This is a genomic window from Ureibacillus massiliensis 4400831 = CIP 108448 = CCUG 49529 (genome assembly GCF_000772965.1).
GTDB lineage: Bacteria > Bacillota > Bacilli > Bacillales_A > Planococcaceae > Ureibacillus > Ureibacillus massiliensis.
The window spans coordinates 1-57671 of the sequence record NZ_JPVQ01000015.1 but is presented as its reverse complement, the minus strand read 5'-3'; the positions used below and the strand labels follow the sequence as shown (position 1 = coordinate 57671).

Annotated in this window: 58 protein-coding genes (1 of these 58 running past the window's edge); 52 read left to right on the top strand and 6 right to left on the bottom strand. The window is 35.0% G+C overall.

Features of this window, described 5'->3' with window-relative positions; all coding sequences use genetic code 11:
* A protein-coding gene (locus tag CD30_RS09835; protein WP_235802040.1) for a DNA internalization-related competence protein ComEC/Rec2 crosses the window boundary here: on the top strand, positions 1–693 show its 3' end. Its footprint begins 1608 nt before the window's first position; only the last 693 of its 2301 coding nucleotides appear in the window; its start codon lies off the left edge, out of view; the stop codon is at positions 691–693.
* Positions 694–735: 42 nt separating this feature from the next.
* Here the strand turns inward: CD30_RS09835 and CD30_RS19785 are convergent, their stop codons facing one another.
* A complete protein-coding gene (locus tag CD30_RS19785) occupies positions 736–900 on the bottom strand; it encodes a YqzM family protein (protein WP_036176064.1) in 165 nt (54 codons plus the stop codon).
* Positions 901–1078: 178 nt separating this feature from the next.
* On the opposite strand from CD30_RS19785, the gene holA reads away from it, so the two are divergent.
* Positions 1079–2089: a DNA polymerase III subunit delta gene (gene holA, locus CD30_RS09825; protein ID WP_036176061.1), complete on the top strand. Its 1011-nt coding sequence runs from the start codon at positions 1079–1081 to the stop codon at positions 2087–2089.
* A 62-nt stretch (positions 2090–2151) separates the two neighbouring features.
* Here holA and rpsT read toward each other — a convergent pair whose 3' ends face one another.
* Entirely contained in the window at positions 2152–2403 is a 252-nt protein-coding gene (gene rpsT, locus CD30_RS09820; protein ID WP_036176058.1) for a 30S ribosomal protein S20, read from the bottom strand.
* Between the two features lie 164 nt (positions 2404–2567).
* Between rpsT and gpr the strand changes: the two genes are divergently transcribed.
* The 34 genes from gpr to recO all read left to right on the top strand — a co-directional run bounded on the left by gpr (position 2568) and on the right by recO (position 39024).
* The gene (gpr, locus tag CD30_RS09815; protein ID WP_036176055.1) at positions 2568–3602 is read left to right on the top strand and encodes a GPR endopeptidase; all 1035 of its coding nucleotides are present in this window, start codon (positions 2568–2570) and stop codon (positions 3600–3602) included.
* Between the two features lie 50 nt (positions 3603–3652).
* A complete protein-coding gene (gene spoIIP, locus CD30_RS09810) occupies positions 3653–4477 on the top strand; it encodes a stage II sporulation protein P (protein ID WP_036176052.1) in 825 nt (274 codons plus the stop codon).
* A gap of 377 nt (positions 4478–4854) precedes the next feature.
* Positions 4855–6684: a translation elongation factor 4 gene (gene lepA, locus CD30_RS09805; protein ID WP_036176049.1), complete on the top strand. Its 1830-nt coding sequence runs from the start codon at positions 4855–4857 to the stop codon at positions 6682–6684.
* A gap of 266 nt (positions 6685–6950) precedes the next feature.
* Positions 6951–8096 (top strand): radical SAM family heme chaperone HemW, encoded by a 1146-nt coding sequence (hemW, locus tag CD30_RS09800; RefSeq protein WP_036176046.1) that lies wholly within the window; start codon positions 6951–6953, stop codon positions 8094–8096.
* Positions 8097–8186: 90 nt separating this feature from the next.
* The gene (hrcA, locus tag CD30_RS09795) at positions 8187–9221 is read left to right on the top strand and encodes a heat-inducible transcriptional repressor HrcA (RefSeq protein WP_036176041.1); all 1035 of its coding nucleotides are present in this window, start codon (positions 8187–8189) and stop codon (positions 9219–9221) included.
* 12 nt (positions 9222–9233) lie between these two features.
* Entirely contained in the window at positions 9234–9836 is a 603-nt protein-coding gene (grpE, locus tag CD30_RS09790) for a nucleotide exchange factor GrpE (RefSeq protein WP_036176038.1), read from the top strand.
* A 60-nt stretch (positions 9837–9896) separates the two neighbouring features.
* Positions 9897–11732 (top strand): molecular chaperone DnaK, encoded by a 1836-nt coding sequence (gene dnaK, locus CD30_RS09785; protein WP_036176035.1) that lies wholly within the window; start codon positions 9897–9899, stop codon positions 11730–11732.
* Positions 11733–12208: 476 nt separating this feature from the next.
* A complete protein-coding gene (gene dnaJ, locus CD30_RS09780; protein ID WP_036176033.1) occupies positions 12209–13324 on the top strand; it encodes a molecular chaperone DnaJ in 1116 nt (371 codons plus the stop codon).
* An 87-nt stretch (positions 13325–13411) separates the two neighbouring features.
* The gene (gene prmA, locus CD30_RS09775; RefSeq protein ID WP_036176146.1) at positions 13412–14350 is read left to right on the top strand and encodes a 50S ribosomal protein L11 methyltransferase; all 939 of its coding nucleotides are present in this window, start codon (positions 13412–13414) and stop codon (positions 14348–14350) included.
* Positions 14351–14436: 86 nt separating this feature from the next.
* Positions 14437–15180, top strand: a complete 744-nt coding sequence (locus CD30_RS09770; protein ID WP_036176030.1) for a 16S rRNA (uracil(1498)-N(3))-methyltransferase — start codon at positions 14437–14439, stop codon at positions 15178–15180.
* A 16-nt stretch (positions 15181–15196) separates the two neighbouring features.
* Positions 15197–16531, top strand: coding sequence for a tRNA (N(6)-L-threonylcarbamoyladenosine(37)-C(2))-methylthiotransferase MtaB (mtaB, locus tag CD30_RS09765; RefSeq protein ID WP_036176027.1), 1335 nt, complete (start codon positions 15197–15199; stop codon positions 16529–16531).
* Positions 16532–16679: 148 nt separating this feature from the next.
* Positions 16680–17348, top strand: a complete 669-nt coding sequence (deoC, locus tag CD30_RS09760; protein WP_036176024.1) for a deoxyribose-phosphate aldolase — start codon at positions 16680–16682, stop codon at positions 17346–17348.
* A gap of 139 nt (positions 17349–17487) precedes the next feature.
* Positions 17488–17661: a 30S ribosomal protein S21 gene (gene rpsU, locus CD30_RS09755; RefSeq protein ID WP_004227078.1), complete on the top strand. Its 174-nt coding sequence runs from the start codon at positions 17488–17490 to the stop codon at positions 17659–17661.
* Positions 17662–17910: 249 nt separating this feature from the next.
* Positions 17911–19227: an NfeD family protein gene (locus CD30_RS09750; protein WP_036176021.1), complete on the top strand. Its 1317-nt coding sequence runs from the start codon at positions 17911–17913 to the stop codon at positions 19225–19227.
* 1 nt (position 19228) lies between these two features.
* The gene (gene floA, locus CD30_RS09745) at positions 19229–20233 is read left to right on the top strand and encodes a flotillin-like protein FloA (RefSeq protein ID WP_036176018.1); all 1005 of its coding nucleotides are present in this window, start codon (positions 19229–19231) and stop codon (positions 20231–20233) included.
* A gap of 39 nt (positions 20234–20272) precedes the next feature.
* A complete protein-coding gene (locus CD30_RS09740; RefSeq protein WP_036176015.1) occupies positions 20273–20803 on the top strand; it encodes a hypothetical protein in 531 nt (176 codons plus the stop codon).
* A gap of 67 nt (positions 20804–20870) precedes the next feature.
* Positions 20871–21119 (top strand): hypothetical protein, encoded by a 249-nt coding sequence (locus CD30_RS09735; RefSeq protein WP_036176012.1) that lies wholly within the window; start codon positions 20871–20873, stop codon positions 21117–21119.
* Positions 21109–22230: a sporulation protein YqfD gene (locus CD30_RS09730; protein WP_036176009.1), complete on the top strand. Its 1122-nt coding sequence runs from the start codon at positions 21109–21111 to the stop codon at positions 22228–22230. Before CD30_RS09735 ends, CD30_RS09730 begins: the two co-directional genes overlap by 11 nt.
* Positions 22231–22234: 4 nt before the next feature.
* Positions 22235–23191: a PhoH family protein gene (locus CD30_RS09725; RefSeq protein ID WP_036176006.1), complete on the top strand. Its 957-nt coding sequence runs from the start codon at positions 22235–22237 to the stop codon at positions 23189–23191.
* 233 nt (positions 23192–23424) lie between these two features.
* Entirely contained in the window at positions 23425–25575 is a 2151-nt protein-coding gene (locus CD30_RS09720; RefSeq protein ID WP_036176003.1) for an HD family phosphohydrolase, read from the top strand.
* Between the two features lie 22 nt (positions 25576–25597).
* The gene (ybeY, locus tag CD30_RS09715) at positions 25598–26071 is read left to right on the top strand and encodes an rRNA maturation RNase YbeY (RefSeq protein WP_036176000.1); all 474 of its coding nucleotides are present in this window, start codon (positions 25598–25600) and stop codon (positions 26069–26071) included.
* Complete coding sequence (locus CD30_RS09710; protein WP_036175997.1) at positions 26072–26428, top strand: diacylglycerol kinase family protein; 357 nt, start codon at positions 26072–26074, stop codon at positions 26426–26428. It abuts the gene before it with no gap.
* Positions 26429–26465: 37 nt separating this feature from the next.
* Complete coding sequence (locus CD30_RS09705) at positions 26466–26891, top strand: cytidine deaminase (protein ID WP_036175994.1); 426 nt, start codon at positions 26466–26468, stop codon at positions 26889–26891.
* Complete coding sequence (gene era / locus CD30_RS09700) at positions 26866–27783, top strand: GTPase Era (protein ID WP_036175990.1); 918 nt, start codon at positions 26866–26868, stop codon at positions 27781–27783. Before CD30_RS09705 ends, era begins: the two co-directional genes overlap by 26 nt.
* Before the next feature lie 622 nt (positions 27784–28405).
* Positions 28406–29386, top strand: a complete 981-nt coding sequence (locus tag CD30_RS09695; protein ID WP_036175987.1) for a LacI family DNA-binding transcriptional regulator — start codon at positions 28406–28408, stop codon at positions 29384–29386.
* Between the two features lie 266 nt (positions 29387–29652).
* The gene (locus CD30_RS09690; protein ID WP_036175984.1) at positions 29653–30912 is read left to right on the top strand and encodes an ABC transporter substrate-binding protein; all 1260 of its coding nucleotides are present in this window, start codon (positions 29653–29655) and stop codon (positions 30910–30912) included.
* Between the two features lie 144 nt (positions 30913–31056).
* Positions 31057–31932 (top strand): branched-chain amino acid ABC transporter permease, encoded by an 876-nt coding sequence (locus CD30_RS09685; protein WP_036175981.1) that lies wholly within the window; start codon positions 31057–31059, stop codon positions 31930–31932.
* Positions 31933–31944: 12 nt separating this feature from the next.
* Positions 31945–32943 (top strand): branched-chain amino acid ABC transporter permease, encoded by a 999-nt coding sequence (locus tag CD30_RS09680; RefSeq protein WP_036175978.1) that lies wholly within the window; start codon positions 31945–31947, stop codon positions 32941–32943.
* Between the two features lie 11 nt (positions 32944–32954).
* Positions 32955–33686 carry an ABC transporter ATP-binding protein gene (locus CD30_RS09675; protein WP_036175975.1) on the top strand — a complete coding sequence of 244 codons (732 nt, stop codon included), beginning with the start codon at positions 32955–32957 and terminating at the stop codon, positions 33684–33686.
* Positions 33670–34374 (top strand): ABC transporter ATP-binding protein, encoded by a 705-nt coding sequence (locus CD30_RS09670; protein ID WP_170933652.1) that lies wholly within the window; start codon positions 33670–33672, stop codon positions 34372–34374. The genes CD30_RS09675 and CD30_RS09670 overlap by 17 nt, the downstream gene beginning before the upstream one ends.
* A 23-nt stretch (positions 34375–34397) precedes the next feature.
* Complete coding sequence (locus CD30_RS09665) at positions 34398–35840, top strand: aldehyde dehydrogenase family protein (protein WP_036175970.1); 1443 nt, start codon at positions 34398–34400, stop codon at positions 35838–35840.
* 19 nt (positions 35841–35859) lie between these two features.
* Positions 35860–37017: an iron-containing alcohol dehydrogenase gene (locus CD30_RS09660; RefSeq protein ID WP_036175967.1), complete on the top strand. Its 1158-nt coding sequence runs from the start codon at positions 35860–35862 to the stop codon at positions 37015–37017.
* Positions 37018–37237: 220 nt separating this feature from the next.
* Positions 37238–38161: an NAD(P)H-dependent flavin oxidoreductase gene (locus tag CD30_RS09655; RefSeq protein WP_328286133.1), complete on the top strand. Its 924-nt coding sequence runs from the start codon at positions 37238–37240 to the stop codon at positions 38159–38161.
* A gap of 83 nt (positions 38162–38244) precedes the next feature.
* Positions 38245–39024, top strand: a complete 780-nt coding sequence (gene recO / locus CD30_RS09650) for a DNA repair protein RecO (protein ID WP_036176144.1) — start codon at positions 38245–38247, stop codon at positions 39022–39024.
* Between the two features lie 19 nt (positions 39025–39043).
* On the opposite strand, the gene CD30_RS09645 is transcribed toward recO, so the two are convergent.
* Positions 39044–39526, bottom strand: a complete 483-nt coding sequence (locus CD30_RS09645; protein ID WP_036175961.1) for a hypothetical protein — start codon at positions 39524–39526, stop codon at positions 39044–39046.
* A gap of 186 nt (positions 39527–39712) precedes the next feature.
* Positions 39713–41101, bottom strand: a complete 1389-nt coding sequence (locus tag CD30_RS09640) for a glycine--tRNA ligase (RefSeq protein ID WP_036175958.1) — start codon at positions 41099–41101, stop codon at positions 39713–39715.
* 418 nt (positions 41102–41519) lie between these two features.
* Here CD30_RS09640 and CD30_RS09635 point away from each other — a divergent pair, with 418 nt between their 5' ends.
* From CD30_RS09635 to CD30_RS09560, 16 genes are all read left to right on the top strand, one after another.
* Complete coding sequence (locus tag CD30_RS09635; protein ID WP_036175955.1) at positions 41520–42158, top strand: helix-turn-helix transcriptional regulator; 639 nt, start codon at positions 41520–41522, stop codon at positions 42156–42158.
* A gap of 11 nt (positions 42159–42169) precedes the next feature.
* Positions 42170–42982 (top strand): pyruvate, water dikinase regulatory protein, encoded by an 813-nt coding sequence (locus CD30_RS09630; protein ID WP_036175952.1) that lies wholly within the window; start codon positions 42170–42172, stop codon positions 42980–42982.
* A 219-nt stretch (positions 42983–43201) separates the two neighbouring features.
* Positions 43202–45019 carry a DNA primase gene (gene dnaG / locus CD30_RS09625; protein WP_036175949.1) on the top strand — a complete coding sequence of 606 codons (1818 nt, stop codon included), beginning with the start codon at positions 43202–43204 and terminating at the stop codon, positions 45017–45019.
* A gap of 31 nt (positions 45020–45050) precedes the next feature.
* Complete coding sequence (rpoD, locus tag CD30_RS09620) at positions 45051–46178, top strand: RNA polymerase sigma factor RpoD (protein WP_036175946.1); 1128 nt, start codon at positions 45051–45053, stop codon at positions 46176–46178.
* A 189-nt stretch (positions 46179–46367) separates the two neighbouring features.
* The gene (locus tag CD30_RS09615; RefSeq protein ID WP_036175943.1) at positions 46368–46925 is read left to right on the top strand and encodes a hypothetical protein; all 558 of its coding nucleotides are present in this window, start codon (positions 46368–46370) and stop codon (positions 46923–46925) included.
* 140 nt (positions 46926–47065) lie between these two features.
* Positions 47066–48208: an acyl-CoA dehydrogenase family protein gene (locus CD30_RS09610; protein ID WP_036175940.1), complete on the top strand. Its 1143-nt coding sequence runs from the start codon at positions 47066–47068 to the stop codon at positions 48206–48208.
* 145 nt (positions 48209–48353) lie between these two features.
* Positions 48354–48713: a cytochrome c550 gene (gene cccA / locus CD30_RS09605; protein ID WP_036175937.1), complete on the top strand. Its 360-nt coding sequence runs from the start codon at positions 48354–48356 to the stop codon at positions 48711–48713.
* 217 nt (positions 48714–48930) lie between these two features.
* Complete coding sequence (locus CD30_RS09600) at positions 48931–49638, top strand: tRNA (adenine(22)-N(1))-methyltransferase (RefSeq protein ID WP_036175934.1); 708 nt, start codon at positions 48931–48933, stop codon at positions 49636–49638.
* A complete protein-coding gene (locus CD30_RS09595; RefSeq protein WP_036176142.1) occupies positions 49625–50746 on the top strand; it encodes a Nif3-like dinuclear metal center hexameric protein in 1122 nt (373 codons plus the stop codon). The genes CD30_RS09600 and CD30_RS09595 overlap by 14 nt, the downstream gene beginning before the upstream one ends.
* Positions 50747–51013: 267 nt before the next feature.
* Positions 51014–51277, top strand: a complete 264-nt coding sequence (locus CD30_RS09590; RefSeq protein ID WP_036175931.1) for a metal-sensitive transcriptional regulator — start codon at positions 51014–51016, stop codon at positions 51275–51277.
* A 65-nt stretch (positions 51278–51342) separates the two neighbouring features.
* Positions 51343–51690 carry a rhodanese-like domain-containing protein gene (locus CD30_RS09585; RefSeq protein ID WP_036175928.1) on the top strand — a complete coding sequence of 116 codons (348 nt, stop codon included), beginning with the start codon at positions 51343–51345 and terminating at the stop codon, positions 51688–51690.
* Positions 51691–51714: 24 nt separating this feature from the next.
* A complete protein-coding gene (locus CD30_RS09580) occupies positions 51715–52011 on the top strand; it encodes a rhodanese-like domain-containing protein (protein ID WP_036175925.1) in 297 nt (98 codons plus the stop codon).
* Positions 52012–52076: 65 nt separating this feature from the next.
* On the top strand, positions 52077–52640 hold the full coding sequence (locus tag CD30_RS09575; protein ID WP_408056757.1) for a sulfurtransferase TusA family protein: 564 nt from the start codon (positions 52077–52079) through the stop codon (positions 52638–52640).
* 19 nt (positions 52641–52659) lie between these two features.
* A complete protein-coding gene (locus tag CD30_RS09570; RefSeq protein ID WP_036175922.1) occupies positions 52660–53055 on the top strand; it encodes a DsrE/DsrF/DrsH-like family protein in 396 nt (131 codons plus the stop codon).
* Between the two features lie 114 nt (positions 53056–53169).
* A complete protein-coding gene (locus CD30_RS09565; protein WP_036175919.1) occupies positions 53170–54297 on the top strand; it encodes an MBL fold metallo-hydrolase in 1128 nt (375 codons plus the stop codon).
* Between the two features lie 119 nt (positions 54298–54416).
* Positions 54417–55193, top strand: coding sequence for a sulfite exporter TauE/SafE family protein (locus CD30_RS09560; protein WP_036175916.1), 777 nt, complete (start codon positions 54417–54419; stop codon positions 55191–55193).
* A gap of 146 nt (positions 55194–55339) precedes the next feature.
* Here CD30_RS09560 and CD30_RS09555 read toward each other — a convergent pair whose 3' ends face one another.
* Positions 55340–56719, bottom strand: a complete 1380-nt coding sequence (locus CD30_RS09555) for an anti-sigma factor family protein (protein WP_036175913.1) — start codon at positions 56717–56719, stop codon at positions 55340–55342.
* Positions 56700–57239 carry an RNA polymerase sigma factor gene (locus CD30_RS09550; protein WP_052126129.1) on the bottom strand — a complete coding sequence of 180 codons (540 nt, stop codon included), beginning with the start codon at positions 57237–57239 and terminating at the stop codon, positions 56700–56702. Before CD30_RS09550 ends, CD30_RS09555 begins: the two co-directional genes overlap by 20 nt.
* Positions 57240–57671: the final 432 nt, after the last annotated feature.

Genomic DNA, 57671 nt, shown 5'->3' with positions numbered 1-57671 from the left:
AAATCAGATTCTCCTTATGAAATTGGAAGACAAATTGTTGTTCCTTATTTAAAAGGGAAGGGAATTAGTCATATTGATAAATTGATATTAACACATGCTGACAGCGATCATGTTGAAGGTGCGGAGGAACTTGTAAAAGAGTTAACAGTCAGTGAGATTCATATATCTCCAAGTTCATATAAAGAAGATGCCTTAAAGGAACTGCTAGCAGAGGCTAAAAAAAGAAGAATCCCTATTAAAGAGCAAATGGCTGGTACTAAATGGCATGTAGGCGATATAAACTTTCAGTATTTATGGCCAAAAGATTTAGATTATGAAGGAAATGATGATTCCCTAGTTTTGTATGTAACAAATGGCTCTTTTCAAGGTCTATTTGTAGGTGATTTAGAATTAGAAGGAGAAGCAGGAGTTTTGCAAAAATATCCTCAAATACGTAACATCCAATTGTTAAAAGTAGGACATCATGGAAGTAAGACCTCCAGTAGTCAATCATTTTTAAATCGACTGAAGCCCAGTTTATCGATTATAAGCGCAGGTAGAGATAATCGCTATGGACATCCCCATATTGAGGTGATGGAAAGATTTCGTTCATTAGGTTTAAAAACATTAAACACAGCGGTGGAGGGAACGATTGAAGTTACAGTGAGCAAAGGTCGTTTGCAAATAAGCACTAGTAATAATTACTTTAAATAAGAAAAAAAGCTTTGTCCGTTTTAGACAAAGCTTTCTTTAAGGTTAAGCTACTGCACCAATTACAACTGCAATTATAAACATAAGTGCAAAGAATACGAATGAAGCAGTAAATCCTACACCAGCGTCAATAGCTTGGTTACGCATTGAAGCGCCATTTTCACCTTCAAATGGATTGTGTGTAACAAAGTTTTCAGTATTATGTGACATACCTATCCCTCCTACTCAAACTTCATTATAAGTCAATGATTACTAAAAATCTATATCCATTCAAGTAAAATATACTAATTAACTTTCCTTTAATCGTCACAGATTATACATACATTTTAACAACCGAAAGAAAAAACGTGTATACTATTAAAAGCGAAAACTTTTAGGGGGCTTTTTAATGTTTATAAAAGTTTGGAATGATATAAAAAAAGGGAATATTGCTCCTGTATACTGTCTCGTTGGGGAAGAAACCTATTTTATTGATGAAACGATTACCCGGTTAAAAAGGGCTTTAGGCAATGCTGAAGAAGTGGAAACAACTATGTTTGATCTTGAGGAATCTCCTGTCGATGTAGTAATCGATGAAGCAGACACTTTTCCATTTTTCTCAGATAAAAAATTAATCATTGCGAAAAATGCATCATTTTTGAAGGCGTCTGAAAAAGGAAAAGAAAAAATTGACCATGATTTAAATCGATTAGAAAATTGGTTGAAAAATCCATCAGATTTCGCTGTAATGGTTTTTATTGCACCCTACGAAAAATTGGACGAGCGTAAAAAAATTACAAAACAAATGAAGCAGAGCAGTGTGCTTCTCGTTTCTGAAACACTGCAAGAAAATGACTTGAATGTGTGGATACAAAGTGAAGTATCTCGATTCGGTAAAGCAATTACAGACGACGCCATCGATAAACTAGTAGAAATGGTTGGCACAAATATGTTGCAACTACAAAAAGAGATTGAAAAAATTGCTCTTTATTTAGGTGAAGACTTAGAAATTACAACAAAGCTAGTTGAGGATTTAGTGGCAAAAACGTTAGAGCACGATGCCTTTAAAATGTTGAATGCTTATCTATCACATAATAATACTCAGGCTATTCAAATATATCACGATTTATTGCGACAAAAAGAAGAACCTATCATGCTCGTCGGACTTCTTGCATCCAATATTCGGACAATGAACAACGTTTTTTATTTGCAAAAAAAAGGCTATCATCCTTCGCAAATTGCGAAACAATTAAAAATACATCCGTATCGTGTAAAACTGATGGTCGAACAAAAAAATAAACCAAGTGAAGAACGCTTATTAAAAGCCTTACATAAATTATCGGAGATTGATTTGATGTTAAAATCGGTAAGTGGCAATAGGGAACGATATTTAGAAATGTTTTTACTAAAAGCATTATAAGGAAAATAAAAAAACCATCTCATTACGAGGATGGTTTTTTATTTTAAGGTTCAAAATAAACCTTAGTTTGCTTTTTTAGCTAAACGTGATTTTTTACGGCTAGCCACGTTTTTATGGATAAGGCCTTTTGAAGCCGCTGTATCAAGAGCTTTATGAGCAGCAACTACTAATTCTTGTGCATTATCAGCACCAGTAGCTAAAGCTTGTTCAGCTTTTTTCACAGTAGTACGCATAGCAGATTTTGCTTGAGAGTTTGCAGCGTTTGCTTTTTCAGCAACTTTAACGCGTTTGATTGCAGATTTAATATTTGGCATTACTTTCACCTCCTAAATAAGGTACGAGATGATATCTTCTCAATATTTTTCATTTGTTAATACAACAAAAATCATTCTACCAAAGGAAATGTATAATTGCAATAGATAAATGCAAAGAATATTTACTTGACAGTTTGACCAACATAATATTTGAGGTGATATTGATGGCAGAAATAGAAGTAAATTGGAGTAGAACCGACCTAATTGATGAAGCGGAAGAAGTTGTTCAGCACCAGACCAAGCAACAAAAAACAAAGTTAGATAAAACGAGCGGTGTGGTCATTGAAGAATTTACCGAGGGTCGAGTAAAAGTTACGAAAGTAAATGTTGATAAACAAGGCTCTGAAGAAATTGGTAAAAAGGAAGGTGTTTACGTTACTCTATCAGTTCCAACGTTAACGATTGAAGATGAAAATGGCTTTGAACAGCTAGAAAAATCATTTGTTAAATATTTAGATGAAATTCATAAAGATGTTGACATTAAAAAAGATAGTAAAGTATTAGTAATTGGTTTAGGCAATAAAACCATTACCCCTGATGCGGTTGGCCCTTTTGCTATTGATGCGATGCAGAGTCAGCACTCAGATAACCCGAATGATCATTTTATTATGTATGCTCCTGGTGTAACAGGTCAAACAGGTTTTGAAACAAGCGATTTTATACATGCGCTCGTTGAAAAGATAAACCCTGCGCTAGTTTTGGTAATTGATGCTTTAGCCACAAGAGGTTCATCACGTCTTTGTAAAACAATTCAAATTACAAACACCGGAATTCACCCAGGATCAGGTGTTGGCAACCAACGTACGGAGGTTTCAAAAGAAGTTTTTGGCGTTCCAGTAACAGCAATTGGTATACCGACTGTTGTTGATGCAACTGTAATTATTGCAGATGCTGTCGAAAAAGTTTTCCGTTCAATTGCTGCGAGAGTACAGGAAAAAGAAAAACCATCTAGCAAGCTTTCTGTAACTTCATGGACACCTGATTCGAATGCTAGAGTAGATTTAAATGTGGTAAAACCAATATTCGGAGAATGGTCAACCTGGTCTTCAGAGGATCGGCTTCAATTGTTTGAAGAGGTATTATCATCACATCCAGAAAGATTAATTGTCACACCAAAGGAAGTTGATGTTTGGATAACAAAGTATTCTTTATTGGTAAGTGATACATTATTTAAATGGATGAAGAATAGATCAAAATAGTTCTAAAAATCCTCTTCTCTCCATAATGTAGTGGAAGGGGAGAGGATGTCATGATAAAACAAATTCAAATTTTATCAGCTTTTTTAATTTTCTTTTTTGTTTTACCGATAATAGCAGGAATCTTACCATTTCCTAATAACGAAAAAATTGAATATCCGAAAGCAGAGCAACAACCTGTTGTCTATGCAGCAAGCAACGAGACAGAAACAGCCACAGCTACTGACGTTTCTCAACCGTTAAATCCATTTGACGTTTTGTTATACTTCACCCATTCTCATGAAACGTATAAGCCATTTGTTCAAAGTGCTAGTGGTACAGTTGCTGTATATGATGAGCATACGAATTTATTTACAATGCAAGATATGATAGAAAATTATTTTCGATTAAATGGGCTAACACCTAAAACTTTAGATGTTGATGTAATGAGCGTAATGAAACGTAATGGATTAGCATTCTATCAAGCCTATGATGCTGTGCGCCCATATGTTGAGAAAGAGTTACAGCAAAATGAATATGATTTAATTTTAGATATTCACCGGGATTCTCAGAAGAAGGATGTATCAACGATAACGCATAACAATGTTTCTTATGCAAAAATTGCCTTCGTAATTGGAGCTGAAAATCCTAATTACAAGGAAAATGTAGGTTATGCAAAAGCCTTGAGTGATTCATTAAACAAAATCATCCCGAATATTTCTCGAGGAGTGATCGAGAAAAAGGGTGCGGGTGTTGACGGTGTGTACAACCAAGATTTGGCTGGTGAATTATTAGTTGTAGAAATCGGCGGTATTGATAATACGGAAGATGAAGTATATCGCACAGTTTCAATTTTAGCTCAAGCCATTTCGAAAACATTTGTGACAGAGGAACTTTAATGAAATTCATATAAATATCTCTAAATGGAAAACGCAAGAATGTTGGTTTGACAGCATTTTTGCGTTTTTTATTACTTTCATTTGATAGTATAAATATGTCACTATACCCAAAGTCCTTTTATCCTTTAGATTTTTAGTAATTATTCACAAATTGTAGTCAATCTTTGAATAAATAAGCATTTAAGTTAATCATCAAGTTGCTTACTACCTATTTAGAATGATATAATTTAATCTAGTTTAGCTAAGTAGTGGTATCTTCTTAGTAAATTGGTATTTATAAGCATACGATGCTTTTTAGGTTAAAGCCTCCGCCAGATGACAACACTTAAAGTATGTCATCATTTCGCGGAGGCGTATTTGATTAGGAGTGGACATGAATGAATCGAGAAGAGCGTTTAAAACGTCAGGAAAACATAAGGAATTTCTCAATAATTGCCCATATTGACCACGGGAAGTCAACGTTAGCTGACCGTATTTTAGAACAAACAAAATCTGTTACTCAGCGTGAGATGAAAGCACAGCTATTAGATTCCATGGATTTAGAGCGTGAACGTGGAATTACAATTAAACTAAATGCAGTGCAGTTGAAATACAATGCGAAAAATGGCGAACAATATACATTTCATTTAATCGACACCCCAGGACATGTCGATTTTACTTATGAGGTTTCTCGTTCCCTTGCTGCTTGCGAAGGCGCTATTTTAGTTGTGGATGCAGCACAAGGTATTGAGGCACAAACATTAGCAAACGTCTATTTAGCCCTTGATAATGATTTAGAAATTCTCCCTGTTATTAATAAAATAGATTTACCTGCTGCTGATCCTGAGCGAGTAAAAAATGAAATTGAAGATGTAATTGGATTAGATGCGTCAGAGGCGGTTCTTGCATCTGCAAAAGCTGGTATTGGAATTGAAGATATTCTAGAGCAAATAGTTGAAAAAGTACCTGCTCCAACAGGGGATCCTGATGCTCCTTTACAAGCGTTAATTTTCGACTCAGTGTATGACGCGTATAAAGGTGTCATCATCTCAATTCGTATTGTGAATGGTACAGTTAAACCAGGTGATAAAATCCGAATGATGGCTACAGGTGCGGAATTTGAAGTAATTGAGGTTGGAATTCATACACCAAAAGCAGTTCCGCAAGCAGAATTAACGGTAGGAGATGTTGGTTATTTAACAGCATCTATTAAAAACGTTTCAGACACACGAGTGGGTGATACGGTAACCTTTGCAGGAAGTCGTAGTGCAGCACAGCCTTTGCCAGGGTATCGTCGATTAAATCCTATGGTATACTGCGGTTTATATCCTATCGATACAGCTAAATATAATGACTTACGTGAAGCACTTGAAAAATTAGAATTAAATGATTCCGCTCTACAATATGAGCCTGAAACGTCACAAGCCCTTGGTTTTGGTTTCCGTTGTGGTTTCTTAGGACTTCTACATATGGAAATCATTCAAGAACGTATTGAGCGTGAATTTAATATTGACCTAATCACAACAGCACCATCAGTAATTTACGAAGTATTTTTAACTGATGGTACGTCAATCAAAGTAGATAATCCATCAATGATGCCTGATCCACAAAAAGTTGATCGAGTTGAAGAACCATATGTAAAAGCTACGATTATGGTACCAAATGATTATGTTGGTGCAGTAATGGAGCTTTGTCAATTGAAGCGCGGTAATTTTATGGGAATGGACTATATCGATACAACTCGAGTTCAAATTACTTATGAAATGCCTTTATCTGAAATTGTGTACGACTTCTTTGATTACTTAAAATCAAGTACAAAAGGATATGCATCATTTGATTACGAGTTAATAGGATATAAACAATCTAAATTAGTGAAAATGGATATCCTATTAAATGGAGAACAAGTCGATGCATTAAGCTTTATTGTACACCGAGATTTCGCTTATGAGCGTGGAAAAGTAATCGTTGAGAAATTAAAAGAGTTAATTCCTAGACAACAATTTGAAGTTCCAATTCAAGCTGCTGTTGGTCAAAAAATCGTTGCTCGTTCAACAATTAAAGCAATGCGTAAAAACGTACTTGCAAAATGTTACGGTGGTGACATTTCTCGTAAGCGTAAACTTCTTGAAAAACAAAAAGAAGGTAAAAAACGCATGAAACAAGTAGGTTCTGTAGAAGTTCCTCAGGAAGCATTCATGGCTGTGTTGAAAATGGATGATAAGAAATAACGTGGTTTTATTGAGTTTCTAGCTTTTAAAATATATCTAAATGGTGGGGTTTGCCACCGATATGCCCTTGCTTTTATAAAGCATTCATGGCTGTGTTGAAAATGGATGATAAGAAATAATAAAATACATTCGTATTTTTAGACAGACTCGAATCGAGAGTCTGTCTTTTCATCTATTTACCCCCGAGGAAGAACAATTGAATTATTATGACGAACGATTACAATGAGTAGATATGAAAGTCTTAAAAATAGAAAGAAGTGAAGAAAATGGCGCGAGGTGTCTATATCCATATCCCTTTCTGTCACCAAATTTGCAATTATTGTGATTTCAATAAAGTATTTTTTAAAAACCAACCTGTGGATGAATATATCGAAGCAATAGGAAAAGAATTGAGCCTTATTCAAAAACAGCAACCAGAAGTTTTTAATCATATTGAAACCATTTATTTAGGTGGAGGAACACCAACAGCCTTATCTGCTAGTCAAATTACTAGACTATTGGAGATCATTCAATCGCAAATACCTACAAGTGAATTAGTTGAGTTTGCATCAGAAGCAAATCCTGATGAATTAACAGTAGATAAATTAATAGCATTAAAAAATGGTGGCGTAAATCGAATAAGCTTAGGTGTACAGTCATTTGATCAAACTTTGTTAAAAAAGCTAGGAAGAACACATTCAAATGAACATGTCTACGAAACAATTGAAAATGCGAGACACGTTGGATTTAATAATATAAATATTGATTTAATGTATGGTTTACCTGGGCAGACTATGGAGCAATGGGAGGATACTCTTGAAAAAGCACTTGCATTAAACCTACCTCATTACTCTGCATACTCTTTAATTGTTGAACCGAAAACAGTGTTTTATATTCAGTATGCAAAAGGGAAATTAAATTTGCCAACTGAAGATTTAGAAGCAGAGATGTACGATATATTAATGAAAAAAATGGAGCTTCATGACCTAAAGCAATATGAAATTAGTAATTTTGCGAAGGATGGTCATATTTCAACACATAACAAAATTTATTGGGATAATGATGAGTATGTTGGAATAGGAGCAGGTGCCCATGGCTATATACAAAATATTCGATACTCCAATATAGGGCCAATAAGAAAGTATTTGGATACCATTCTAAATGGGGAAAGACCGATACTTCACGAGCATGAAGTAACAATTGAAGAAAAATGTGAAGAGCAAATGTTTTTAGGCTTACGTAAAAATGAAGGGGTATCCTTCGAAGCCTTTGAGAAGAAATTTGGTATTTCTATGTTGGATAAATATAAAGGTATCATCGATCAGCTTGTAGCTGAAGAGCTATTAATCGCTGATAAATGGGGAATTCGATTAAGTCGAAAAGGACGCTTTGTAGGGAATGAAATTTTCCAGCAATTTTTATTAGGGGACTAGGGCGATTCCATTGACATAAAAAGCGACTTTTGATAACTTAATAATAGCATTAGCACTCTTTAGTTGTGAGTGCTAACAGAGGTGATGAATTTGTTAACAAATCGACAATTACAAATATTACAGGTAATCGTTGATGATTTTGTTAGTTCAGCTCAGCCGGTAGGGTCACGTCAAATTTCAAAAAAGGATTGGATTAATTTCAGTCCTGCGACAATTAGAAATGAAATGGCTGATTTAGAAGAGTTAGGTTTTTTAGAAAAAACCCACACATCTTCTGGGAGAGTGCCGTCAGAGAAAGGATATCGTTTTTATGTAGATCACCTGTTACAGCCAAAGACTATGCCGATTAAAGATATAGGTTTGATTCAATCATTATTTAAAAGTCAAATGATAGAGATTGAACAACTAATTCGTGAATCAGCTAACATATTGTCTGATTTAACATCTTACACAACAATATTACTTGGACCGAATGTTGGCAAACATCGTGTGAAAAAGTTTCAAATAGTTCCGTTAACAGATCAGGCAGCTGTGGCTATCATTGTAACTGACAACGGTCATGTGGAAAATCGCACCATTACATTACCGAAAGGCTTTGATGCATCGGACATTGAAAAAACTGTTAATATTTTAAATGAACGTTTAGCGGGTGTCCCTTTATTAGAACTTCAAACAAAGCTAGAATTTGAAGCGCTTGAAGTTTTAAGACAGCATATAAAAACGGGAGATTCTTTTTATCAGTCACTAAACCAAATGTTATCGGTTGAAAAGGAAAGTGAAATATACTTTGCTGGTAAACTTAATATGTTGAATCAGCCTGAATTCCACGATTTAAACAAGGTTAGAATGTTGATGGACTTAATGGATAAGAAAAGTCAGGTGATTTCTCTATTCCATCCAGAAGATAATGATATCCATATCCGAATCGGTTCTGAAAATAACCATTTAGCAATGGAAGGCTGTAGCGTAATTACTGCTACTTACTTAATAGGGAATGAACAGAAAGGGTCAATTGCCATTATTGGGCCTACCCGCATGGATTACCAACGAGTAGTTTCTTTAATAGATGTCATGAGAAATGCCCTTACTAACACTCTTACGAAGAATTTGATGGATGGGCTATAAGGAGGATTTATTGTGTCTGAAGCGACAGAAAAGAAGGACCAAGAATTAGAAGAAGTAATCAATCAAGAAGAGAAGCAAGCTGAAGGTGTAGAAACTATTGAAAATGATTCTATTGAAGGTGCAGAGCAAGGAGCACAAGCCGAACTTTCAGTTGAAGAGCAATATGAAGCAAAAATTGCTGAATTAGAAGCAAAACTACAAGAAGAAGAAAATCGCTTTTTACGTTTAAGAGCTGATTTTGATAACATGCGCCGTCGTAATCAACTTGACCGTGAGGCGTCTGAAAAGTACCGCTCTCAAAAATTACTAACAGATTTATTGCCTGTCATTGATAATTTAGAGCGTGCTTTAGAAGTAGAAGTGACTTCAGAGGATGCAAAATCTTTATACAAAGGTATAGAGATGGTTTATCGTACATTAGTAGATGCAACAAACAAAGAAGGATTAGAAGCCATAGTAGCTGAAGGTGAACAATTCGATCCGAATGTACATCAAGCAGTTATGCAAGAATCCGATACTGAAAAAGAATCTGGTATCGTATTACGTGAGCTTCAAAAAGGTTATAAACTTAAAGATCGCGTATTAAGACCATCGATGGTATCTGTAAACGAATAATTTTTGAAGATTGTAAAATGCACTTATTTTGGTGTTTAAATATAGGAGGATAAATTTAAAATGAGCAAAATTATTGGTATTGACTTAGGAACAACAAACTCATGTGTAGCGGTTTTAGAAGGTGGCGAACCAAAAGTTATTCCAAATCCAGAGGGTAATAGAACAACTCCATCTGCGGTTTCATTTAAAAATGGTGAGCGTCAAGTTGGGGAAGTTGCAAAACGCCAATCAATTACAAACCCGAACACTATTCTTTCAATTAAATCAAAAATGGGTACTAACGAAAAAGTAAAAATTGAAGATAAAGAGTATACTCCTCAAGAAGTATCAGCAATGATTTTACAATATATAAAAGGTTATGCAGAAGAATACTTAGGTGAAACTGTTACAAAAGCTGTTATAACAGTGCCTGCATATTTCAATGATGCTCAACGCCAAGCAACAAAAGATGCTGGTAAAATTGCAGGATTAGAAGTAGAACGTATTATCAACGAACCAACAGCAGCAGCACTTGCATATGGTTTAGATAAACAAGATCAAGATCAAAAAATCCTTGTATTTGACCTTGGTGGTGGTACATTCGACGTATCAATCCTTGAATTAGGTGATGGCGTATTTGAAGTATTAGCAACAGCAGGGGACAACAAGCTTGGTGGAGACGACTTCGACCAAAAAATTATTGATTATTTAGTAGAAGAGTTCAAAAAAGAAAATGGCATCGATTTATCAAAAGATAAAATGGCAATGCAACGTTTAAAAGATGCAGCAGAAAAAGCGAAAAAAGATTTATCTGGTGTAACTTCTACACAAATTTCATTACCATTTATTACAGCGGGAGCAGACGGCCCACTTCACTTAGAGGTTAACTTAACACGTGCTAAATTTGACGAAATTACTCGCGATTTAGTAGAACGTACAATTATTCCTGTGCGTCAAGCTTTAAAAGATGCTGATTTATCAGCTTCAGATTTAGATAAAGTTATTTTAGTTGGTGGTTCTACTCGTATTCCAGCTGTTCAAGAAGCTGTGAAAAAAGAAACAGGTCACGAACCACACAAAGGTGTAAATCCTGACGAAGTTGTAGCAATGGGCGCTGCAGTTCAAGGTGGAGTTATTACTGGAGATGTTAAAGATATTGTATTACTTGACGTTACACCACTATCTTTAGGTATTGAAACAATGGGTGGCGTATTTACAAAGTTAATCGAACGTAATACAACAATTCCAACGTCTAAATCACAAGTGTTCTCAACAGCAGCAGACAATCAACCAGCAGTAGACATTCATGTATTACAAGGTGAACGTCCAATGGCTGCTGATAACAAAACATTAGGTCGCTTCCAATTAACAGATATTCCACCAGCTCCACGTGGTGTACCTCAAATTGAAGTAACTTTTGATATTGATAAAAACGGTATCGTATCTGTTAAAGCAAAAGACTTAGGAACTCAAAAAGAGCAAACAATCGTAATTAAATCAGATTCAGGTCTTTCAGAAGAAGAAATTGAACGTATGGTAAAAGATGCCGAAGCAAATGCAGAGGCTGACGCTAAACGTAAAGAAGAAGCTGAACTTCGCAATGAAGCAGATCAACTAGTCTTCCAAGTAGATAAAACAATCACAGACCTTGGTGAACAAATTACTGAAGAAGAGAAAAAATCAGTAGAAGATGCAAAAGAAGAACTGAAAAAAGCATTAGAAGCTGGTGAACTTGAAGGAATTAAAACTTCAAAAGAAAAACTAGAAGGCGTATTACAACCACTTGTTATGAAAGTGTACGAACAAGCTGCAGCTGCGGCTCAAGCAGCACAAGGTGAAGCAGGTGCTGATACGAACACTAAAAAAGATGACGGTGTAGTAGATGCTGACTTTGAAGAAGTAAAAGATGATAAATAAGAGGTAGTCTTTCTAAAACATCACGAAATACGTGTTAAAGATAACTAAAATTCTTTTAGGAGTTTCAATTCTTAAAGAACAACTGACCGAAAAAACACTACATCCTGTTAGACTTACGCATAAAAGTACGTTAAATTTTCACCCGTACAGGATCGTATTCATTAGCTAGCGGCGTAGTTAGACATTATTGAAATTACTGAGATATTTATTTGAGTCGAAAAAGTCAAAGCCGAAAACGGACTTTGACTTTTTCATTGTAACAAGAAAAGCGAAGCACGTTCGTTTTGCCGCGAAGTGCGCTGGAGACTCTAACCACGCAGGCGCTTTTTGCCTTCGTGGATAGAGTCGAAGTGACACGAGCGGCAAACGTGCGGAGCTAGATATTAAGAAAAGCAGAGTGTTTTAATAAATTCACAAAAGTTTTCAGCCAAAGTATGCTACAATAAACGTTATGTAAATAGAGCGGAGTGTGAACGATGAGTAAACGCGATTATTATGAAGTACTTGGAGTAAGTAAAAGCGCAACCAAAGATGAGATAAAAAAAGCATATCGCAAACTATCTAAACAATATCATCCTGATATTAACAAAGAGCCAGGTGCCGATGAAAAATTTAAAGAGATTGCTGAAGCATATGAGGTCTTAAGTGACGATAACAAACGTGCTCAATATGACCAATTTGGTCACGAAGGTCCTAGTGCCGGCTTTGGTGGTGGCGGTTTCTCTGGCTTTGGTGGCTTTGATGATATTTTTAGTTCGTTCTTCGGTGGTGCAACTCGCAGATCTGATCCGAATGCACCTCGTAAAGGTGATGATCTTCAATACAGAATGAAAATATCATTTGAAGATGCGGTGTTTGGAAAACAAACTGAAATTGAAATTCCAACAGAAGAAACATGTGATACTTGTAGCGGATCAGGGGCAAAACCTGGCACTTCTCCAAAAACATGTACAAAATGTAATGGTGTAGGGGAAATTAATCAAGCAGTTGAAACACCATTTGGTCGTATGGTAAATAGAAGAACATGTAACACTTGTCGTGGTACTGGTAAAATTATCGTTGAAAAATGCGCTACTTGTCACGGGTCAGGTACAGTTCAAAAACGCAAAAAAATCAAAGTTACAATTCCAGCAGGTGTAGACGATGGTCAACAGTTACGCGTATCAGGTCAAGGTGAACCTGGTAAAAATGGCGGACCAGCTGGTGATTTATATATTGTATTTATCGTTAGTGATCATGAGTATTTCGAACGAGATGGCGATGATATTTACTATGAACTAAAGCTTACATTCCCTCAGGCGGCGCTTGGCGATGAAATAGAAGTTCCAACTATTCATGGAAAAGTGAAGCTGAAAATACCAGCAGGAACACAATCGGGTGAAAAATTCCGAATGAAAGATAAAGGTGTTAAAAATGTTCACGGTTATGGCCAAGGTCATCAATACGTTATTGTAAGAGTTATAACACCAACAAAGCTAACAGAAAAACAAAAGCAGTTATTACGTGATTTTGCTGAAATAAGTGGAGATATTCCTGAAGAACATGGTAGTTCTTTATTTGATAAAATAAGAAAAACATTTAAAGGTGATTAATTACAGTGAATAGGTGGTTAATCCTTAGTGAATATAGTAATGATAAATTATTGATTTGCTATGAATATTTAGAGGAGCTGAATGCAAGTGAAATGGACAGAAATTTCATTATTAACAACAAACGAAGCAGTTGAAGCTGTTTCGAATACTTTCCACGAAGCAGGTGCAAGTGGAGTTGTTATTGAAGATTCAACAGAAATTGTAAAGGAAAGAAAAGATCAATTTGGTGAAATATATCAACTAAATCCGAATGATTATCCGAAAAATGGAGTAGTTGTAAAAGCATATTTACCTGCATCTAGCTTTTTAGCAGAAACTGTTGAAGAAATAAAACTTGCTTTAGCAAATCTAAAAAACTTTGATATTAACATTGGCGATCAACTATTGAAAACAGCTGTTGTTGATGAAGAAGATTGGGCAACAGCATGGAAACAATATTATCATCCTGTCAAAATTTCCGAGCGTTTTACAATTGTACCAACTTGGGAAGACTATACACCAGTTAATACCGATGAATTAATCATTGAACTTGATCCAGGTATGGCTTTTGGGACCGGTACGCATCCAACAACTGTCATGTGTTTACAGGCACTTGAAAAAGTGGTGAAAACGGATGATGTAGTGATAGACGTAGGTACAGGTTCAGGGGTTTTATCTATAGGTGCTGCCCTTCTAGGTGCTCGTAAAGTTCATGCATTAGATTTAGATGAGGTTGCTGTGAAAGCGGCTCGTGAAAATGTGGAATTAAACAGAGTGAGTGATAGAGTTGAAGTATTCCATGGTAACTTATTGGATTCAGTAAGTGCACCAGCGGATATCGTAGTAGGAAATCTATTAGCTGAAATTATTCTATCCTTTACGGACGATGCTTTTTCGATTGTAAAGCCTGGTGGTAAATATATCACTTCTGGTATTATCGGATTTAAAAAGGATGAAGTAAAAGAAGCATTAGAAAAATCAGGATTTACCATTGATGAAGTATTAATGATGGAAGATTGGGTTGCCATTATCGCTTCACGCCCTTAAAAATGTACAGAGGCAGATCCAAAGTAAACACTTGGGTCAGCCTCTTTCTATTAAAAAAATACTTATTTGAATGCAGGAGGTACGAAATGCAACGCTATTTTGTACAAGACACTTTTGATGATAAAAATGAATTAACCGTTACAGGAGAAAGTGCACGTCATATTACGAAGGTAATGCGTATGGAAGTTGGGGACAAAATTGTTGCTGTCGTATCTCAGGTTGCATACATATGTGAAATTGTTAATATTGGACTGGATGTAATGATTCGAAGTACTGGAGTAATTGTTCCGTCTCCTGAAATGCCTATTCGTGTCGATATTGCATGTGGCCTTCCCAAAGGGGATAAATTAGAGTTTATTGCCCAAAAAGGGACAGAGTTAGGGATGAATGGTCTTATCCCCTTTAAAGCAGAACGCTCTATTGTAAAATGGGACGACAAAAAAGGGGAAAAGAAAACAGAACGACTACAAAAAATTGCTCAGGAAGCGGCAGAACAATCTCACCGAACTGTTGTACCGAATATAGCAAGTCCGATTTCTTTTAAAGAGTTATTATCAATTATTCAAAATTACGATGCAGTCTTTGTAGCAGATGAAGAAGATGCTAAGGGAGAAATACGCACAAGATTTGCGGATAAACTAAAAAAAGTGTATGATAATGAATCGAAGTCTATTTTATTAGTATTTGGCCCTGAAGGTGGAATTTCTCGGATTGAAGCAGAAAGCCTTATTAAAGCTGGTGCGGAAACGATGTCACTTGGACCAAGAATATTACGAGCAGAAACAGCGCCCGTTTATGCGCTTTCTGCCATTTCATATGAATTTGAATGAAAGAGGTGTACAAGCCTTGGCAACAGTGGCTTTCCATACATTAGGTTGTAAAGTTAACCATTACGAAACAGAAGCGATTTGGCAGCTATTTAAAGAGCAGGGATATGAACGTACGGAATTTGAACATCAGGCGGATGTTTATGTCATCAATACATGTACAGTTACAAATACTGGTGATAAAAAATCTCGTCAAGTTATCAGACGTGCAGTTCGTCAAAACCCAGATGCTGTTATTTGTGTAACTGGTTGTTATGCTCAAACATCACCAGCAGAAATTATGGCAATACCAGGTGTTGATATTGTCGTAGGTACACAAGATCGCCAAAAAATGCTAGGTTTTATTGAACAATACAAACAAGAAAGACAACCAATTAATGCAGTACGCAACATCATGAAAAACCGTGTTTATGAAGAATTGGATGTACCTTACTTTACTGATAGAACACGTGCGTCATTGAAAATTCAAGAAGGCTGTAACAACTTCTGTACCTTCTGTATTATTCCATGGGCACGAGGTCTTATGCGATCCCGCGATCCACAGGAAGTAATCAAACAAGCACAACAGCTTGTTGATGCTGGCTATTTAGAAATCGTATTAACTGGTATCCATACAGGTGGATATGGGCAGGATTTCAAAGATTACAACCTAGCACAATTGCTTCGTGATATCGAATCAAAAGTAAAAGGTATTAAACGTCTTCGAATTTCTTCTATTGAAGCTTCACAATTAACAGATGAAGTAATTGAAGTATTAAAAAATTCAAATATCGTTGTGCGTCATTTACACATACCGATCCAATCTGGTTCAGATACAGTATTAAAAAGAATGCGCCGTAAATATACGATGGATTTCTTTGCAGAAAGACTACGTAAATTAAACGATGCATTACCTGATTTAGCGATAACATCGGATGTTATTGTTGGTTTCCCAGGTGAAACAGAAGAGGAATTTATGGAAACATATAATTTCATCGCAGAGCACAAATTTGCTGAGCTACATGTTTTCCCATTCTCAAAACGAACAGGAACACCTGCAGCACGTATGGAAGACCAAGTGGATGAAGAAGTGAAAAATGAACGCGTTCATCGTTTAATTACATTAAATGACCAATTAGCTAAAGAATATGCGTCTCGCTTTGAAGGTGAAGTATTAGAAGTTATTCCTGAAGAACACATAACTGAAGGCAATCAGGAAAACCTAATAGCAGGATATACTGACAACTATTTAAGAGTAGTATTTGAAGGTAGCGATGAACTAATTGGTAAATTAGTTAAAGTAAAAATTACAAAAGCTGGCTATCCTCATAACGAAGGTCAATTTGTGAGAGTATTAGAAGAACAGGTACAGTAATTACAAAAGTCGGTAAAAATCCTTTTAAGGTTTTACCGACTTTTTATTTTATAAAGTTGTCTTAATATTTCATATTTTTCACTTCATTTATATTAATGGTATTATTAGACGTACGTACAACTTAAAAATGGAAAAAGGGGCAATCTATATGTCAACAAATTATGCAGCTTACATTGATCATACTTTACTAAAGGCAGATGCAACGAAAGAGCAAATTGAAAAAATTTGTGAAGAGGCATTACATTATCAATTTGCTTCAGTATGTGTCAATCCAACATGGGTAAAGCTTTGCGCTGAAAAATTAGGAAATTCTGAGGTAAAGGTTTGTACTGTAATAGGATTTCCATTAGGTGCCACTACTTCAAGTGTAAAAGCATTTGAAACAAAAGACGCTATTGCAAATGGTGCTACTGAAATTGATATGGTCATTAATATTGGTGCATTAAAAAACAAGGACTATGAAGCAGTATTAAATGATATTAAAGAAGTGGTCAAAGCTGCTAATGGTACATTAGTAAAAGTAATTATTGAAACATGTTTACTTACAGATGAGGAAAAAGTAAAAGCCTGTGAATTATCAGTTCAAGCGGGTGCAGATTTTGTAAAAACTTCTACAGGTTTTTCAACAGGTGGAGCAACTGCTGAGGATATAGCATTAATGAGAAAAACTGTAGGACCAACAATTGGAGTTAAGGCTTCCGGCGGAGTTCGTAATTTAGAGGATATGAAAAAAATGATCGAGGCTGGAGCAACTAGAATTGGAGCAAGCTCGGGTGTTGCTATCATGAATGGATTATCATCTGATTCAAACTATTAATAGAAAAATTCCGGATAAAAATGGAATTTTACACTTTCTATTGACTAGGCTTTTACATTACGATATAATTCTTTAGTACACAAACTGTGATTCATCCACAGATGTGTATTGACGTGTGTTCGGAGGGAGGGAAAGAGAGATGTCAAAAACTGTCGTTAGAAAAAACGAATCGCTTGAAGATGCTCTTCGCCGCTTCAAACGTACTGTATCAAAAAGTGGTACTATTCAAGAGGTAAGAAAACGCGAATTCTATGAAAAACCAAGCGTAAAACGCAAAAAGAAATCAGAAGCTGCACGTAAACGTAAGTGGTAATTTTTCCTGTCAATCCCTACGTTCATAACACGCAATTTTAGTTCTTCTAAATTTCGAAATGACATACCCTAGTGTTTGTTTTATACAAACACTAGGGTATTTTTCATTTTATTTTATTTTTTACAAACAGATGACTTTCATACATCATTATGTAGTGTAAAATAAAATCATAGAAATATTTGAAACCTTTAGATAACCGTAACCGTATACATAATATAAGTATTGGGAAAGGAGGAGTGAATTTAGACTATGAAGCGATTTAATTGGATTGTTTTATTATCATTTGCTTTGTTATTTATTTTCCCAAGTGTTCAAGCTTTTGCAAATGAGAAGGTTTACCATATTCCTTTAGAAAATCAAGTTGAAAAAGGATTATACGCTTTTTTAGATCGTGCATTTGATGAAGCTACTGAAAATGGTGCTGAAGCAATAATACTGGAAATACATACACCAGGTGGTTACGTTGATGCAGCTTATGATATTGCAAAATTAATGGATGAAACAGACCCAGATATTATTGCCTTTATTAATTCACATGCACTTTCTGCGGGGGCATACTTAGCCTTACATGCAGATAGAATATATATGGTGCCAAATGGAACCATTGGCGCAGCACAAATAATCGATGGTGAAGGAAATGCTGCAGAAGCAAAGGCAGATAGTGCATGGAAAGCTCAAATGCAAGCCGCAGCAGAAAGTTCCAATCGAAACCCAGAAATTGCACTAGCAATGGCCGATCCTTCGCAAAATTTCCCTGAATATCGGGCGCCAGAGGGTAGTCTATTAACTTTATCTGCTGAGGAAGCAATAAAAGTAAAGTATTCAGAAGGCACGGTGCAAAATTTAGATGAGATTTTAGCTATAGAAGGACTAATAAATAGTGAAATCGTCGAAGTAAAACCAACTATTGCAGAAGAAGTTGCAAGATTTATCACGAATCCTGTTGTTGTAACTTTATTATTAACAATAGCAAGCGTAGGATTAGCAATAGAGTTGTTTTCACCTGGATTTGGCTTACCAGGAACAGTAGGTATCACATCGTTAGCATTATTCTTCTTTGGGCATACCGTCGCTGGATTTGCAGGCTATGAGTCAATCATCTTATTTATAATTGGTTTTGCATTGCTGCTAGCAGAGTTCTTTGTTCCAGGCGGTATTGTTGGTCTTATTGGTGGAGCTCTCGTCATTATTAGCTTATTGTTTGCAGGGGAAAGTGTTGTCCATATGGCATATTCAATTTTAATTGCAATAATTATTGCTGTGATAGGAATGGTGGTTATGATGAAGTTCCTTGGAAAAAGGTTACACTTCTTTAACAAGCTTGTTTTAAGAGATGCAACTACTACTGAAGAAGGCTATGTATCGAATGAAAATCGACTAGATCTAATTGGGAAGATGGGAGAAACCTTAACTCCTTTACGTCCTGCAGGTACTATTCTAGTCGATAATGAAAGAATCGATGCTGTTTCAGAGGGTAGTTACATCAATTTAAATAAGAAAGTAGAAATTATTAAGGTAGAAGGTTCACGCATTGTCGTGAGAGAAATAAAAGAGGAGATGAAATAAAATGGGAATTTTTGAAGATGGAGCATTAATCAGTTTTATTATTATAGCTGTTCTTGCCATTATTATCTTATCAGTGTTCTTAACGTTAGTTCCAGTTGCACTGTGGATTAGCGCCCTTGCTGCTGGGGTTAGAGTAAGTATTTTTACATTAATTGGGATGAGATTACGTCGTGTTATTCCTTCACGTATCGTTAATCCATTAATTAAAGCACATAAAGCAGGGTTAGGTGTATCAATTAACCAATTAGAATCCCACTATTTAGCAGGAGGAAACGTAGACCGAGTTGTAAATGCACTAATTGCATCACAAAGAGCAAATATCGAATTATCCTTTGAAAGATGCGCAGCAATCGATTTAGCTGGTCGAGATGTTTTAGAGGCTGTACAAATGTCCGTTAATCCAAAAGTGATTGAAACACCTTTTATCGCGGGTGTAGCTATGAATGGTATTGAAGTAAAAGCAAAAGCACGTATTACAGTACGTGCAAATTTAGACCGTTTAGTCGGTGGTGCTGGTGAAGATACAATCATCGCTCGTGTAGGTGAAGGTATTGTTTCGACAATCGGTTCAAGTGAAAGTCATTCTAAAGTATTAGAAAATCCAGATTTAATTTCTCAAACGGTATTAGCAAAAGGACTAGATTCAGGTACTGCCTTTGAAATCTTATCCATTGATATTGCGGATGTTGATATAGGTAAAAACATTGGTGCTGAATTACAAATCGAACAAGCGCAAGCTGACAAAAATATTGCACAGGCTAAAGCTGAAGAGCGTCGTGCGATGGCTGTAGCACAAGAACAAGAAATGGTTGCGAAAGTACAAGAAATGAAGGCGAAAGTAGTAGAAGCAGAAGCAGAGGTTCCAATGGCAATGGCAGAAGCATTACGTTCAGGAAACTTCGGGATTATGGATTATATGAACTATAAAAATATCCAAGCGGACACTTCTATGCGTGATTCAATCGCGAAAGTAACAAATGAAAAACCAGATACACCTGAAAAATAATGTGAGTTACACACCTTCTGAAGGGAGTGTTCGTACTGCATGGAAGGTATAATTTTAATGATAATATTTGCTGTCTTAGGTTCTTTGTTTTCAAATAAAAATAAAAACAAAAACGACAAGCAAATGCCACCTTTCAATAACAAACCAAACCCATCACCGATGGAATTTGATGATTTTAATGATAAGCGCTTTGAGGAGAAAAAGAAGCCAATTCCAACTGCCATGTCGTTAGAAGATTTTGCAAGAGACATTTTTGATCAGCTTAATAATAAAAATGAACCTCAAGAAACTAATGGTAGAACGATTCAAACTTTTGAACAACCAAAAGTTGAACAGGTTCGTTCAGATTCAAGAGATTTAGTGCCTCCTTCTCCAAATGTAAGAGAAACTAGACCTACATTGGATGTGACAAGATCTTTAAGAGGTAAAGAATCAGAATTAATTAAGATGAAAAAAGATCCTATTAAACAAACTGAAATTGGATCCTTTGTACCAAAGACAAGAAAGGCATTGGTTCAGGCTATCATTACGTCAGAAATTATTGGCCCTCCAAAAGCTAAACAAAGATAACTTTATGATTTAAATCATGTCCCCCTATCGTATTGCATATAATTTTGCGAAAGGGGGGCGTTTTTATTTGAAAAAATTATTCCAAACAGAACCTTTAATGGAAATATCAAATTGTGAACAATTAAAATTTATTGGAAAATATAAATTTTTAGAAGCCTCAGAACGCCACTGTGCTTTTACATATGAACAATTTTATATAAACGTAAAAGCAGAAAAAGTACATATTGATGTGTTGAAAGTGGAAGAATTAATAATACATGTAGAAGATTTGCAAAGTATTGAAATGAAGAAACAGGGGGATCATCATGAAACTTGATAATCGTCCTGTTGAAATAAAAATTACGAAAAATGATAAAGTTCATTCATTTATCTCACAACTTCATCAAAAAAACGTAAAGATAAAAAATCTGGTTATTACAAATACTGAGGTTAAGTTTGAGATTACAAGAAAAGATATAAAAACATTACGTGCTGTTAGGAAAAAATATCGATTAAAGCTTAAAATTAGATACTTACAGTCATCGAGGATTTTCCAAAAGGAAATTTGGACTTTCGTTGGACTGTTACTATTAGTAATTATTCCAATTGTTTCTTCCCAATTTATATGGGAAGTGCAAGTAGATGCTGAAACACCCGAACTAAGAGTGGCTGTGGAAAATGTGATTAAAGAGAAACTGTCACTTGATAGTCCTGTACTCAAAAATAATGTAGAGTCTGACTTTGAAATTAGACAAACGATCATGGAAGAAGTAAGAGATCTTTCATGGGTGCATATTTTTAAAAAGGGTAGCAAGGTAACCATTGTACCGCAACTCGCACCAATTACTGATAATAAGGACGAAAAACCTGATCAACTGAATCATTTAGTGGCTACTAAAAGCGGTGTCATTACACATTTCGTTTTATCGAGTGGGGAACGGCGAGTATTACCTAATACGACGGTTTATGAAGGTGATACGTTAGTTTCAGGAGTGATTACTGTGGGTGATAAGTCCGTTGCCGTCGGAGCTGTTGGGGAAGTATATGCAGATTACTGGCTGGAAACGGAATTCACTATACCTAAAAAAGTCCAATTTGTTTCTGCAACAGAAAGGAAATGGACAATCAATTTTAAAATAAATGATGAGAAGGAGCAGGAACAATCGTTTCGAGAAGTCAGTTTACCGGGATGGCTTTCAAGCTTTGTCGAAATCAAAGAGACTCAAGAGTTCATTACATCAACGCAAGAGATTTCAGAAGACCAAATCGAATCGTTTATTTTGCCACTCTTGCACGAAAAAATATTAAAATCTTTGCCACCAAAAACAATCATAAAAAAAGAAAACATTTTGCACGTCACCTTCGATGGTGATAAAGTTAAAGGGAAAGTCCTATTTTTGGTAAATGAAAACATTGCAAAACCATACCCTATTCGTCAAGGAGATTGATTTAATGTCAGAACAATTATCAGTACTACAAGTGGAAAACCCAAATGAAGCAGTTATGCTACTTGGAATGAAGGACGCAAATATTAAATTAATTGAAGAAACATTTCAAGTTCAAATTATTACACGCGGAGAAGTTATTCAAATCACTGGTGAAGCAGAACGAAAAAAACATGCTACTGAATTATTACAAGCACTTCTCAAAGTAATTAGAAAAGGGATTAATATTGATTCTCGGGATGTTGCGACGGCAATAGAAATGGTGAACAAAGGGACGATTGAATATTTTGCAGAATTATATGAAGAAGAAATTGCACGAAACTATAAAGGAACACCAATTCGAGCAAAAACAATTGGTCAACGCGAATACATAAAAGCGATTCGTCATCAAGACCTTGTTTTTGGAATTGGTCCCGCTGGAACAGGGAAAACATATTTAGCAGTCGTAATGGCTACTCAAAGCTTAAAAAATGGGCATGTAAAAAGAATAATTCTAACTCGACCAGCTGTTGAAGCAGGTGAATCTTTAGGATTCTTACCTGGAGATTTAAAAGAAAAAGTAGATCCATACTTGCGTCCACTTTACGACGCTTTACATGATATATATGGGGCAGAACAAACTCAGCGTTTACTTGAACGTGGCACGATTGAAATTGCACCTTTAGCTTATATGAGAGGGCGAACATTAGACGATGCGTTTGTCATATTAGACGAGGCACAAAATACAACCCATGCTCAAATGAAAATGTTCTTAACTCGTTTGGGCTTTGGTTCAAAAATGGTTATAACGGGAGATAAATCACAAATTGACCTACCGAAAAATACGGAATCAGGCTTAATCGTTGCTGAAAGAACATTAAAATATGTAAAAGACATACATTTTCAAGTGTTAGAGGCGGGCGATGTAGTTCGTCACCCATTAGTGGCTAAAATTATTCAGGCTTATACAGAGCAGGAATTATAAAATAAGATTAATGTGAATTGACCTAAAGCGAAAAATTAGTGTTAAGTAGAAGCTTATACTTTAGATATAATAAAAATATGGAATTTCCTACACAGATGTACATCAACTCGACCTAATTTAGGTCGAGTTGTACTTTTCATGTTACAAATAAAATAAGTTTTATTACAAACAATGAAATTATTATGATATATTGGTAAACTAGTATATATATACTATTGGGGGTGCGTTAATATATGCACTATAAAAATAATCTAAAGTTTATAAACTTTAATCTTTTTTTAATAATTGTCTTAATCATAACTGGTATATTGCAATTTTTTCTAATGTTTGAAAATGTGCGTGGTGTTACATATGATATTGAAACCTTTGAATTAGCACCAGATACGATCAGGTCTGCTAAAACAGTTGAAGATACATTTAAAACAGAGCAAGAGCGTAATGAAGCTGAAAAGGCTGTTGAACCTGTTTATTATTTTAATGAAGAAACTGCGGAGCATCGCGTTGAACTTGTTTCTTCTATATTTGAAATTGTTTTTGATGTAAGGGACGAAATTGAAAAGAAAAGTCAAGTTATCGTTGAATCAGAGGAAGCGGAAAACGTAGTTCGTATTCCTTCTAAACAGGAACAAATTGAACAACTGAGAGAGAAGTTAAATGAAATAACTGAAAGTCAGTCATTATTAACTTTTTCAGATGATCATTTATGGTCTTTATTGACTGCGGAAACTTCGGATATCCAGAATGCAAGTAATACAGTTCAATCGCTAGTAAAATCAAAGCTATCAAATCCAATAAGAAAAGAACAACTTAATACTGCAAGAAATGAGCTTGAAAATGAGCTGCGACAAAATACTCAAATTAATCATTCCATATTAAATGCAGTTATTATTGTTGGACGAGCAGCAATCGTTGAAACAGAATTTCTAGATCAAGCAAAGACAGATGAACTAATTAAACAAGCCCGCGATTCTGTTGAACCAACTAGAATTTTACAAGGTCAAATCATTGTTCAAGAGGGTAACTTAGTTGATCGAGAAGTCTATCGTCAGCTTGAGTTACTTGGAATGCTAAATAACCATTCATCTATTAACCCGATTATTGGCCTACTGATTTTGATCGCCACTCAAATGACCTTTTTATATATATTATTTGATCGTTTGAAAATGGAAGTAACAAAAAAACGAAATGCTGTCCTTGTGACTTCAATTGTTTACTCACTTTCAATTATATTAATGGAACTAATGAGTCTACTTGTTGATGAATTTGATGTAAAAATTGCATTCCTGTATCCAACAGCATTAGCAACAATGCTTGTTCGACTTTTATCGGATGAAAGAGTAGCAAGCTTAGTAACGATCTTAATCGCAACGTCAGCGGGGATTATATTCCATGAAGGATATGCTGCCGTATTACAAATGGATATAGCGCTTTATATTATATTTGGTGGATTTGCAAGTATTTACTTTATGAGAAGTATTGAAAAAAGATCAGATCTTTTAAAAGCATGTGGTGTTGTGGCAATTATCAATGTTGCTTTTATCGCCTTCTATTTATTAATGATTCAAACAGATTACGGACTTCTGGAATTGTTATTTTACGCCATAGCAGCTACGGTATCAGGTTTACTTTCTGGTGCTTTAACAATGGGATTATTACCGTTCTTTGAATCAGCTTTTGGATTATTGTCGACAATGAAACTAATCGAATTATCTAATCCAAACCATCCGCTTTTGAAAAAAATATTAACGGAAACACCGGGTACTTATCATCATAGTGTTATGGTAGCTAATTTAGCAGAAGCAGCTTGTGAAGCTATAGATGCTGATGGATTGCTCGCTCGTGTTGGTTGTTATTACCATGATGTAGGGAAAACAAGGAGACCGGCATTCTTTATTGAAAACCAAATGTCAGGCATAAATCCTCATGATTCATTGCCACCTGAAAGAAGTGCTGAAATCATCCTTGCCCATACAACAGATGGTGCAGAACTATTAAGACGACATAAAATGCCGAAAGAAATTATCGATATTGCCTTACAGCATCATGGGACAAGTACATTAAAATTCTTTGTTCATAAAGCAAAAGAAGAAGGAAAAGAAGTCGATGAAGCATTATTTTCTTATCCTGGACCGAAGCCTCAAACGAAAGAAGCTGCCGTTATTAGTATCGCGGATAGTGTGGAAGCTGCCGTTCGTTCGATGAAAAATCCAAATGCTGAAAAAGTGCGGAATCTTGTTCACTCAATTATTCAAAGTCGTGTTCAAGAAAATCAATTTGATGAATGTGATGTATCAATTAAGGAACTAAAAATTATAGAGGAAGTATTGTGTGAGACATTAAATGGGATATTCCATTCTCGAATTGAATATCCAAAAGATGAATAATGTCAATATTTTGGAGGAAACCATGAGTATCAATATAGATTTTTTAGATGAAACAAACGAAGTAAAAGAAAAGCATATTGATTTAGTTGAAAAATTACTTCAACATACAGCAACAGTAGAAAATGTTCATGAAGGTACAGAAGTATCGGTTACATTTGTTACTAACGAAGCAATTCACGAAATAAACCGTAATTATCGTGATAAAGATCAACCAACAGACGTCATTTCTTTCGCTTTGGAAGAATTGGGTGAAGGGGAAGTTGAAATAGTTGGAGAAGATATTCCGCGTGTATTAGGTGATATTATCATCTCCGTAGACCGGACGAAGGAACAGGCTGAGGAATATGGCCATTCCTTTGAAAGAGAACTAGGCTTTTTAGCAGTTCATGGTTTTCTTCATTTGTTAGGTTATGACCACATGACACCAGAAGATGAGAAAGTAATGTTTGGTAAACAAGATGAGATATTATCTTCATTCGGTCTAGGTCGTGATTAAATGAATTTTCAAAGATTAATTAAATCATTTGGGTACGCATTTCAAGGAATATTCAGTGCCCTTAAACAACAAAATATGAAAATCCATGTAGGCAGTATGCTAATCGTAATTATTGCCGGATTATTAACAGGACTATCCTTACTTGAATGGTTAATCATTATTATTGTTATATCATTAGTAATTGGTGCTGAAATGATTAATAGTGCTATTGAGAGCGTAGTTGATCTTGCATCACCCAAAATACATCCTTTAGCAAAACAAGCTAAGGATATTGCTGCAGGAGCAGTTCTCATTTTTGCTATTACAAGTGTAATTGTAGGACTGCTCATATTTGTCCCAAAATGGTTTAATGGATAGATGTAATTGAGAATTAGAGAGGAGAGTTGAATTCCAAATGACAGTTGATATGAACACATTAATAGAACAATCAAAAATTGCGCGAGAAAAAGCTTATGTTCCTTATTCAAAGTTTGCTGTAGGGGCTGCACTATTAGCGGAAGATGGCAAAGTATATTTAGGATGTAATATAGAAAACGCTGGCTATAGTATGACTAACTGTGCGGAGCGAACAGCCTTTTTTAAAGCTGTATCCGAAGGTGTAACAAAATTTAAAGCAATCGCAGTAGTAGCCGATACAGATGGCCCATGTGCTCCATGTGGTGCATGTAGACAAGTGATGAGTGAATTTTGTGATGCGAACATGCCAGTATACTTAACAAACCTTAAGGGAGATACACAACAAACAACAGTAGGCGAACTTATACCATTCGCCTTTTCACCGGAGGACATAGATTATGCAACAGGAAAATCAAAGCTTTAAATCAGGATTTATATCAATCATAGGTCGACCTAATGTAGGGAAATCTACTTTTTTAAACCGTGTAATTGGTCAAAAAATTGCTATTATGTCAGACAAGCCACAAACAACTCGTAATAAAATTCAAGGCGTTTTAACAAGAAGCGCAAGCCAAATGGTATTTATTGATACACCGGGTGTTCATAAGCCAAAACATAAGCTAGGCGAATTTATGTTCAAAGTAACAAAAAATACATTGCGTGAAGTAGATATTGTGATGTTTATGGTTAACGCTGAAGAAGAACTAGGAAAAGGTGACGAATTTATCCTTGAGATGCTCGAAGGAAATTCAACACCAGTGTTTTTAGTAATCAATAAAATTGATCAAGTACATCCAGATGAGCTACTCGTCTTTATCAATTCATTTAAAGATAAATTTCCTTTTAAAGAAATTATCCCTATTTCAGCTCTAGAAGGAAATAATGTTGATACTCTTTTAGAAATGATCGAGAAATATTTACCTGAGGGTCCTCAATATTATCCAGCAGATCAAGTAACTGATCACCCAGAGCGTTTTATTATTTCTGAGTTAATTCGTGAAAAAATTCTGCATTTAACACGCGAGGAAATTCCGCATTCAATAGCTGTCGTCATTGATAAAATCAAACGTGATGAAGAAAATGAAAATATGATTCGCGTTCAAGCAACAATTATGGTGGAACGAGATTCTCAAAAAGGAATTGTCATTGGGAAACGTGGGGCATTGCTAAAAGAAGTTGGAACACAAGCGCGGAAGGATATCGAAATGCTTTTAGGTTCAAAAGTTTTCTTAGAACTATGGGTAAAAGTACAAAAGGATTGGCGAAATAAGCAAACACAGCTACGTGATTTCGGCTATCGTGAAGACGAGTATTAAAAGAGATTCATTAAATTGCACCCAGTTATTGGGTGCTTTTTTTAGTTGAGATGATATTTGATGAAAATAATTCGATAGTACCATTTATTTGGTAATTAATTATTTCTATATAACTTAAAATTTAGTCGATAGAAAATAAATAGAGATTTTAATACTATTTTAATACGAAATCATTTTATAAAAGAATAATTTTATTTTTATTTTAAACTAGTTTATTTAGATGATATCAGTAATAAGTAAAACATTGTTTAGGAAAAAATATGAGATAAAATTGCTAGGAAGTAAGTGCTTTCCTGAGATTTGTTTTCAGGATAGGTTTAGTTTTTTAAAGGAATTTAAAGATTCTAATTGTAAAATAATGAAATTCAATTTCAATACTAAAAATCATTTATCTTTTCACAGCATCAAAGGTAAATATTATTTTATTATAATTGAATGTATTGTTTAAAATAGTTTAAAGGAAAATTAAAAGTAAAGTTGCAAAAGGTTAATGTCATGATATTTAATTAGCATTATTAAACAATGAATAATCTAAAAATGATATCATTTTATTTTTTCCCTTGAAAAAAATAATTTTTTCTAATATCTTTGTATTTATCAAAAGAATGAAAGGAGGTAAAACATGGTATCATCTAAAGATGTTGCAAAATTAGCAAATGTTAGCCAAACAACCGTATCTAGAGTGTTGAATTCTCCAGAATTAGTACGCCCAAAGACGGTTGAAAAAGTAATGAAGGCGATTAAAGAATTAAACTATCACCCGGATCCAGTTGCAAGATCTCTTGTAAGTAAGCAAACGAAAACGATTGCTTTAATTTCAGGCCCTCTATATAATCCATTTTTTGTGGATACAACTAGTGCTATTGTTGATTATGCGAATGAAAAAGATTACCAAGTAATTGTTCATTTTTCCAATGATGACAAAGAAGATATAACAAATCGTTATATTTTTAAAAATAAGGTGGACGGCATTATCATGTCATCAATATTAATGGATGATCCAATCTATGAACAAATGAAGTGTTTGGATATACCAATTATTTTCTTCAACCGACGTCACAGTAAAGAATGTAATTTTGTCGAAATAGATAATGAAATGGCAGGCTTTTTACTAACAGAACATTTAATTCAAAAAGGCCATAAAGAAATTGTTTGGATAAGTGGGCAGTTAGATAAAAGTACATTTCATGACCGTTATAAAGGTTATGAACGCGCCTTAAAAACATATAATTATCCGATGAAAAAAGAAAATATGTTTATTATTGATACCGATCCAAACACGATTAAAAGTGTTTTTAAAAAAATTATTAGTAGAGAAAAGAAAATAACAGCCATTGCGGCATCGACAGACGCGATTGCATTACTATTGCTCGATTTATACGGGAAGCTTAATGTAAAAGTACCTGAAGAAGTAGCGATTATTGGAATAGATAATGTGGATTTATCAAGCTTGGGATATGTGCAGCTTTCAACAGTTGGACCTAGTGAATCTTATAATCTAGGAAGAGTGGCTATTGAAAAGCTATTTGACTTAATCGAGAAAAAAACAGATAAGGTTCAAATAACAGCGCCAGTACAACTTTACGAGAGAAAGACAACATAATTTTTTAAAAAGTATTGACAAGATTTATGGAAGATGATGTAATATCAGTATTACAGCGAAATGTTTACGTATTCATTTCACTTTTACTGGTATTCTTCAATCAGCCTTATTTTTTTAAATTAAAATGTTTACGTATTCATTATAATGTAAGGGGTTTCATTTAATTGTAAGGGTTTTACAAGATTTATAGTTTAGGTGACATTTTCAAAATCCAATTTTGAAATTGTACATAAATCAAATTTTACAATTATTAGGGGGATGTAAAAATGAGGAAATTATCTTGGCTTTTGTTTGTCATAGCTGCGGTAATCATGTTGTCTGCTTGTGGTAATTCTTCAAGTGATTCAAGCACAGATACTGAAACGAGCTCAGAAGGTGACACAATTAAAATCGGTACTATTTTACCGCTTTCAGGTGCATCAGCTCAGCTAGGGGAGAACAGTAAAAAGGCTATAGACATGGCCGTTGAAGAGATTAATGAAGCAGGGGGAATTAAAGCTTTAGGGGGTAAAAAATTAGAAATCGTTTATGCAGATAGTCAAGGAGATCCGCCAACAGGTGTTTCTGAGGCAGAGCGTTTATTATCAGATCCTGAAATCGTTTTGTTAAACGGGGCATGGCAATCAGGGGTTACATTACCAGCTTCAGAAGTTGCAGAACGTAACGGTAAAATATGGATTGCTCCAGTTCCATCTGAAGATTCTATTACAGAACGAGGCTTTAAATATGTATTCCGTTTAGCGGATACTTCAACGATGCGTGTTGCAGCACAGATAGCTTTCTTAAAAGACTTAAATAAAATTGAACCAATTAAAACAGTAGCTGTTCTATACGAAAATACAGCTTGGGGTACTGGTGTAGCAGATACTTGGAAAGAAGAACTTCCAGCAAATGGATTTGAAATCGTACTTGCTGAAGGCTATGACGGAAATGCAGCTGATTTAACACCAGTTGCAACGAAAGTAAAAAATGTAAATCCTGATGTTGTATTAATGGTTTCTTATTTAAAAGATGCAACACTTCTTACAAATGCATTTGTTCAACAAAAGGTAACACCTAAAGCATTTATCGGTACTTCAGGTGGCTATGCGGATGCGGAATATTTAAAGAATGTAGGAACGAATGCACTGAACTTCTTTGATGTTGCTGCTTGGGAATCAGATGTTAACCGTCCGTTTTCTCCTGAGGTTAATAATAAATTTAAAGAAAAATATGGCCACGATATGAATGGTGAAATGGTAAAAGAATATGTGGCAATTTACACAATTGCAGATGCATTAGAACGTGCTGGAACGACAGAATCCGAAGCATTGCGTGAAGCATTTGCATCTACAAGTATTACAGAGGGTCCAACACAAATGTATGCTTCAGAAATTCACTTTGATGAAACTGGAACACTACCGGATCCTGGTTTAGTTATTGTTCAGTTCCAAGAGGTTGATGGGGAAATGCAACGTGTAACAGTGTATCCATTTGCAGATGCTCGTGAAGGGGCAGAGCTTGTCTACCCATACCAACCAAAATAAAAAAATTAATAGTTTCATAGGAATTGATTTTAGAAAGAAATTCGATTTTTGTTGAACATTGACTAAGTAGGGGGCAACCATAAGTAAATACAAAACTTATGGAATAGCCCCTTTTTAAAAAGATTGTAAAGGGGGTAACAACTTATGTTATCTGCAATTGTGCAAGGTATATTAATGGGTTCCATTTACGGATTAATAGCGTTAGGACTAACACTTATTTTCGGCATTATGAAAGTAATCAACTTTGCACATGGAGCATTTTTAATGCTTGCAATGTATATAAGCTATTACGTAATTGTCGGTTTAAACTTACATCCGTATGTATCATTAATCATCGTTGTGCCTGTCATGTTTTTATTCGGCTATATTGTAAATAAGTTTTTAATCCAATATGTATTAAAAAAGGAAGCAGATACACGTGAACCAATAGGCGCATTATTATTAACAGCGGCGTTAGCAATCATTTTAGAAAATGGTGGATTAGGTTTATTTGGAACTGATTACAAAACTGTTATCACAGGCTTCTCTTCAGAATCCATTGAAGTAGGTTCTATTATTATCACGCTACCAAAACTATATGCATTTATATTATGTTTCATCGTGACAATTCTGTTTTACATCTTCCTACATAAAACAGAAATTGGACGAAAAGTAAGAGCGGTTGGTCAGGACCGTAATGCGGCAAAGTTGATGGGGATCAATGTTGAAAAAACCTTTAACATAGCATTTGGTGTGGGAACAGCTCTACTTGGTACAGCAGCAGTTGCCATTGTACCATTTTATAATTTACATCCAACTATCGGAACTACTTTCGGAACAATGGCATTCGTAACAGTTGTGCTTGGTGGATTAGGTAGTATTCCGGGAGCAATAATCGCAGGTTTATTAATAGGAATAGTAGAATCTGTTTCATCTTTATTTGTTCCATATACTCTTTCACCAATGATCGTATTTTATGGGTTTTTAATTTTCTTATTTATTAAACCGTCAGGATTATTTGGATCACCACATGACTGGTAAGGGAGTGAAAAAATGAAAAGAAATATAGTTCCATTAATCGTCTTTTTAATATTAGCTGCAGTATTACCGCTGTTTGTTACGAATACTTACTATTTAAATACGTTAATATTAATTTTACTTTATAGTTATCTAGCATCTTGTTGGAATATTGTAGGTGGATTTGCAGGACAATTATCCTTTGGACATTCTGCTTTTTTAGCGATCGGAGCGTATACTTCAACAATTTTATTTAGTCAATTTGGAATTTCTCCTTGGATTGGCATGATATTAGGTGGAGTTATTGCTGGTTTTATTGCAGTTTTAATCGGTATTCCTACATCACGCTTAAGAGGGGCATATTATGCTATTGCAACGATTGCCTTTTCAAGTGGACTGATGATTATTCTTTTAACTGTGAAAAATATAGGACCTATTAACATTGGGGGAGCAGAAGGTCTAAACGTAACTTTTTTAAGGGAAGCAACATTCTTAGATTTCCAATTTATGTCTAAAGTTCCATATTATTATATCATTCTAGGATTTAGTATATTGATTTTATTTATCTCTTGGTTGATTGACCGTTCAAAACTTGGATTTTACTTAACGGCTTTACGAGAAGATGAGGAAGCTGCAAAAGCATTAGGAATTAATGTAGCAAAAACAAAACTGATGGCTGCTGGTATCTCAGGCTTCTTTACTGCAATTGGTGGAACGTTTTATGCGCAATACTTCCGTTACTTAGAGCCACACTTTTTAGCTGGTCCGGATTTTTCAAATCAAATGGTGTTTTTAGCAATTGTCGGAGGAATCGCTACTGTGTATGGTCCATTTGTCGGCGGTATTATTTTAACGACTATTGCAGAAGTAACACGAGTAACGTTTACAGATTTACCTTCTGGAACACATTTAGTTATTTACGGTGCAATCGTACTGTTTGTGATTTTATTCTTCCCAAAAGGTATTACTGCTCCTATCCAAGAGAAGTATCACCAAATATGTAGCAAACTGTTTGATAAGAAATTGAAGGTTTAGGGGGGGATAGTATGTACTTACTTGAGGTAAAGGACCTTAATAAGAAGTTTGGAGGTCTGGTTGTAAGTAAAGATATTAATCTTCAAGTACAAGAAGGGCAGATTTATGGAATCATAGGACCTAACGGAGCTGGGAAATCCACACTATTCAATCAAATATCCGGATATATAAAGCCTGATTCTGGAAACGTCATTTTTAATGGAAAAGACATCACAGGATTACCTCCTCATAAATTGTGCTTAGAAGGTATTGGTCGTACGTTTCAAATTGTAAAGCCTTTTGGTAATAAAACGGTTTTATATAACGTTGCTGTAGGTGCATTTGCAAGAACGAATAACCGTAAAGAAGCGTTTGAAATCGCTGAACAAGTTGTAAAACAAGTAGGGCTAGAAAGTAAAAGAGATTTTTTAGCAAAAAATTTAACAATTGTAGATCGAAAAAGGCTAGAAATAGCAAAGGCACTCGCGACGAAACCGAAGCTTTTATTATTAGATGAAGTGTTAGCAGGCTTAACTCCGAGTGAAGTTGATGAAGCGATTCTACTAATCAAGGAATTACGAGATTCAGGGATTACTATTTTAATGATTGAACATGTAATGAGAGCTGTAATGGCACTATGCGAATACGTACTTGTAATAAGCTACGGTACTGAAATCTCTAGGGGGACACCAGAAGAGGTAACCCAAGATCCAAATGTTATTACAGCATATTTAGGAGATGATGACGATGCTGAAAGTAGCTAATTTAAGTGTACATTACGGTGGGATGCAAGCATTGGCAGATGTATCTATTGTGGTAAACGAGGGTGAAATATTAAGTATTGTTGGATCCAATGGTGCTGGGAAAACGACCTTCATTAATGCCGTATCAGGAATGCGGAATGTGACAAACGGAAAAATTGAGTTTCTAGGTGAAGATATTACAAAAATATCTGCCCATGACCGTGTACCTCTAGGAATAGTACAGGTACCTGAAGGTCGTAAGCTATTTTCTTTAATGTCAGTAGAAGAAAATTTACTTTTAGGTTCAAGTCATACAAAAGCAAAAGAGAAGCGAAAAGAAACTTTAGAATACGTTTATCAACTTCTACCTCGTTTATATGATCGTAGAAATCAAGTTTCCAAAACTTTATCTGGTGGTGAGCAACAAATGGTTGCCATAGGTCGTGCACTGATGTCACAGCCAAAATTGTTAATGTTTGATGAACCATCCTTAGGACTTTCTCCATTATTAGTGAAGGAATTATTTCAATTAATTAAAGATATCAATCGCCAAGGCGTTACAGTCATGCTAGTAGAACAAAATGTAAAGCAAACTTTAAGTATTGCAGATCGAAGTTATGTTCTAGAAAACGGTCACATTTCGTTATCAGGTACAGGTCAAGAATTACTCAATAATGATCATGTTAAAAAGGCATTTTTAGGTATGTAATCTTTAAAAGGATGGTGAACAAAATGGACTTATTTAGACTTGAAACCGGCTCAATTATCAATGGTGAAATTCGTAAAGGCAACGGCCGACAAGTTCACGAAGTTCGGTTTCCTTATAACCAACAATTAGTAGGAACGATTGATTTTGCCCTTGAACAGGATATCGAAGACGCAATTGAAGGAGCGCATCAAACATTCCACAACGAATTCAAACATATGCCTGCTTATAAGAGAAGTAAAATTTTACGAAAAGCTGCTGAAATAATGGAACAACGTAAAGCAGCATTAGCAGAGATTTTAACTTTAGAGGTCGGAAAGCCAATAAAGGATGCTTTTGGTGAAGTGGGGAGGGCTATTCAAGTACTTGAATTTTCAGCAGAAGAAGCGAAGAGAATTCAAGGTGAATCCATTCCAATGGATGCAGCAATTGGTGGAGAAAACAGATTAGGAATTGTGAAAAAGTATCCACTAGGTGTAGTCCTTGCCATTACACCGTTTAACTTTCCGGTAAATTTGGCATTGCACAAAATTGGACCTGCCATTGCAGCAGGTAATACAGTAATTTTGAAGCCAGCTGAAAAAACACCTTTATCAAGTGTTTATTTATACGAAATTTTTAAAGAAGCAGGTTTACCAGATGGGGCACTTCAAATTGTTATGGGAGAAGGCATTCATGTTGTGCCTCCATTAGTGAAAAGTGAGAAAGTATCAAAGGTATCCTTTACAGGTAGCTACGCTGTTGGTAAATCTATTTACGAGATGGCAGGGTTGAAGAAGGTTACGTTAGAACTTGGCTCAAATTCACCAAATATTGTATTGAATGATGCCGATATTGAAGAATCTGCTAAATCTTTAGTCAAAGGCTCATTTGTCAATGCAGGTCAGGTTTGTATATCTGTTCAACGAATTTATGTCCAAAAAGAAATTTTTGAAGAATTCCAACAACACTTTGTTCATTATACAAAACAATTAAAGGTTGGGAATCCATTACTAGAGGAAACAGATGTTGCAAGTCAAATTACAAAAGAATCCTGCTTGAAGGCGAAAAGTTGGGTAGATGAAGCGGTAGAGCAAGGAGCTAGTATTGTTGCTGGTGGCGAAATTGTTGATGGACTTTTACAACCTACCGTTTTAACAAATGTAACAGCTTCAATGAATGTAGTATGCAATGAAATCTTTGCACCAGTTGTTTCGATTATTCCATTTGAGACGGATGAAGAGGCATTAAAGCTTGCGAATGATTCGTTATATGGATTACAAGCAAGTGTATTTACAACAAATATAAACCGAGCAATTTCCTTTGCAGACCAGTTAGAAACTGGTGGTGTTTGGATAAACGAAATTTCAACTTATCGACAAGATAACTATCCTTATGGCGGTGTTAAACAAAGTGGGGTAGGTAAAGAAGGAATTGCTTATGCAATCCAAGACATGTTACAGACAAAATTTATAGGGGTTAAATATTAAAAATTAAGAGGGTGCTGTTATGGGAATTACATTATATCGTTCTCCTGATTTGTTAATGATGGGTGAAGGTTCAATTGCAAATATTGGAAAAGAGGCAAAGAAATACGATGCGAATCATGTGTTAGTAGTAGCAGATGCATTTTTAGTTGAAAATAAAATAATCAATCATGTTTTTGATTATTTAACAAATGAAAACATTACCTATGATATAAATCAATCCATTATTCCAGAACCACCTTTTGAATTGTTAGAAAGAATTGGTTCGGAAATTCGTGAGAAAAACTATGATTTAATTATTGGAATTGGTGGAGGAAGCGTTCTTGATTCTGCAAAAATTTTATCAATTTTAGCAAAATACGAGCTAGATTTAAGAAGCGTTGTAGGAACAAATTTAGTGCCTGAAAAAGGGTTGCCTTTCTTCTTAACACCAACAACTTCAGGTACTGGCTCAGAAGTGACTTGGAATGCGATATTCACTGATGAAAAGGATCATGTAAAAAAGGGGATTGTAAGTCCATATTTGCTTCCACAATTATCTATAGTAGATCCTGAACTAACATACACAATGCCTCCATCAGTAACTGCGGCAACTGGAATGGATGCTTTAGTGCATGCAATTGAATCCTATACATCTTTACGCACGGATGAATTAAATAAAGCTATTGCATTACAAGCGATAAAATTAATTAACAAATCACTACGTAAAGCGGTTCATAATGGTAAAGATCGTGTAGCCCGTGCTGATATGTCCAATGGTAGTTTACTAGCTGGAATTTCCCTCGCTAATGCGGGAGTTGGGGCAGTGCATGCTTTAGCTTATCCGTTGGGCGGTAAATTTAAAGTACCTCATGGTGTATCGAATTCAGTATTACTACCGTATGTAATGGAATATAACGTAATTAGTGATTTAGATGCTTTCGTAGAAATCGCTGAAGCATTAGAATTGCAAACGGATAATCTTTCGAAAAGAGAAATTGCAGACGAATTTGTATCATATTTAAAACAATTTGTGAAGGATATTGGAATTCCAACATCTATGAGTGTATTTGGTGTGACGAAAGAGGATGTTCCAAAAATGGCTGAAGAAGCAAGTAAAATTGAACGACTATTATCTAACAATCCTCGTAAATTATCAGTAAACGATATCGAACAAATTTATTACAACGCGCTTGGGTAGTGAGTTGTAGCAACTTTTATAATCTAATAATAATGATATACAGAATACAGCCAAACTCGAAAAAATCTGAGTTTGGCTTTTTTATGGAGTAAATTAAGAAGGAACTTTTTAAAGAAAAAATACCTGAAAGTCAGTAAAATTCTGGTTAACATATTTTGGTTTATAAGAGGAAAATGATTAACTAAAGTAGAAATAATGGTTAAGAACGAAATGGGATGGGGTGTCGATTTTGTTAGATAAATTATCAATTCCGGTTATAGTAGCGCCTATGTTTCTTGTGTCTAGTGTTGATATGGTTATTGCATCGAGTAAGAGTGGGGTAGTGGGATCAATTCCAATGTTAAATGCAAGAACAGCGGAAGAATGCGAAGAAATGTTAAAACAATTAAAAGAAGCTTTACCAACAGAGCCATGGGCGGTAAATTTTATTGCTCATAAAACAAATAAGCGTCATGATTCAGATTTAGCATTAATAAAAAAATATCAGCCACCAATTGTCATTGCATCTCTTGGTCATCCAGGAGTAGTAACGGAAGTAGTCCATAGTTATGGAGGACTTGTTTTTTCAGACGTTGCAACTGTTAAACATGCGAAAAAAGCGGCAGAAGCTAATGTTGATGGTTTGATTTTAGTTGCAGCAGGTGCAGGAGGGCATGCAGGTCAATTAAATCCTTTTGCTTTTGTAGACGCGGTTCGTGAGTTTTGGAAGGGCTATATTATTTTAGCTGGTAGTATCTCAAGCGGGAAAGATATACTTGCAACCGAAATAATGGGTGCTGATTTTGCCTATATGGGGACAAAATTTATTGCAACAAAAGAAAGTGCTGCATTTGAAGATTATAAGCAAATGCTAGTAGATTCCTCTATTGAAGATATTGTTTATACAGATGCTATTAGTGGTGTTCATGCGAATTTTTTAATTCCAAGTCTTTTAAAAAATAATATCGATTTGAATAATTTGAAGTCAAAAGAGGCCATCGATTTTTCAAGTATGTCTGAAGTGAAAGCATGGCGTGATGCTTGGTCAGCAGGTCATGGTGTTACAACGATTAAATCAATTGAAAATGTCTCAGATGTAGTAAAGCAATTAAGGGATGAATATGAAGAGGCAAAATTAAAAATACAACATTCGTATAATATTTAATGTCCCGCAACTCGGCCTTTAATGGTCGAGTTGTATTTTTCTATTGTATAATAGATGAAATGATTATTGAAGGAAGTGCGGTAGTGTTACATAAGTGGGAAGGAATTGTATTAAAATCTCGTTCTTACGGGGAATCGAATAAAATTGTGACTCTATTGACAAGAGAAGCTGGTAAAGTGGCTGTTATGGCAAGAGGAGCAAAAAAACCAACGAGTCGATTAGCTGGCATTACTCAAACTTTTATGCATGGAATGTTTGTCTGTCAAAGGACAAGCGGAATGGGGACATTGCAGCAGGGGGAACATATTAACTCAATGCGTCATGTTCAAACAGATATTATTGCGACAGCCTATGCAAGTTATATTGTGGAATTAATCGATCGACTTGTCGAAGAGGGGAAATCCGAACCTTATGCATTTGAAGTATTACTTCAGGCATTAACGGCAATCGAGGAAGGTTATGACCCAGAAGCGATTACTTTATTTGTCGATTGGAAAATGCTTCCCTATACAGGTGTACAACCAATATTACATGCATGTGCATCTTGTGGTTCGGTTGATGGTGAATTTGCATTTTCATTTTCTCAAGGTGGATTTTTATGTCACAGGTGCTTTCATTTGGACCCATATATTATTCGACTTTCTCCAAAGCAATTAAAACTCATTCGAATGTTTTATATGGTGTCGATTGATCAAGTAGGAAAATTAGATTTGAAACGAGATACGAAAAGATTTATTAAAAATATTGTCACTACAATATACGAAGAACAGACTGGAATGCGATTAAAATCAAGATCTTTCATTGATCAGCTCGAAAGAACACCTGAATTACTACCAAGGAATAAAAATGAATCTACAGATTGAAAAGGAGGTTAGCGAATTGCTAACCTCCTCTTAGTTCAGCTAAAATGGGCATTAAATCTTCCTTATATGCGTGCCAAAACGTTTCCTTTAATGGGTGTAAAATTTCATGTTTTTTATATTCAATTAATTCTATATATAGCGTATTGATTTTATCATCTAATAAGGATAGGCGGTGATTGATGAGATCACGATCATTTTCAATATTTAATGAAATATAAGAATCAATAATCAGTTCAAATTGATGGTAGTTTTTTGTCGTTATTTCATAGGCATCCTTATGAAAGGTACCTATCGAAGTATTCAAATTAATATGTTGTCGGTGATAAGAGGTTAGTTGTCGCAATTCTTCAAGTCGAGAATTAGCAGTGTAAAGCAGATGATGCGCGGTGAAATGTGATGGTATTTCATTTTTAAGCATTGTTGAAACAATAAATTGTAGCTGCGAATATAAATCTTCATTGTTAACGCTTTCATTATGATGTTGTTTCATTTGGAAAAACATACAAATCCCCCCTGATATCATACTCCCCTTTATAAATAGTATAAACAAATGGGAAAAATTTATCATTATGGAATTTATAAATATGATTGGAGAAAGCTATAAGGTAATAAGTATCTCCCAATGAAATTGACATGCAAATATAAAAAGAAAGATGCCTCATTGCGTGAGACATCTTTCGTAGTAATACTAGAATTGTAAATGCTTTTCAATATACGCTTTTACTTCTGTAATAGGCATGCGGATTTGATCCATGGAATCACGGTGACGAACTGTTACTTGACCGTCTTCTTTTGAATCAAAGTCATATGTGATACAGAATGGTGTTCCGATTTCATCTTGACGACGATAACGTTTACCGATTGATTGAGATTCATCAAAGTCAACAGGGAAAGCTTTACGTAATTCAGTCCAAACTTCACCAGCTTCATCTGATAATTTTTTTGATAATGGAAGAACAGCTGCTTTGAATGGAGCAAGGGCAGGGTGGAAGCGCAATACTGTGCGTACATCTCCGCCTTCTAATTCTTCTTCATCATAAGCATCACATAAAAATGCTAAGGTTACACGGTCAGCACCTAATGATGGTTCGATACAATAAGGTACATAACGTTCATTTGATATAGGATCAATGTAAGTGAAATCTTCACCGGAATGCTCAGCATGTTGTTTTAAATCATAATCTGTACGATCGGCAATTCCCCAAAGCTCGCCCCAACCAAATGGGAATCGGAATTCGATATCTGTTGTTGCATTAGAGTAATGTGATAATTCCTCTTGACCATGATCTCGCAGACGAATACTATCTTCCTTCATATTTAAATTTAATAACCAGTTTTTACAAAATTCTTTCCAATAGCTTTGCCATTCAAGATCTTCACCTGGTTTACAGAAAAATTCAAGTTCCATTTGTTCGAATTCACGAGTACGGAAAGTGAAGTTACCTGGTGTAATTTCGTTACGGAAAGATTTTCCGATTTGTGCAATACCAAAAGGTACACGTTTACGCATTGAGCGTTGTACGTTTTTAAAGTTTACGAAAATACCCTGTGCTGTTTCTGGTCGTAAATAAATTTCGTTTGTAGATGTTTCAGTAACACCTTGGAATGTTTTAAACATTAGGTTGAACTGGCGGATATCAGTGAAATCGTTTTTCCCACAATCAGGACAAGTAACTTCCAACTCTTCCATTTTCGCTTTCATTTGATCAAAGCTCATACCATCTACAACGATTTCTTTTCCTGTTTTCTCTAAAGATGCTTCTTCAATTAGTTTATCTGCACGATGTCTTGCTTTACATGATTTACAGTCAATCATTGGATCATTAAAGTTTCCAACGTGACCTGATGCAACCCATGCACGAGGGTTCATTAGAATAGCTGCATCTAAGCCTACATTATATTGTGATTCCTGTACGAATTTTTGCCACCAAGCTTTTTTTACATTGTTTTTTAACTCAACGCCAAGTGGGCCGTAATCCCAAGTGTTTGCTAAGCCTCCATAAATTTCTGAGCCAGGGAATACGAATCCTCTGTGTTTTGCTAATGCGACAATTGTTTCCATTGATTTATTAGCCATTGTGATAATCCTCCTAAAAATATAATAAAATAAAAGCACCCGTCTCCGGGCACAATAGCTTATGCCCAGGGACGAGTGCATTACCCGCGGTTCCACCCTGATTGATTTATCGATTGAAGTCAAGCGCTCGCATTCGTTGTGGTATACAAGCAGCGTTCAATACGAAAAATCCTCTTTTAAGTTTCTTGGCTCAAGGGTGCCGTTTCTCTTTTCGTTGTAGGCTTTCACCATTTCCTACTCGCTTGTTTTGAAAAGATACTATAATCCTCTCATTGCCTATAATATTTAATTCTTTGGCATTAGTTTATGCCAAAACTCTAAACTGTGTCAATATTGTAGCACGTTGTACTTTTCTTCGCAATCAATAATAAAATAGTATATAATATTTAAGAAATAAGTATAACACTATTTGAGGCGGGTGAGTCCAATAGAACTCAATAAACGTCAGGACACAATTCTGCAAATCGTAAAAGAAAATGGGCCAATTACAGGTGAACAAATTGCAGAGCGACTCAATTTGACACGTGCAACGTTAAGACCAGATTTGGCCATACTAACAATGGCAGGGTTTTTAGATGCTAGGCCTAGAGTTGGTTATTTTTATTCAGGTAAGAAGACGATGGCAAGCGTCACGGAATCCATGATGAACCTAAAGGTAAAGGATTTTCAATCTGTACCTGTTGTAGTTTCGGAAAATATGACAGTATATGATGCAATTGTGCATATGTTTTTAGAAGATGTAGGTACACTTTTTGTAGTGGATGACCATTCAAACTTACAAGGAGTACTTTCTCGAAAGGATTTATTAAGAACAAGTATTGGTACTCAAAATTTGAATACGATTCCTGTTCATATTATTATGACAAGAATGCCCAATATTGTTTATTGTAAAAAAACAGATTCTTTAATAGTAGCAGCGAAGCGACTAATTGAAAGGCAAGTTGATTCCCTTCCTGTCGTGAATGAAAAAGAGGATGGCTTTGAAATAGTAGGACGTCTTACAAAAACGAATATAACAAAAGCATTTATTTCATTAGCTGAAACGCATGATTTATAAGGAGTGCTACTTTGGAAAAATTAAATGTATTCGTAGTTTCTGATTCTGTAGGTGAGACAGGTGAACAGGTAGTAAAGGCGGCAGTAACACAATTCCGTCCGAATTTTGAAAATACCGTTATTCGTAAATTTCCACATATTAATAATATAGATCATATTGAAAAGATTGTAGAACTAGCAAAAATACAAAAAGCAATTATTATTTTCACATTAGTCGAAGAAAAAATGCGAAAAAAAATGATGGAATTATGCAACCAAAGTGGGATTGTTACGTTTGATTTATTAGGACCTATGATTCGATTGTTTGAAGATCAAACGAATCAAAGACCTTTAGAAGAACCAGGTCTTGTTCATAAATTAGATGATGAGTATTTTAAAAAGATTGAAGCTGTAGAATTTGCGGTAAAATATGATGATGGACGAGATCCGAGAGGGATTTTATTAGCAGATGTCGTGCTAGTAGGTGTATCTCGTACATCGAAAACACCGTTGTCACAATATTTAGCTCATAAACGCTATAAGGTGGCAAATGTACCGATCGTACCAGAAATAGATCCTCCAGAAGAACTATATCAGGTGGATCGTAAAAAATGCTTTGGTTTAGTTATTTCTCCAGAAAAACTAAACGTTATTAGAAAAGAAAGATTAAAGGCATTAGGTTTAAGTGATGACGCAACTTACGCAAAGCAGTCAAGAATTGAAGCGGAATTAAATCATTTTCAAAAAATAATCGAACAATTGGGCTGTGATGTGATAGATGTTACGAATAAAGCTGTTGAAGAAACAGCAAATGTGATTATTCATAAAATTGAACAAGGTAAATGATGAAAAATACCACCTCCTACTAAAAAATAGGTGGTTTTTTTCTGATTTTCGCAAAAAAATAGTGGAATTTTCGAACTATTTGTTTTATAATAATAAAATTGTGGTAAAAATATTTGTGAATAATTTTTTACTTGTAGACTATAAATTTTGTCGTATAATAGAGGATTTTTTAAAAATATCTCGAATTGTGTATTAAGTTAACTATAAGTTGGTGATTTAATGACTGGGAAGATACCTGAACAATTGATTGAACAAATACGTTCGCAGTCAGATATCGTTGATGTAATCAGCGAATATGTACAGTTAACGAAAAGAGGACGTAACTGGTTTGGATTATGCCCATTTCATGGGGAAAATACACCTTCGTTTTCAGTATCACAAGAAAAGCAAATTTTTCATTGCTTTGGCTGTGGAGCAGGCGGGAATGCTATTACTTTTATAATGGATATTGAAAATATTCCTTTTCTTGATGCTGTATCAAAATTAGGTAATCGAGTAGGAATTCAGCTTGATATCCAAAGCTCTAGTATAGATAAAAGCAGCAGCTCTTATTCAAAAAGTGAAGAAAATATGCTAAAAGCTCATCAATTCGCAGCCGACTTTTATCATCATTTATTACTTAATACAGAAGATGGTGAACCTGCATTAAATTATCTTCTTAAAAGAGGATTTACAAAGGAAGATATCGAAACGAATGGTATAGGATGGTCACTTCCGACTTGGGATTCACTTTCGATACTGCTCCAAAGGGAACAATATTCATTAGATGAAATTGTAGAAAGTGGATTGATTATCAAAAAAGAAAATGATCAAACCTACTTTGATCGATTCCGTGATCGGATTATGTTTCCTATAAGAGATGAGTTTGGGAAAATTATTGCATTCTCAGGTAGAATCATACATCAATCATCAAATGAAGCAAAATACCTAAACAGTCCGGAATCGCCAATTTTTCACAAGAGTCAAGTTTTATATAATTTAGATAAGGCTAGAGGCTCAATTAGAAAAAGTGGACAAGTCATTCTAATGGAAGGTTTTATGGATGTCTTAGCCGCAAATCAAGCAGGTATATATAACGCAGTTGCAACAATGGGTACTTCCTTAACACCACAGCATATCACAAAGCTAAAGCGCTTAGTTGAAAAAATAATTATTTGTTATGACGGTGATAATGCTGGTTGGGAAGCGGCTAAACGTGCATCTGAAATGTTACATGCTGAAAAGTTAAAAGTAGAAATTGCTGTATTACCAGAAAAACTTGATCCAGATGAATATATTCGGAAATATGGTGCTGAATCATTTAAAAAAATATTAGATAAACCGCACGCTTATATTGCATTCATAATGATGCATGCTAGACGTAATAAAAATTTTCAATTTGAAAATGATGTCTTGCAATATATACAAGAAGTACTTGAGCACCTAGTTGGAAAATCACCTATTGAAAGGGATCTTTATATAAAACAACTTGCAGGTGAAACAAATATTTCTGAAGATGCGATTTATGCACAATTTCGTAAATTTGAATCAGATCATGCAAAAACGATAAAACGTAACTATCAAAAAGATGGACAAACTATTGACATACAAACTCGACAAAATAAAAAGTTGACTGCAACAGAGAGAGCAGAAAGATTGCTTCTTTCGCATATGCTTAATAGAGCAGATGTTGTAGACCGAATTTTTGTTGATGAATCACAACCATTTGTAAGTGATGAGTATAATGCGGTATTTGTACGTTTAGTTGGATTTTATGAAGAGCATGAGTCATCAGATTACCAAAGATTCTTGGAAATGCTTGATGATAGTAGTCTTAGAAAAATTGTCATGGAAGCTGCATTAACCGAGCGTGATCCAAATCATGTAGAGGCTGAGATTGCAGATTGCATAAAACAGATTAAAAAGCATCGTATTGAAAATGAAATAAACAGATTAATACATGATTCTCAGGAAGCAGAAAAAATGCATGAGCATAAACGTGCCCTTGAAATCGCGCAAAAAATCATAAGTTTAAGAAAATCATTATCAGCGATTTAGCTTGATTCGGTTGTTAGAAGGAGGAGAGTTTATGGCTGACAAGTCAGAACGTTCAAATGAAGTAGTTAGTGATCAAAAATTAGAAGAGGTAAAAAAACTTCTCCAAGAGAAAGCAATAAAAGAACGTGAAATATCAATGAGAGAAATTTCAAATTCACTTGCTTCATTTGATTTAGAAAATGAAGAAATTTTTAGTTTTGCTGATGATTTAGAAAAACATCATGAAGTAACAGTAAATGGTAAAGAAGAATTTGAAGAAGAGGCTCTATCAAAACAAGAAGCGAGCGAAGAAGAATTCGATTTAAATGACTTAAGCGTTCCTCCTGGAGTAAAAATAAACGACCCTGTAAGAATGTATTTAAAAGAAATAGGAAGAGTTGACTTACTGACTGCAGAAGAAGAAATCAATCTTGCCGAACGCATTGAACAAGGTGATGAGGAAGCAAGAAAACGTCTAGCAGAAGCTAACCTTCGACTTGTAGTTTCTATCGCAAAACGCTATGTAGGACGTGGCATGCTTTTCTTAGACCTGATCCAAGAAGGAAATATGGGCTTAATCAAAGCGGTTGAAAAATTCGACTACCGCAAAGGATTTAAATTTTCTACTTATGCGACATGGTGGATTCGTCAAGCCATTACACGTGCTATTGCTGACCAAGCGCGTACAATCCGAATTCCAGTACACATGGTTGAAACGATTAATAAACTAATTCGTGTTCAACGTCAATTATTACAAGATTTAGGTCGTGAACCATCTCCAGAAGAAATAGGAGAAGAAATGGACCTTACACCTGAAAAGGTTCGTGAAATCTTAAAAATTGCCCAAGAGCCAGTATCATTAGAAACACCTATTGGTGAAGAAGATGATTCTCACTTAGGTGACTTTATTGAAGATCATGAAGCACAGTCTCCTTCAGACCATGCTGCATACGAACTTTTAAAAGAACAACTAGAAGACGTATTAGATACATTAACAGACAGAGAAGAAAATGTTCTTCGTTTACGTTTTGGTTTAGACGATGGACGTACACGTACGCTTGAAGAAGTTGGGAAAGTATTTGGTGTTACACGTGAGCGTATACGTCAAATAGAAGCAAAGGCATTAAGAAAGCTACGCCATCCTTCTAGAAGTAAACGTTTAAAAGACTTTCTTGAATAATTGAAGGCATCCATTGGATGTCTTTTTTTCTTTTGTTTATTATATCAAATATTTAATAAAATAGGTTGGAATATGTCGTTGGAATTTTTATTTAATTTAACGATCTATATTACTTTCTATGGATAGGAAAATAATGAAAGGTAGGATAAAATAAAACTATACATACATAAAATGTTGGAGTAAAAACCTATGCCAAATACACGTAAACAAATCATTCTAAATGAAATTCTCTTCTGGAAGCAAAATAAACTATTACCTGAACATTACTGTGATTTTTTGATGACTTTATATACGGAAGGTGAAGTTGAGCCTGAAGAAAATGTAAGTCATAAAAAAGCAGTAAAAGCAAAAGAAAAACGAAATTTTAATCTTTTTAGTACTTTGCTGGTATTGATAGCTTTAGTTTTATTAGTACTGCTATTTACCGTCAACCAACTATTTGTTCTGTTTATAATTGTCATAAGTGTTCTTACAATTTTGAGTATTGTGGGAGCTATAATATATACAAAAAGAAAAAATTTGTTAGGACCAATTTTTCAGATTGTATCAGCTCTGTTCATATTTGGGCTGTCAGTCAAAATGAGTATTGTATTTTTTGATAATCATCCGATTGTTCTTTTTGTTATATTAATGATTAATTGCCTTTTATGGTTAGTAGCGGGAATATTAAGCAGGCTTATGTATTTTACGATTTCAGGATCATTAGGGATAATTGTATTAATTGGATATAAGCTATTCTTTAGTTAATCAACATGCTAAAAGATGATGAAGATAAACCTTCCCATCCTGTAGCATGTTTTTTATTGGAAATTATAGTTTTAATCAATTTTTCCTCCGAATATTCTATGATAAATGTTTTATTTATGTTTAATCTAAGGAGGAATAAAATGAATTTTAATTTAACAACAGAACAAAATATGTTATTGAAAACGATGAAGGAATTTGCAGATGAGGTTGTAGCTCCTGGTGCAGTTGAAAGGGATCGAACGAAAGCATTTCCATTTGAAATATTTAAACAACTCGCAGAAATGGGGATAATGGGTTTACCATTTCCTGAGGAGTTTGGAGGTGCTGGTTCGGATACCATTAGCTTTGCGATTGTAACGGAACAATTAAGTCGAGCGTGTGCCTCAACAGGTATTACCTACTCAGCTCACATTTCTCTAGGAGGTGCACCAATCCACTTATTTGGAACGAAGGAGCAAAAAGAGAAATATTTAGTGCTAATCTGTAAAGGTGAATCCTTTGGTGCATTTGGTTTAACAGAGCCCAATGCTGGTTCTGATGCAGGAGGCACTGAGACAAAGGCAGTCCTAAAGGATGGTCATTTTACAATTAATGGTTCTAAAATATTTATTACAAATGCAAGCTACGCAAAATTCCTAGCATTAACAGCAATCACGGGTTATAAAGAGGACAAAAAAGAGATAAGCGCAATCATTGTCCCTACAGATAGTAATGGTTTTACTATTAAAAGTGACTATGAAAAAATGGGGCTAAATGCATCGAACACAACAGAACTTATTTTTGAAGATGTTCACGTACCTGAAGAAAATCTCCTTGGAAAACGAGGGAATGGATTTAAACAATTTCTAATTACTCTTGATGGGGGAAGAATTGGCATCGCAGCAATGGCGGTTGGAATTGCACAGGCTGCCTTTGATAAAGCGCTTAGCTATTCAAAAGAACGAAAACAATTTGGGAAAACATTGGCTTCATTTCAAGCAACCCAATTTAAATTGGCTGATATGGCTGTGAAAATTGAGCTTGCTAGGAATATGGTATATAAAGCAGCGTGGTTAAAAGATGAAGGCAAGCCTTTTAGTAAAGAGGCGGCAATGGCAAAATATTATGCGTCTGAAATGGCAGTTGAAGTTTGTGATGAATCAATACAAATTCATGGTGGTTACGGGTATATGAAAGAATATGAAGTGGAAAGATATTTAAGGGACGCAAAATTATTAGAAATAGGGGAAGGAACTTCTGAAATCCAAAAATTAGTCATTGCGAGGAAAATCCTTAATGACTAACATAGATTTGTCAATTTTGTTACAGTGTAGATAAAAAGTTGTAGCTTAGGTCTTTTCGTTTTAGAGAGATTGCAGTACAATTATTAGTGTTGACTAGATTCTATATTAAATAGAAGTAGATATAAAACAGTAGGGAGGGTAACTTATGAAAAACAATCCAATTATTCCTTATATCCTAATCATGGCATTTGGTATCGGACTTATCTTCTTTATGTCTATGGAAGGCGTTGGAAATAAAGAAGAAATCGCTCACGGTGGTGAAGATGTTGCTGAAGAGGGCGGTGCTACTGCTGAAGAAGGTGCAGGCGGTGCTGAATTAGTAAGCGCTTGTATCGGTTGTCACGGTGGTGACTTAACAGGTGGAATGGGTCCAGACTTACATGGTATTACAGATGTTGAACACATTAAAAACGTTGTAATGAACGGTCAAGGTCAAATGCCACCAGTAGTTCAAGACGAAGCGGAAGCACAAGCAATCGCTGAGTACATTTCTACATTAGAATAATATTTTACATAGATCCTTAGTTGTTTTACGACTAAGGATCTATTTGTATACATAGTAGTAAATATAAACACTTGAATGAACTACCGAATATAATTTATAAGTATTTTGACATATCTACATATATAGATAGGAGGCTTATCACTAAGGATTGGTGATAAGCCTCATTTTCTAATATAATAGTGCTATCTATTGAATTTAACAAAGGCGGTAATAATTAGTGAATGCAGAAAAACTATCAAAACGATTAGAAACTGTAGCTTCTTTTGTGCCAACAGGAGCAATAATAGCAGATATTGGCAGTGACCATGCCTATTTGCCATGCTATTTAATAAATAAAAAAATTGCTAAAAAAGCAATCGCTGGAGAAGTTGTAAAAGGGCCATTTGAATCTGCAGTTCGCCAGGTAAGAGAAGCGGGCTTAATGCACAAGATTTCGGTTCGACTTGCAGATGGACTGGATGCGATAGATGAATCGGATAAGGTAGATACAATTACAATTGCGGGTATGGGAGGTCCTTTAATTGTCTCTATTTTAGACAAAAAACCAGCTGTCTTGCAAAATGTAACGAGATTAATTTTACAACCAAATATTCATGCGAAAGTAATTCGTCAGTGGGGGCTTGACAATGGCTGGGCAATTTTAGATGAAGTTATTTTAGAAGAAGACGAAAAAATATATGAGGTTATCGTGCTTCAACGAGGTGAAATGACTCTTACCGAAGAGGAAATATTACTTGGGAAATATTTACTTAATGAAAAATCGGAAACCTTCATCAAAAAATGGACGAAAGAAGTTGAAAACTGGAAGAGGGTATTAGAGTCCATTGAACAAGCAGAATCATCTTCAAGCATCATCGCTAAACGAGGGGAGCTACTACACCTTATAGCATTAGTGGAGGGGATTATTGAAAATGAAAAAGCCTAATGGAAACGAAATAATTCAACTATTTGAAAGCTGGTCACCTAAAAAAATCGCATGTATGGAAAATGACCCAATTGGTTTAGCGATTGGGACGTTAAATAAAACCGTTTCAAAAGTATTAGTTACTTTAGATGTTACCCACGAAGTTTGTGATGAAGCAATTGCAAAAGGGTGTGAGCTAATCATTGCCCATCATCCGCCAATTTTTCGAAAGTTATCGAATCTAAGAACTGATACACCTGAAGGAAAGCTTTATGAAAAATTAATTAAGCATAATATTGCCGTATATGCAGCGCATACAAATTTAGATGTAGCTGAAGGTGGTGTAAATGATTTATTAGCAAATGCCTTACAGCTAGAAAATTGCGAAATACTAGAACAGACCTATAGTGAGAATCTAGTGAAACTTGCTGTATTTGTTCCAGATGGACACGCCGATGCCATCCGTGTTGCTTTAGCAAAAGCCGGAGCAGGTCATATAGGAAATTATGATTCCTGTAGTTTCTCATCAAATGGTGTAGGAAGATTCCGCGTACTTGAAGGAGCAACACCGTATATTGGAGAAGTTGGTGAAATGGAAGCAACCGACGAAGTAAAAGTTGAGGTAGTTTTCCCCACGTCGATAAAAAATAAAGTATTAAAAGCGATGTTAAATGCACATCCATATGAGGAACCTGCCTATGATCTATTTACAATGGCTGTTGAAACAAATCAAATGGGTTTAGGACGTGTAGGAACATTAAAAGAAGCAATGACATTGGAGCAATTTGCTAACCATGTAAAGATAAGTTTAAACGTTCCAGCAGTCCGTGCAGTCGGGGAGTTAAATACAAAAATTTCAAAAGTAGCAGTTGTAGGCGGAGATGGCAACTCTTACATTTATGCAGCAAAAAGGTCAGGTGCAGATGTATTTGTAACGGGGGATATTAAATTTCATGTAGCCCAAGATGCTCAAAACTTAGGATTAAACATTGTAGACCCAGGTCATCATGTGGAAAAAGTAATGATAAGCGGGGTAGCAAACAAAATGACTCAGCTCTGTGAAAAACAAAAATTAGAAGTGGAATTTATACAATCAGAAATTCATACAGAGCCATTTCAATTTATTTAACAAATGAACAAATCCCGAGTAGTGAATGAAAATACTATTCGGGGTTTTTATGTGAAGAAACGGCTCTATTAACGATAAAATTGTTTAAACTAACATTGAATTTAGAATAGGGAAGTGATGGAATTATGTTTTGTGTGGATATAGGTTAGTAATTTCTTGTCTGGATAATTTAAATTTAATTTTCCTTTCGGGTTGACAATATACCTTACGGGGTATATGATAATGACTATCAGTAATGATTAAACAATTGAGAAGGGGGCGGTATACTTGAATTCATATGATGATAAAATTAAAAATCGAATTAAAAGAATAGAAGGTCAGCTTCGAGGTATAGTGAAAATGATGGAAGAAGGAAAAGATTGTAAAGCCGTCATCACTCAACTTTCTGCTGTTCGCTCAGGAGTGGATCGATCAATTGGGCTGATTGTAAGTCAAAACTTAATTGAATGTATCCAAAATGCGAATGGAGACGAGGAAGTATTAAATGAATCTGTACAAGAAGCTGTAAATTTATTTGTAAAAAGTCGTTAATTATTTTAAACGACTTTTAATTTGAAATAGTAAAATACCCCATACGGTATGAGGAGAGATGTTAAATGGAAACTTGGATTATCATTATTGTTGCAGTTTTATTTATTGTATGGCGTATGAAGCCGATTAAAGGTATAAAGACAATTTCAACAGATACCCTAAAAGGTATGTTAAATGATAAAGATAAAGTGTTTATAGATGTTCGAACTCCTGGTGAACATAAAGCCAAAAACATTCATCAGTTTAAGAACCTCCCTTTAGGCTCTGATTTATCAAAGCTTCCAAAAGATAAAGAAATAGTTGTAATTTGTCAAAGTGGCGTGAGAAGTTCACAGGCTTGTAAACAACTTAAAAAATTAGGATATGAATCCGTCACAAATGTTCGTGGTGGAATGAGTGCATGGAAAGGATAAAAATAAATTTAGGAGGAGAATGAAATGAAAGAGATTAGTACGAAAGAACTTCAACAACGAATAGAAAATGGTGAAGAATTAAATTTAATTGATGTACGTGAAGTAGGTGAAGTCCAAGCAGGTCATATTCCTGGAATAATTCATATACCATTAGGATTACTAGAATTCCGTGTCCATGAGCTTGATAAGAATAAACCTTACATTTTGATTTGTCGTTCAGGTGGACGTAGTGGAAAGGCAGCACAATACTTACAGGATTATGGTTATGACGTTACAAATATGATAGGTGGAATGCTATCTTGGGAAGGGAAAGTTGAATAGACCTTCTCTTCAAAAAAATTTTAAACATATTAATACCCTATACCGTATAAGGAGTTGGATAAAGATTGTCAATTAAAGCAGACGTTCAATTAGATGCAAAAGGGTTAGCTTGCCCAATGCCTATTGTAAAAACGAGAAAAGCAATGAATGATTTAACTGATGGACAAATTTTAGAAGTGCAAGCTACAGACAAAGGTTCAATTGCTGACTTAAAAGCATGGGCTGAAAGTGTTGGTCATCAATATATCGGTACGACGGAAAATCAAGATATTTTACTTCACTACATTCGTAAAAATGGTGATGATGAAGCAATCGAAAAGAAATTTGAACAAACGATAACAAATGATGAAGTGATTAAGCGAGCAGCGAATGGTGGAATCATTCTTGATATTCGTGAACAGGCCGAGTTTGCTTTTGGTCATATTGATGGGGCAATATCAATGCCAATGGGTGAATTAGATGATCGTACAAATGAATTAGATGCAAATCAAGAAATCTTTGTTATTTGTCGTACAGGAAAACGTAGTGACTTAGCTGCACGTAAACTTTTTGAAAAAGGCTTTAAGAAAGTGTATAACGTTTTACCAGGAATGAGTTCTTGGACTAGCGATATAACTAAAAAATTATAATTAACTGGAGGAATTTATTATGTCTAACAAAGTAGCGATTATTGCAAGTAACGGTGGTCTTTTTGATGCTTATAAAGTATTTAATATTGCAACTGCTGCAGCGGCAACAGAAAAAGAGGTTGCCATATTTTTTACATTTGATGGACTTAACTTAATTCATAAACAAGCAATGCAACAATTACCGATGCCAGAAGGTCGTGAACACCTTGCAGAAGGATTTGCGAAAGCGAATATACCAGGCATTCCACAATTAGTGGAAATGGCTCAAGAAATGGGTGTGAAATTCATCGGGTGTCAAATGACGATGGACGTAATGAATTTAACAAAAGATGATTTTATTGATGGAATCGAAGTTGGGGGAGCCGTTACATTCCTTGAATTTGCAAAAGATGCAGCACCGACTTTAACATTCTAAAACTACAGTAACTTAAATTAAAATTTATAACCTTGTTACATTGGATGAACTGATGGAAGGGATATTCCCTTCCATTTAAAAACTAAAAATAAATACCTATGGGGGTAATATTGAATGGCAATTAATAAAATGACAGCAGCACAAGTTGCTCGTAAAGTAATTGAAGATCAACCTTTATTTATTTTAGATGTTCGTAACAGAGATGATTATGATGACTGGAGAATTGAAGGTCATAGTTTTGATTATTTAAATATCCCATATTTTGATTTATTAGACGGTGTAGAAGAAATCTTACCAAAACTTCCAACCGATCGGGATATATTAGTTGTTTGTGCAAAAGAAGGGTCATCAATAATGGTGGCAGAAATGATCTCCGAAACAGGCCTAGACGTATTCTATCTTGAAGATGGGATGAAATCTTGGAGTTCATATCTTGAACCAATTAAAATAGGTAACTTAACTGGTGGCGGAGAGCTTTATCAATTCGTACGTCTGGGGAAAGGTTGTCTTTCGTATATGATTACTTCTGGAGGTGAAGCAGCGATTATTGATGCGGTTCGTTTTACAGAAGTATTTACTAACTTTGCTAAAGAGAAAAATATAGAAATTAAACATGTATTCGACACACATTTACATGCAGATCATATTTCTGGTGGTCGCTATATTGCAGAAGAAACGGGTGCTACTTACTACTTACCACCAAAAGATGCAGAAGAAGTAGTTTTCGATTACACACCACTTGAAGATGGCTTAAAAGTGGAAATTGGTGAATCTCAAATTGAAGTTGGCGTACTTTATTCACCGGGCCATACAATTGGTTCCACTTCATTTATCGTTGATAATAAGTATTTATTAACTGGCGATATTTTGTTCATTGATTCAATTGGTCGTCCAGATTTAGCTGGTCTTGCAGAAGATTGGGTAGGAGATCTTCGTGAAACATTATACCTTCGTTATCGAGAATTAGCAGAGGATTTAATCGTTCTACCAGCTCACTTTATGATAATAGATGAATTAAATGAGGACGGGACTGTAGCGAAACGTTTAGGCGATTTGTTTGCTGAAAACCACGGGTTGAATATTGAAAGTGAAGAAGAATTTCGACACACAGTAACGAATCATTTGCCCCCACAGCCAAATGCGTATCAACAAATTCGTCAAGTAAATATGGGGAAAATCACCCCTAACAACGATGAACAGATGGAGATGGAAATCGGTCCTAACCGATGCGCTGTTCGTTAATCGATAGGAAAAATATGATTGTAATTCTTTTGCATATTCAAAGTGAGTTGTTCATCAACTCACTTTTCTTCTTAATGTGTAGTCTCATAAATTTTAATATAAAGAAAGAAGGGAACAACATGGAAACTAGTTATATGATCCTCCTATTCCTAATTGGTTTTATAGGATCATTTCTTTCAGGAATGCTAGGAATAGGTGGTGCTATAGTTAAATATCCAATGCTTCTGATGATTCCACCGTTGTTTGGGTTTCATGGTCTAACAGCACATGAAGTTTCAGGAATTAGTGCACTTGACGTCTTGTTTGTATCCATAGCAGGTGTCATTGGTTTTCGTAAGGGAGAGTATTTAAATAAACCTCTAATTATCATTATGGGTATATTTTCCTTAATTGGTACTTTAATTGGTAGTATTGAGTCACAACATTTATCAGAACAACAAGTGAATATTGTTTACGGAATTTTAGCTTTGTTGGCAGCAATTATGATGTTTATTCCTAAGAAAGAAAATGATTGTATTCCTTTAGATAAAGTAACATTTAATAAACCACTTGCTGGAATTTTAGCATTTACTGTCGGAATTGGTGCGGGTATCGTAGGTGCTGGAGGAGGATTCTTGTTGATTCCAATTCTATTATTAATACTTCGAATTCCTACACGAATGACTATAGCATCTAGCTTAGCGATTACGTTTATTTCGTCCATTGCAGGTTCCATTGGTAAATTAACAACAGGGCAAGTTGAATATTTACCAGCGGTTGTTGTGATTATTGCCGGAATAGTTGCAGCTCCTATAGGTGCGAAAATTAGCAAAAAGATAAATACAAACGTTTTAAAAGGAATATTAGCGGTTTTAATTTTAGCAACAACAATAAAAATATGGATCGATATATTGTAGAAAAGCATTTCCCAGAGACTAAACAAAGAAACGTTCAAAATTTAAAATGTAAAAAAACCCATTCAAGTTAAGTGCCTTGAATAGGTTCTTTAGATTTGAAATATTAAAATAGATCGAGCTTAAAGATTCACAGTCTACTGCATATATTAATATAGATTCACTCGAATGGCTTCATCAAAATAAATGAGATTCGTTTCTGTTTGACCGTAAAGAATAAAGGAATCTAAATTTATGTTCTCTTTCATCGTAAATGTTTTATACTGCTTTTGATCATCAGCTCGTAATTTGGCAGTATCCCATGCAATTTCGTTATCGACTGTTATTTCCCATTGATTAATCGTAGTTGTATTCGCATCTGAAGAAATTTCAAGTTGTCCATTTGGTAGGAGTTTTATTTCATATTCTGTGTCTTTATACGAGAATGTAAATGGTAATTGATCGACTGTTAGTGCATATCTTACATTCGTCGGTAGCTCAAACTTTGCACCAATCACTGATATGTAGCCACCTTCTTGTACTCTTGGATATGTGCCAATTGTTTCAGTATGGGCGTAACGATCATTTTGAATGCTAATAGTATCTTCAAGGTTTGAGCGATTTAATGTTTGTCCATCTGCGTCAATTACTTTATATAGAATTTGTGCATTATAACCTACAAAATGATTTTTTTCAGCTAATGGTAATTCGGCTGTATATTGAGCTACTTGCTGCTCTACAAATGTTGCCATATCCTCCGTGAATTTTGTATCAAATTTAACCATGGTGTTGTACGGACCATGTTGTGCACGAATGAAATTCACATTCACTCCATCTTTTTCAAAAGAAGAACGTAGAGTAACGTTTTCTGTTTTAGCTAACAATTCCTTACGATCAATAGGAACTTCAAAGGTCCAATGTCCATCTACGTCATAAATCCGTTTAAAATCAAAGAGTAGTTCAAACTCATTATATGGGACATCAAATAATGAAAACTCATAAGTAATTTCATTTTTTGATTGATCAGCATAAAAACCTATTGATTCCCTTTCACCATTTGGTAAAACAAGTGAGACTTGATTGTCATTATCGCTGATTGATTCATTAAAGAAAAGTTCATTACCATCATAGCCAGACGTAGCTAATATCACTTCTATGGAAGCGTCCGTAACATTAACCTCCTTTACGTTAATATTTACAGAGGAAGAACTCGTTACTGTTTCCATTGTTTTATCTTGTAAGCCTAAAAACACAAGAAATAATAATGCCGCTGATACAAATACTGTTGCAAACGCTGCTCGAAAGTCTCGTTTTTTTGTATCTACTGTCTTTGTCGCCGGTAACTGAATCATCACTTGATTTGTGAATGATTCATCAACACTTACAGATGGGAACATGGAAAACATTTCACTCTCCTCTTCAAGGAGTTCTTCTAATTGTAATGAGCAGGTCGCACACGATTGAATATGCTCATCAAATTTCGCCATTTCATCTTCATTTAATCGTCCCTCGATAAAATCATATAAGTCTTCAATCGATAAGCAATGCACTTTTCATATCTCCCTTCAACTTTGATTCTCTTAATCGCTTTTTTGTTCTATACAGACGATTTCGTACTTCTGTTAGTGGAATATGTAGTGTCTCGGCAATCTCTTCGTACGAGCAGTTACTAGCATACTTAAGGACAAAAATTTGGCGTGTTTTGTCTTCCAATGTTTCTAGCCATTGATGAAGCAACTTGGTTTGCTCTCTTTCAATCATTAATAATTCAGGGGTGTGAAGTGATGGTGTTTCCTCAAGTGGTGTTGCATCCTCTTTATGTTTTCTTTTAAAATCCATCAGTTGATTAATCGCAATGCGAAAAAGCCAAGCCTTAAAATGTTCACCCTTAAATTTAACTAAGTTTTCATAACATTTAATAAATGTTTCCTGTGCAATATCCTTTGCCAATTCCTCGTCTTTTGTTTGATAAGTTAAATAGCTGACGAGTGGCTGCTTATATGTATCTACGATGACACGAAATGCTTGTTTATCACCCGATATAATTTTTTGTATAATCTGCTCATTCAACAAAACCACCTCCTCACATTAAAAACGTAAATTCTTTAAAAAAATCTCAAGTAAATAAAAAATATTTTGAAATGGGAATAAAAGGATCGTTTAATTAAAATTTAGTTATTCTTGTTGGTTATAGAGACTGTTTAATATTTAACTATAACAATTAACGTACTCTCAAGTATAGTAAGTACAATAATAAGAAGTTATGTAAATGATTATCTTAAATTTGATAACTTAATGTAATAGATTTAGGAATAATGAAAGAAGGTTTTGTTTAAAATATAAAACTGAATTTTGGATAAATATAAACAAATTTGAAACCATTATTTTTTTGCGGCGTTATTAAAATAAAGTTGTAAATATTTGTTAAGGGGAATTGGAAGTCATGAGATAGCTGTCTTAAGGTAGTGTCAAAACTTCTATGAAAAATTGAAAATCACAAAA

Bases quoted from the DNA above. Each gene is read 5' to 3' on its own strand.
- CD30_RS19785 (WP_036176064.1), bottom strand. From the start codon at position 900: ATGTCACATAATACTGAAAACTTTGTTACACACAATCCATTTGAAGGT.
- holA (WP_036176061.1), top strand. From the start codon at position 1,079: ATGTTTATAAAAGTTTGGAATGATATAAAAAAAGGGAATATTGCTCCT.
- rpsT (WP_036176058.1), bottom strand. From the start codon at position 2,403: ATGCCAAATATTAAATCTGCAATCAAACGCGTTAAAGTTGCTGAAAAA.
- gpr (WP_036176055.1), top strand. From the start codon at position 2,568: ATGGCAGAAATAGAAGTAAATTGGAGTAGAACCGACCTAATTGATGAA.
- spoIIP (WP_036176052.1), top strand. From the start codon at position 3,653: ATGATAAAACAAATTCAAATTTTATCAGCTTTTTTAATTTTCTTTTTT.
- lepA (WP_036176049.1), top strand. From the start codon at position 4,855: ATGAATCGAGAAGAGCGTTTAAAACGTCAGGAAAACATAAGGAATTTC.
- hemW (WP_036176046.1), top strand. From the start codon at position 6,951: ATGGCGCGAGGTGTCTATATCCATATCCCTTTCTGTCACCAAATTTGC.
- dnaK (WP_036176035.1), top strand. From the start codon at position 9,897: ATGAGCAAAATTATTGGTATTGACTTAGGAACAACAAACTCATGTGTA.
- dnaJ (WP_036176033.1), top strand. From the start codon at position 12,209: ATGAGTAAACGCGATTATTATGAAGTACTTGGAGTAAGTAAAAGCGCA.
- CD30_RS09770 (WP_036176030.1), top strand. From the start codon at position 14,437: ATGCAACGCTATTTTGTACAAGACACTTTTGATGATAAAAATGAATTA.
- deoC (WP_036176024.1), top strand. From the start codon at position 16,680: ATGTCAACAAATTATGCAGCTTACATTGATCATACTTTACTAAAGGCA.
- rpsU (WP_004227078.1), top strand. From the start codon at position 17,488: ATGTCAAAAACTGTCGTTAGAAAAAACGAATCGCTTGAAGATGCTCTT.
- CD30_RS09750 (WP_036176021.1), top strand. From the start codon at position 17,911: ATGAAGCGATTTAATTGGATTGTTTTATTATCATTTGCTTTGTTATTT.
- floA (WP_036176018.1), top strand. From the start codon at position 19,229: ATGGGAATTTTTGAAGATGGAGCATTAATCAGTTTTATTATTATAGCT.
- CD30_RS09740 (WP_036176015.1), top strand. From the start codon at position 20,273: ATGGAAGGTATAATTTTAATGATAATATTTGCTGTCTTAGGTTCTTTG.
- CD30_RS09730 (WP_036176009.1), top strand. From the start codon at position 21,109: ATGAAACTTGATAATCGTCCTGTTGAAATAAAAATTACGAAAAATGAT.
- CD30_RS09725 (WP_036176006.1), top strand. From the start codon at position 22,235: ATGTCAGAACAATTATCAGTACTACAAGTGGAAAACCCAAATGAAGCA.
- CD30_RS09720 (WP_036176003.1), top strand. From the start codon at position 23,425: ATGCACTATAAAAATAATCTAAAGTTTATAAACTTTAATCTTTTTTTA.
- ybeY (WP_036176000.1), top strand. From the start codon at position 25,598: ATGAGTATCAATATAGATTTTTTAGATGAAACAAACGAAGTAAAAGAA.
- CD30_RS09710 (WP_036175997.1), top strand. From the start codon at position 26,072: ATGAATTTTCAAAGATTAATTAAATCATTTGGGTACGCATTTCAAGGA.
- CD30_RS09705 (WP_036175994.1), top strand. From the start codon at position 26,466: ATGACAGTTGATATGAACACATTAATAGAACAATCAAAAATTGCGCGA.
- era (WP_036175990.1), top strand. From the start codon at position 26,866: ATGCAACAGGAAAATCAAAGCTTTAAATCAGGATTTATATCAATCATA.
- CD30_RS09695 (WP_036175987.1), top strand. From the start codon at position 28,406: ATGGTATCATCTAAAGATGTTGCAAAATTAGCAAATGTTAGCCAAACA.
- CD30_RS09690 (WP_036175984.1), top strand. From the start codon at position 29,653: ATGAGGAAATTATCTTGGCTTTTGTTTGTCATAGCTGCGGTAATCATG.
- CD30_RS09685 (WP_036175981.1), top strand. From the start codon at position 31,057: ATGTTATCTGCAATTGTGCAAGGTATATTAATGGGTTCCATTTACGGA.
- CD30_RS09680 (WP_036175978.1), top strand. From the start codon at position 31,945: ATGAAAAGAAATATAGTTCCATTAATCGTCTTTTTAATATTAGCTGCA.
- CD30_RS09675 (WP_036175975.1), top strand. From the start codon at position 32,955: ATGTACTTACTTGAGGTAAAGGACCTTAATAAGAAGTTTGGAGGTCTG.
- CD30_RS09670 (WP_170933652.1), top strand. From the start codon at position 33,670: ATGCTGAAAGTAGCTAATTTAAGTGTACATTACGGTGGGATGCAAGCA.
- CD30_RS09665 (WP_036175970.1), top strand. From the start codon at position 34,398: ATGGACTTATTTAGACTTGAAACCGGCTCAATTATCAATGGTGAAATT.
- CD30_RS09660 (WP_036175967.1), top strand. From the start codon at position 35,860: ATGGGAATTACATTATATCGTTCTCCTGATTTGTTAATGATGGGTGAA.
- CD30_RS09645 (WP_036175961.1), bottom strand. From the start codon at position 39,526: ATGTTTTTCCAAATGAAACAACATCATAATGAAAGCGTTAACAATGAA.
- CD30_RS09640 (WP_036175958.1), bottom strand. From the start codon at position 41,101: ATGGCTAATAAATCAATGGAAACAATTGTCGCATTAGCAAAACACAGA.
- dnaG (WP_036175949.1), top strand. From the start codon at position 43,202: ATGACTGGGAAGATACCTGAACAATTGATTGAACAAATACGTTCGCAG.
- rpoD (WP_036175946.1), top strand. From the start codon at position 45,051: ATGGCTGACAAGTCAGAACGTTCAAATGAAGTAGTTAGTGATCAAAAA.
- CD30_RS09615 (WP_036175943.1), top strand. From the start codon at position 46,368: ATGCCAAATACACGTAAACAAATCATTCTAAATGAAATTCTCTTCTGG.
- CD30_RS09610 (WP_036175940.1), top strand. From the start codon at position 47,066: ATGAATTTTAATTTAACAACAGAACAAAATATGTTATTGAAAACGATG.
- cccA (WP_036175937.1), top strand. From the start codon at position 48,354: ATGAAAAACAATCCAATTATTCCTTATATCCTAATCATGGCATTTGGT.
- CD30_RS09595 (WP_036176142.1), top strand. From the start codon at position 49,625: ATGAAAAAGCCTAATGGAAACGAAATAATTCAACTATTTGAAAGCTGG.
- CD30_RS09585 (WP_036175928.1), top strand. From the start codon at position 51,343: ATGGAAACTTGGATTATCATTATTGTTGCAGTTTTATTTATTGTATGG.
- CD30_RS09580 (WP_036175925.1), top strand. From the start codon at position 51,715: ATGAAAGAGATTAGTACGAAAGAACTTCAACAACGAATAGAAAATGGT.
- CD30_RS09570 (WP_036175922.1), top strand. From the start codon at position 52,660: ATGTCTAACAAAGTAGCGATTATTGCAAGTAACGGTGGTCTTTTTGAT.
- CD30_RS09565 (WP_036175919.1), top strand. From the start codon at position 53,170: ATGGCAATTAATAAAATGACAGCAGCACAAGTTGCTCGTAAAGTAATT.
- CD30_RS09560 (WP_036175916.1), top strand. From the start codon at position 54,417: ATGGAAACTAGTTATATGATCCTCCTATTCCTAATTGGTTTTATAGGA.